The sequence below is a fragment of the Rhizobium sp. Root708 genome (genome assembly GCF_001429725.1).
Taxonomy (GTDB): domain Bacteria; phylum Pseudomonadota; class Alphaproteobacteria; order Rhizobiales; family Rhizobiaceae; genus Rhizobium.
Map to the genome: position 1 here is coordinate 511,791 of NZ_LMHV01000043.1, position 52,995 is coordinate 564,785.

The window sequence follows — 52,995 nt, forward strand, 5'->3', positions numbered from 1 at the left end:
ATCCATCAATCCCCAGGGCAGGCTGATCCCGACGCCGATCGAGAGCAGCGGTGCGACGAGCAACGCCGGATGGCCGGTGGCGTCGATCTCCGACAGCCAGATCAATCCTGCAGCCGAGATCAGCAGGCCGACGCCGCAGATCGTCGCCGGTCCCAGCCATCGCGTCAGCAATCCCGAGACGATGGGCAGGATGAGCAGCGGCGCCGAAAGCGCGATCATCATTCGCCCGGCGCCGACCTCGCTCATGCCGTCTATGCCGACGAAGCGCACCGGCAGCAGGATCAGCAGCACGACGAACGCGTAGGCGGGTGCGGCGGCCAGCAGCTGGACGCCGACGAAGCGCGGGTAACGGAAGAGCGACAGATCGAGCATCGGTCGCTTCACCCTCCGCTCGATGACGCAGAAGAGCACCATCAGCAGCGCCGATGCCGCAAGCAGGGACACGACGGCCATGTCCTGCCAGCCGAGCTCCGGCGCGAGCAGGACGCCGTAGGTGAAGAGCGTCAGCGACAGCGTGAAGCTGATCGCGCCGGGCCAGTCGAGACCGGAGGCGGCCGGGTCGCGCGTTTCATGCAGGAACGACAGCCCTAGAATGAAGGCGACCGCGCCAAGCACAAAGACGAGCGCAAATATGGCGGGCCAGCCGAAGCTCTCGACCATCAGGCCGGAGGCGATTGGTCCGAAGGCGAGGCCGACGCCGAAACTCGAGCCGACGATGCTGAACGCGCGCATGCGCGCATGCCCGTCGAACTCCTGGGCAAGAGATGCCATGCCGCCGGAAAAAGCCGCCGCTGCGCCCAGCCCTTGCAGTGCCCGGAGTATGTCGAAACAGACGATATCGAAGGAGAAGGCGAGGCCGGCCGAGAAGATCAGGAAGGCGGCGAGCCCCGCAAGGAAGATGCGCTTGCGCCCGTAACTGTCGGCCAGCGCGCCGGCTGCCATCAGGCTGCTGCCGAAGGTCAGCATGAAGGCGTTGGTTACCCAGTTGAGCGCAATCGGGCTGCCGCCGAGGTCGCGGCTGATCGCGGGCAGTGCGACGGCAGGACCTGTAAATGTCAACGGCATGGCGGCAGCGGCGCAACAGACGCCGATGAGAGCCAGCGTCCTTGTTCTGGCCGGTGTTCGATCGATGATGGTCATGGAAAATCCGCGTGGTTGGAGGATCTGTGCGCAGACGGCGAGTGGGAAACCCGTTTGCATCTGCAACGCCACGAGGATAAATTTGCGTGAATGATCGGATAAGCCGTACGCTCGTCCAGTTATAATGGAATAATTCGCTCGAATGAGGTGCGCCGATGGACCAGTTCAATGGGCTCTCAGCCTTCGTGAAGACAGCCGACCTCGGCAGCTTCGTCTCCGCCGGTCGCGTGCTCGGCTTGTCGGCGTCGGCGGTCGGAAAGGCGGTCACCAACCTGGAACGACAGCTCGGCGTCCGCCTCTTTCAGCGCTCCACCCGAAGCATCAGGCTGACCGAGGAGGGGCGCCTGTTCCATGAACGCTGCCGCCGCGTGCTCGACGATCTCGATGATGCGCGCTCGTCGCTCGCACAGGCGGTCGCCGCGCCGCGCGGGCGCCTGCGGCTCAGCGTGCCGCTCGTCAGCTACCATCTCCTGCTGCCGATTCTGCCCGATTTCACGCGGCTCTATCCCGAGGTGGAACTCGACATCGATTTCAACGACCGGATTGTCGACCTGATAGAGGAGGGCGTCGATGTCGCGATCCGCAGCGGCAGCCTGCAGGACTCGCGCTTGATGTCGCGTGCCCTGCGGCCGTTCCAGATGCTGCTCTGCGCGTCACCGGATTATCTGGAGCGGCATGGCGTGCCGCAATGCCCCGCTGACCTGCATGAGCATTTCGGTGTCCGCTTTCGCTTTCCGAACAGCGGCAAGCTGCAAAGCTGGCCGTTGGCGCTGGCGCCCGGTCAGCCCGAACCCCTGTCGCGCACGGCACTGATTTGCAACAACATGGAGGCGCTTCGCGGCGCAACGCTCAGCGGTTTGGGGATTGGATGCATGCCGGATTTCCTGGCGCGTGGCCCGGTTGCCGAAGGACGGCTGCGCACCATTCTCGACGATCATATCGACGGCCCCGGCCAGTTTCACATGATCTGGCCGTCCAATCGCCACCTCTCGCCGAAGGTGCGCGTCCTCGTCGATTTTCTGACGAGAACGCTGTTTGCAAATCGCTGTGATCTTCCCGCCGACAGCAAGGCCGAGACGACCTAATCCGCCATTCAGGCAGCGAGCGTCAGGCCGATACCCCAGGGGTCGTGGAGAAAGACGCCGCCATTTCGCTTCTCGCTCTTGATCTCGAGTTCGTCGATCTTGGCGACGGCCTTGTCGAGCGAGGCCTTGTCGTTGAATCGAAGCGTATAGTCCGACAAACCGGTCATGCCGTCCGCGCGGGTGCCGGCACCGCGGCTGTTCCAGATGTTGGCGGCGACATGGTGATGGTAATCGCCGGTCGCAAAGAAGCTCGCACCCGGATAGCTCGCCATCAGCTTCAGGCCGAGGATGTCGCGGTAGAAGGCATCAGCCTCCGGAATGTTGCCGACCTGCAGGTGGATGTGGCCGATCGCCGTGCCATCGGCCATGCCGTTCCAGGTATCCTGCGGTGCGCTGTTGTAGAGCGCTTGCAGGTCAAGGCGCAGCGTCGCCATTTCCACTTTGCCGTCCTGATGGAATTTCCATTGGTCGTGCGCCCGGTCGGCATAGATCTCGATGCCGTTGCCCTCGGGATCGGAAAGATAGATCGCCTCGCTGACGAGGTGGTCGGATGCGCCCTCCAGAACGACGTTGTGGTGGGCGGCCTGGCGCAGCCAGCGGGCCAACTCGGTTCGGTCAGGCATCAGGAACGCCGTATGGAACAGGCCGGCGGCATTGCGCGGGGCGACACGGACGTCCTTGCCCGTGGTCAGTGCCAGAAGCGGCGTGCCGTTGACGCCGAGAACCTCGCCGTTGGCGCTCTTCTCGATAACGCCAAGGCCAAGCATGGATTGATAGAAACTCGAAACCAGCGGCAGGTCGGTAACGACGAGATGCGACTGATCGACATAGGCAGGGCGCGTCAGGGCGTAGGAAGTTTCAGTGGTCATGCGTCGTTCTCCTGCCGTGGATGGAAGAGGCGTACCGGCGGTGGCGACGAAAGCGCCGCCTGTAGCGATACCAAGGAATTTGCGCCGGTCCATGTGCCTCATAGGTCCCCTTGGTTGCTGTACTTGATCCCAATATGGCGGATTACCATTGTTCACATAAGTCCGGTTTTTGGCGATTCAGCGTTCGACATTCGTTGACGATAATATGTGCTGATCTTGATCTTGATCAAAGCGCCTTATCTACTTTCTGAGAGATATTTGTGCCACCGCGACACGCGATAGAGGGAGCGCTGGAATGTATAAGAAGATCATTGTCGCCATCGAAATCGGTGCGCTGGAGGATGGGGCGATGAGCTTCCGCAAGGCCGCGACCCTGCTCGACGAGGGTGGCGAAATCGTCCTGCTCAACGTCGTCGAGGACATCCCGACTTACGTGGCTGTGGACCTGCCGGTGGAACTGGTCGAAAACGCCGCCAAGGATGCGCGCTCGCGGCTGGAGGAGCTGATCCTGGCAACCGGTATTCCCGCCAATATCGAGATCAGCCATGGCCGGCCGGCCAGCGGCATCCTCGCCGCGGCTGAAGCCCACAATGGCGACCTCATCATCCTCGCGTCGCATCTTCCGGACTTCAGCAACTATTTCATCGGCGCCACCGCCGACCGGGTCGTGCGGCACGCCAAATGCTCCGTGCTGGTCGATCGAAGACGTCACGAAGCAGCCAAGAGATAATCACCCGATGGAGGGCCATATGAACGACGTCCAGGCCTACGAAAAGATACTGCGGGACCGGCAGCGCGAGTTGCAGTCGCGGCTCAGCCGCATCGACGTCGATCTCGGCCGCACCAAGGAACAGGACAGCGACGATCGCGCCACGGAGAGCGAAAACGACGAGGTTCTGGAAGGGCTCGGCCAGGCTGGACAGGAAGAGTTGCGCGCCATCGGTGCTGCTTTGGGGCGGATCGAGAAAGGCACTTACGGGCTCTGCGTACATTGTGGTCAGCCGATTTCCGGCAAGCGGCTGGAAGCCGTTCCCTATGCGCCGCTCTGCGAAGACTGCATGCGGCATTAGGCCCGGCGCCAGCTGCTAGATCCGTTTCTCCATACGAAAATTCGTGAGCCTCTGGCCCCGCTTTTCGACGCTCTGTTCTGCGATGAGCACGAACCCCCGTCGTTCGAAAAACGGCCTCGCAGTCAGGCTCGCTTCCGCGAACAGGCGCGACAGCGCCCATATTCGCGCCTGTGTTTCGACCGCCTGCAACAGCCGGCTGGCAATGCCCATGCCCTGATAATCCGGGTGCACGAACATCATGTCGAGATGCCCGTCGGGCTCCAGATCGGTAAAGCCCGCGGGCCTGCCGTCGATTTCGGCGATCCATGTCGGTCGGCTGGCCCGGCGCGCAGCCCAGGCCTCGCGATCCTCGACCTTGGCCCAGGCATCGATCTCGGCCGTACCGTAGTCCTTCGACGCCACCTCGCGGATGGCGCGCAGGAAAATCTCCACGGTCGCATCGCAGTCATCAGGCGTGTATAGCCTGATCGTCGGAAGGCTCTTCGAAGAGCTTATGTCATCGCCGGTCATCTCGCCTCCGCGCCAGTTGCGTGCGTCCGGTTTCGGTGCCACCATTCTATAGTGAGGACAAGGACGTTTCGCATGGGCGAGTTCAACGGGATCCGCTGGGCTTATGACAAATACGAGCTGATCGCCGATGGGATCGTCCACGGTGTCGGGCTTGCGCTTGCGCTGGTGGGGGCGACCGCCCTGATCTTCTACGCGACCGTCTGGAGTTCGCATGGGGAGCTCGCCGCCGCCTGGATCTACAGTCTCGGCCTTGTGCTGACCCTCGGCATTTCGTTTTCCTATAACGCCTGGCCGGTTTCCCGCACGAAATGGTTTCTTCGGCGGCTCGATCATTCCTCGATCTTCATCCTGATCGCGGCGACCTATACGCCGTTCCTGCAGCGCGGCGCGGACAATCCGCTGCTGTCAGGCATGCTGATCGCGATCTGGGTCGTGGCCGCGGCCGGCGTCTTGCTGAAATGCGTGTTCCCCGGACGCTACGACAAGCTCGCTATCCTGCTTTACCTCGCGATGGGCTGGAGCGGTGTCCTCGTTGCCGGGCCGGTCGCCGAGCGCATTCCGTTCGTTTCGATGCTGTTGATCATTACCGGCGGCATCATCTACTCCGCCGGCGTCGTCTTCCACGTCTGGGAAAAGCTTCGCTTCCAGAATGCCATCTGGCATGCCTTCGTGGTCGCGGCCGCCGCCGTCCATTACTCGGCAGTGCTGACCTGCCTCAGTGCTGCCACTACCGGCTAGCGATTCAGGCTGCCTTCAGAACGGTGACGACATAGCGGCAAGCCTTGTCGCCGCGGTTGTGAAACGTGCAGTCCGCCGCGGGCCCAAGCATGAGGCAGTCGCCCGACGCCAATTCGTGGACAAGATCGCCTTCGATGAAGGTCAGCTCGCCCTCGAGCATCGATATGCACTGGCGGAGAAACACGAAGGACGATGCCGGATAGGACACCTTCGCCCCGGCCGGCAGGTCCACTTCGACGATATCGATGGGGCTGCCTGCAGCCGGAGACACATGGCGTCTCGAATAGCCTGTCTCGGGATCGGTCCAGACCTGCTGATCGGCACGCCGGACCAGCCTCTGGCCACCGGCTTCCGCCCTTGCGATCAAAGACGAGACGGTCAGGCGGAATGCGCCGCACAGCTTGCCGAGCAGCGACGCCGTCGGGCTGCTCTCGCCGCGTTCGATCTTGTGGATCATCGCCCGCGATACGCCGGATTCCTCCGAGAGATCGCTGAGTGACCATCCACGCATTTCTCGCTCGGCGCGGATGCGTTCCCCTAGACAGCGATCGAAATCGTTTGATATAGTAGACATAATGAAACAATAGTGGACGAAATCACATGACGCAAGACGCCATCGTTCGAGACGCCGGCGAGGCTGACCTTCCGGCGATCCGGGATATCTATAACCATGCCGTCGAGCACACGACGGCGATCTGGAACGAAACCGTGGTCGATCTCGACAATCGCGTCGAATGGTTCCGTATGCGTCAGGCGAGAGGCTTCCCGGTTCTCGTCGCGGAGAAGGACGGCGCGATCGCCGGCTACGCGTCCTATGGCGACTGGCGTGCCTTCGAGGGGTTTCGCCATACGGTCGAGCACTCGGTCTATGTCGAGAAGGACCACCAGGGAGCCGGCATCGGCAAGCTTCTGATGACGGCCCTGATCGCACGGGCTGCCGAGAACGGTATTCACGTCATGATCGCCGGCATCGAGGCCGGCAATGCGGCGTCGATCGGCCTGCACGAGAAGCTCGGCTTCCGCAATGGCGGCACGTTCCGCGAGGTCGGCATCAAGTTCGGTCGCTGGCTCGATCTGACCTTTATGGAACTGCAGGTCTCGAAATAAGCAGGCCTGTCGCCTATCGGCCCGCTTCGAACAGCATGGAATGGCCATTGATGCAGTAGCGCTGCCCCGTCGGGGCCGGGCCATCGGGAAATACGTGACCGAGATGCGCATCGCAGGCGCTGCAGCGGATCTCGGTGCGCGCCATGCCGTAGGACGTGTCGCGGTGTTCGGTCACCGCGTCGGGCGCGACCGGTTCGAAATAGCTTGGCCAGCCGCATCCGGCGTCGAATTTCGCGTCGGACCGGAAGAGCGGCGAATTGCAACAGACACAACGATAGAGCCCGGTTTCGAACGAATCCCAATAGGGCCCGGTGAACGCGCGCTCCGTGCCGTGCTGGCGCGTGATGCGGTATTGTTCGGGGGTCAGTTGTTCCTTCCATTCGGCGTCGCTTTTACGGAACGTTGCGATCGTGTCTGTCATGGATCTTCTCCTTCCGGATGAAATGGATGGATTTGCGCTCCTGCCGGGAAATGTGGGCCCTCCACCGAAACGATCAAGACATCTGCCTTTCGGTTGAACCTCGGCTCTACTCCAAAGAGGGGATTCACCGCCGAAAACATCTTGGTATAGAATTCGTTAATTCCAAGGCGTCGCGATCTGGGGGCGGACGTGCTTTATCCTGTTGTTTCGAGCATCTACGCGGCAATCGCGGCAATGTGCCTCCTGCTGACGCTTCTTGAAGGCTGGGCCAGCCACGACGGCTGGCCGCCGCGCCGGCTGCTTGGTCTTCTCGCCTGCCTCGTCTGGCCGCTGCCCTTCGTCGCCTTCGTCGGCCACGATCTTCTGTTTCGAAACGCGGCGCGGCTTCCGGAACTCACTTCCTGTGCGAAACGTGCCGGCCGGCCGAAGATTGCTTGAGGCCCAGCCCTTCTTCTCCTAAACGTTACAACCACTTCCGCATGAAACCGCCTTTCGAAAAAAGGCGTTAGGCAGAGGAGCGGGGATGGCCGATGCAACGGCACTGACGTTTGCGGCTTTATGCCTGCCGTTCCTCGGTGCTGTCGTGGCGCCGTTTCTTGTCCGGATGCTTGGAGCCAGGGCGGCATGGCTGCTCGCGCTCCTGCCGTTGCTGGCATTCGCTCATTTTCTCGGCCAGCTTCCGGCAGTCGCAATCGGCCCTGTCCAAGGCGGCTATGATTGGGCGCCGAGCCTCGGCCTGCGGTTTTCCTGGCTGCTCGATGGTCTTTCGGTGACGTTCGCGCTGCTGATCACGGGCATCGGCGCCTTGATCGTCCTTTATGCCGGCGGCTATCTCGCGGGCCACGCCGATCAGGGGCGGTTCTTTTCCTTCATCTTCCTGTTCATGGGCGCGATGCTCGGGCTGGTCCTGTCGGACAACTTCCTGATGCTGTTCGTCTTCTGGGAGCTGACGTCGATTGCGTCCTTCCTGCTGATCGGCTTCGACCATCGCCGGGCCGCGGCGCGCCGCGCAGCGCTGCAGGCGCTTGTGGTCACGGGCGGCGGCGGCCTTGCGTTGCTGGCGGGCTTGCTGCTGGCCTCGAGCGCGACGGGCGCGGCCGAGCTGTCGCAATTGCTGCAATCGGGCGACGTGCTGCGCGACAATCCGTATTACCTGCCGGTCCTGCTGCTCGTGCTCGGCGGCGCTTTCACCAAGTCGGCGCAGTTTCCGTTCCATGTCTGGCTGCCGAACGCCATGGAGGCGCCGACCCCGGTGTCGGCCTATCTGCATTCCGCGACCATGGTAAAGGCCGGCGTCTATCTGCTGATGCGGCTCAATCCGGCGATGGGCGGCACCGTTGCCTGGGAAGTGTTGCTGCCGCTGTTCGGTGGCGTGACGCTTGTCGTCGGCGCATTGCTGGCCATCGCACAGACCGACCTGAAGCTTCAGCTTGCCTACACGACCGTCTCCTCGCTCGGCCTGCTCGTCATGATGGTCGGATTTGGAACGCCCCACGCCGTCGAGGCGGCCGTGGTCTACCTGGTCGCGCATTCGCTGTTCAAAGGGGCGCTCTTCATGGTCGCCGGGATCATCGATCATGAAACGGGCACGCGCGACGTAACGCGCCTCGGCGGGCTGCGGCATGCCGTGCCGGCCACTTTCGCCGCGGCCTTGGTCGCCGCTATCTCGATGGGTGGCCTGCCGCCTGCCTTCGGGTTTCTTGCCAAGGAACAGATCTATGACGCGCTCGCCGCGGCATCGCCATGGGCCGTCGTCGCGACGTCAACGGCGGTGCTTGGCAATGCGCTTATGTTCGCGATCGCCTTCGCGGTTGGCTTGAAACCCTTCTGGGGCAAGACGAAGGAAACCCCGAAGCATCCTCACGAGGCTCCGATCTCTCTGCTGGCAGGGCCCGCCGTTCTGGCTGTCCTCGGGATACTGGCCGCCCTTTTCTCAGGGCACGTTCATCAGTGGCTGTCTTCACCGATGGCATCCGCTGTCAGCGGCAGCGCCGTCGAAGTCGGCATCTCGCTTGCGCCTCATATCGGCCTGCCGCTGCTTTTGTCGCTGCTGACCATCGCGCTTGGTGCCGTCTTCTACTGGCAGCTTGACCGCCTGCGCGCTGTCATGGCCGCCTGCCTGAACTGGCTCGGAACCGGTCCCGACCGGGGCTTCGACCATGCGATCGCAGGCCTGATCCGGCTGTCTGCAGCCGTCACCCGCGTTCTGCAGCCCGGGCGGCTTGAGGTCTACATCACCTGTACCTTCCTCTGTGTCGCCGCGATCCTGCTGCTACCTCTGTGGATCTACGGGGAGCTTCCGGCCTTGCCCGTCTGGCCCGCTCGCTTCCAGACGCACGAGGCCGGGATATTCCTGCTGGCGGTTGCCGGCCTGCTCGCCGTGGTCGTGGCCCGCGACAGGCTGACCGCGATCGTGTCGCTCGGCATTCAGGGCCTCTCCGTCGCCATCCTGTTCCTGCTGTTCGGCGCGCCCGATCTCGCCTTCACGCAGCTGATGGTGGAAACGCTTTCCGTCGTCATCCTCGCGCTGGTGATGACGCGGCTGCGTCTGTCGCCAAGGGATCGGCGATCATTTGCCCAGATGCTGTTCGACGGCAGCATCGCCATTGCCTGCGGTTGCGGCTTTGCGCTGCTGTTGATGAAGGCCACCGAGCGGCCGCTGGACATGGCGCTCAGCGATTTCTTCAATACCTATTCGAAGGCGATCGCGCACGGCGCCAATGTCGTCAACGTCATCATCGTCGACTTCCGCGGCACGGACACCCTGGGTGAAATCGCGGTCGTCGCCATGACCGGACTTGCCATCCTGGCGTTGATCCGCGTTCGGGCGCACACCGAGCGAAAGCTCGCGGAAAACGATCCGAATGCGCCCGAGGATCTGGGAGTTGAGCGCCCATGAACACGCTGATCTTCAGGACCATCGCGCCCGGATTGACGGCCCTGATGCTGCTCTTTTCCGTCTTCGTGCTGTTGCGCGGCCATAACGAGCCGGGCGGCGGCTTCATCGGCGGGCTGATCGCGGCCTCGGCGCTGGCGATCTTCGCGATCGCGCGCGGCGTAGGCTCCGTGCGCCGCGCCATCGTTTTCCACCCGCTGGCGATTGCCGGTGCCGGATTGCTGATGGCCTGCTGCGCCGGGCTCCTGTCGCTGTTTCTTGCCGTTCCGTTCATGACCGGCCTGTGGATTTATCCGTCGCTCTTCGGCGTCGAGGTCCCCCTGTCGAGCGTCATGCTGTTCGACATCGGCGTCTATCTCGTGGTCGTCGGATCGCTGACGTCGATCGCGCTGGCGCTCGAGGAACGGGAGGTGGAATGATGGAGCCGGTGTTTGCCGTTCTCGTTGGCCTGTTCTTCGCGGCGGCGATCTACCTGATGCTGTCGAAATTTTCGATCCGCATCATGCTGGGGATCGCCATATTGGGAAATGCCGTCAATCTGCTGCTATTCACGGCGGGCCGGATCACGCGCGAGGTGCCGCCGATCATTCCCGCTGATCTCGCGGTATTGCCGGCAGGCGCGGCGAACCCGTTTCCGCAGGCTCTGATCCTGACGGCGATCGTCATCTCCTTCTCGTTCCTCGCCTTCCTGCTGGTTCTGACCTATCGCGCCTACCAGGACATCGGCACCGACAATACCGACGAGATGCGCATCGCCGAGCCTGACAAGCCGCGGTTGCCGCCGATGGGATACTAACGATGGCAGTATCACCGGGAGCAACGATCGATATTTCCGCCGCGATGGCGGTCGCGCCCGTACCGCTTGGCGCCTGGCTGGCGGTCGCGCCGGTCGCGCTTTGTATCACGCTCGGCGCAATTCTGTTGATGGCGCGCAGTTCGCTTCGGCTGCAGGCGTGGATTGCGCTGTGTGGTCTCGGCCTGCTTGTCCTGATCGATGCCGCCTTGCTCGCCAAGGTGATTGCCGAGGGACCGGTCACCATGGTCATGGGGCGCTGGTACCCGCCGTTCGGCATTGCCTTCACCGTCGATCTGCTTGGCGCCCTTATGGCGCTGGCCTCCGCTATCGTTGCGCTGGCGACCGGCATCTACGGGCTCGCCGATATCGACGAAACCGCCCGCCGATACGGTTTCTATCCGCTGTTGATGATGCTGATGGCCGGTGTCAGCGGTGCCTTTCTGACCGGCGACGTCTTCAACCTCTATGTCTGGTTCGAAGTCCTGCTGATCTCGTCGTTCGGTCTGCTGGTGCTTGGCTCCGAGCGCGGCCAGATCGACGGAGCGATGAAATACGCGGTGCTGAACCTCATCGGCACGACGCTGTTTCTGATCGCGGTCGGCATCCTCTACGGCGTCTTCGGAACGCTGAACATGGCCGATATCTCGATCAAGGCCGAGACGCTGCGGGAAGGGGCGCCGATGATGACGCTGGCGAGCCTGTTCCTGCTGGCCTTCGCGATGAAGGCTGCCGCCTTTCCGGTCAATTTCTGGCTGCCTGCCTCCTATCATACGCCGAGAATCGTGGTGTCGGCGCTGTTTGCCGGATTGCTGACCAAGGTTGGGATCTATGCTCTTCTCCGTGTGATGTTCCTGCTGCTGCCAGTGGAGCGCGAGCAGTTGAGCCTGCTGATCGCCATCGTCGGAGCCGTTACCATCATCGTCTCGGCCCTCGGCGTTCTCGCGCAGGACGATATTCGCCGGCTTCTGGGCTACGTCGTCATCTCGGGTATCGGCAACATGCTGGTCGGCGCGGCGCTCGGCACCGCCGGCGGCCTGTCCGGCGCGATCTTCTACGCGCTCCAGTCGATGGTGCTGATGACGGCGCTCTACTTCGTCGCCGGCCAGGCAGCGACGCTCGGGAAGAGCTTCTCGATGACCGCGCTCGGCGGCCTCTACAGGCGAAACGGTGTCTTCGCGGCGATCTCTCTCGTGCTTTTTCTCTCGGCATGCGGCCTGCCGCCATTCGCCGGCTTCTGGCCGAAGGTGATGCTCGTCAAGGCGTCGCTGGATGTCGGAGCGTGGTGGCTGGCAGCGCCGATCCTGATCGGCAGCCTGCTGACGACGATTGCCTTCGGGCGCCTGTTTCTCCTGGCATACTGGCGGCCCGCAGCCGCGGTGCCGGAAACGCGAAAGTCGCTCGACCTGCGCGTGCTTCTGCCGCTGCTCGGCCTGTCGGCCCTCGTCGTCGGCTTCGGACTGCTGCCCGAACGTCTGCTCGCGCTGGTTCAGGGGGCATCGATGGAGCTTTCCGACCCGACGATCTATCTCCGATCTGTCTTTCCGGGGAGTGCCGCACCGTGACCTCGCTGCTTTTCAATGTTCTGCTTGCGATCATGTGGTGCGTCGTCACCGGCAGCCCGTCTGTTCACAACATGATCCTCGGCTTCGCCCTTGGCGCACTCGCGCTGTTCGTGGTGCGCGAACCCTATGGCAGTCGCGGCTATCTGCGGCGCTTCGCGGCCATCCTGTCGCTTGCGGCGACCTTCTTGAAGGAGCTCGCCTTGTCGGCATGCAAGGTGGCGCTGACGGTGCTGCGACCGGACATGCGCCTGAAGCCCGGCATTTTCGCCTTTCCACTGACGGTGCAGAGCGACGTTGAAATCATGCTGCTCGCCAATCTCATCACCCTGACGCCAGGCACCCTCTCGGTCGATGTCTCGGACGATCGCAAGACGCTCTTTGTCCATGCGCTCGATTGCTCCGACCCGGAGGCGACCAGACGCGGCATCGCGGATGGCTTCGAGCGCAAGATCGCGGAGGTATTTCGCTGATGTTCCTCGGACCGATCGTCTACACCGCTGCCTCCGTCGCCTTGTTCATCCTCGCAATCGCATTTCTGCTCGCCGGCTGGCGGGTGATTGCCGGGCCGACGCTGCCCGATCGTGTATTGGCGCTTGATACGTTGTCCGGCATCGCAATCGGCTTTATAGCCGTCGTTGCCGTGAAGACGGGTTTCACGCTCTATATCGATATCGCGATCGCGCTCGGTCTCGTCGGCTTCCTGGCAACTGTCGCCTTTGCGCGCTTCGTGCTGTCGCAAGGGGGCGAATACGGATCGAATCAGTCCGGACGGTATGAACGAAAAGCCGACCGGGCAGGCAAGCGCGCAGCTCGGCGCAAGGGCAGGGGAGGCAAGTCGTGATCGCGGAAGCAATGGCAGTCATCGTCGCGCTGCTCTTGATAGCAGGCGCGCTTTTCGCCCTGGTGGCGGCGCTCGGCATCCTGCGTCTGCCGGATCTCTATACGCGCATGCACGCCGCCTCGAAGGCGGGAACTGTGGGTTCCGGGCTGCTTTTGCTTGCAGCCGGTCTTCATTCGGGAGAGGTTGCCGTCTTCGCGCGTGCGCTGGCCGGATTCGTTTTCTTCATCCTCACGGCACCTGTTGCTGCACATTTACTTGCGAGAGCAGCACACATGACAGGATATCGTCTGGGCCCGGATTCGACGCAGGATGATCTTCTTGGAAGGTGAGCGGGGTTCGCGTTCAGTATTTTAAGCAGCTTTTTGCAGCTTTAAGCAGCGTTTTTGATGTTTAGTGTTTGTGCTGCTCCATATCAATTCTTGGAAATTAGTCGATTTTCGTTGGATATATATGAAATATTAATTGGCGTTTTCGCAAAACGGTGATAATTGATTGTCCAAGTAGAGTTCTGATATTGAATTAGAATGACGACGCTTTTTCCTCGTTGACTTTGAATTTCAGTGTTTAATTGGGGAAAGTGGCTTTAGTTAGTTCGTAATGATTTGATATCAGGCAGTATAAAAACAGGTTTCGGCCTCAGGAATCTAGGGGTGGATTTCAGTTTTTCGAAACAGGTAGCCGCAGACTGAGTTTTTTGCTGTTCGCTCTACGAGAGTGGTCGAATGCCGTGAGGCGCTCGATCTTGTGAGCATGAAAACAGGAGAAACGAAACATGACGGATACTGCAGCCGGTAGCGGGCCGGAATTGCTGGTCGAGCTTACCGCAGATATTGTCGCCGCCTATGTTAGCAACCACGTCGTGCCAGTTGGCGATCTCGCCAATCTGATTTCCGACGTGCATTCGGCCCTCAGCAATACATCGACTCCGCAGCAAGCCGCGGCCGTCGTTGAAAAGCAGAAGCCGGCCGTATCGGTGCGCAAGTCTGTCCAGGACGAGCAGATCACCTGCCTCGAATGTGGCGGCAACTTCAAATCATTGAAGCGCCATTTGATGACTCACCATAGCCTTTCGCCTGAAGAATATCGCGAGAAGTGGGACCTTCCGGTGGATTACCCGATGGTCGCTCCGGCCTATGCCGAAGCTCGTTCGCGTCTCGCCAAGGAAATGGGTCTCGGCCAGCGTCGCAAGCGTAGCCGCGGCTGAACGATCCAACACTGGTCACTACGGAAGCCGGGCATTGCCCGGCTTTTTTTCGTTTCTACGGGATAGCTAACGAGGAAAATAATCCCAAATAAAGTCGTTCGAAAGCGAATTTCATCAGAAATAACAAGGGAAAGTTGCAGAGAAGATCTTTCCAAGATCCCCGACGGTCGCTAGGGTGTATGAATTAATTCCTATTTCATAGGAGTGTTCGTATGCCGATCGGAAATGTGTCTCCGCCCGCCGCAGGCGCGGCTCCCCCTATTGCTGCCGCTGCGATTCAACTGGAATCCAAGCGAGCACCTGCTCCTGCCACGTTGCCTAGTCATGCAATCTGCCGGATCTGCGCAGAGATCACCGGCGAGATGGCCTCGCTTGTGGGCGCGCGCATCCAGCGCCGGCGCGACCGCCGCCGTGCGTCGTGCCATATCCGCCAGATCGCCATGTATGTCTGCCACGTCGCCTTGCAGATCCCGCTCCATGAGATCGGCCGGGCGTTCGGTCGGGATCGCACGACCGTCGGACATGCCTGCCACGTCGTCGAAGACCGTCGCGACGATCCTGATTTCGATGAGTTCGTCTCGACGGTCGAGCGCACGGTCGGTTTCGTCTTCCGATCGGGAGGCGAAGCGCATGAGTGAGGCAATCACCAACAAGGCCACCGTCAGGCTGCTGAAGTTGCTCGCGCGCGGTAGAACGAAAACAAGCGTTCGTGACGGCGTCGCCATTCTCTCCTTCGAAGGCACGTCTCATCCGGTTCCCGCCGAAATACTTGCCGACGCCGAGGCCCGTGGCCTAGTCAGCCGGCAGGACAACATCATCTGGCTACCGCCCGAGGGACGCGCGTTTCTGCGGCGCGCGGCGGCGGAACGGGAGGAAGCATTCCTCGATCAGCACCGGCTCGTCGATGAGGTGGTGGTCGCCGTCGATGGCGCAAAGACGCGTCTGCGGATCAACCGGGAAGAGTCACCCCTGGCTTGCCTTGTCCGCTTGAAGGAGAAGAGCGGCGGTCCGTTTCTGCCGGAGGAGGCATTCGTCGCCGGCGAGAAGCTGCTTGCCGATTTCACCCGGGGCCAGCTGCAACCGCGCATGACCGCATCCTGGGAGCCGCGTCTGTCCGGCCGCGCAAAAGGCGATCGGGGCGGCATGGCCGACCTCAGCGACAGCGCGATGGCTGCCCGCCTGTCCGTCAACCGGGCGCTTGAGGCGATCGGTCCCGAACTGGCCGGCGTTGCCCTGGATGTCTGCTGCTTTATGAAGGGGCTGGAGACGGTCGAGCGCGAACGCCAATGGCCGGCGCGCTCCGCCAAGCTGATGCTGCGGACAGCACTTCTCGCGCTGTCGCGACACTACACGCCCAAAGGGACCGGTCGCCGGCAGCGCGTCGAGCATTGGGGCGACGAGAATTACCGGCCGGAACTGATCTTGCGATAGCGGTACTTAGGCCGCAGCGCGAACCCTGGCCTCTTCGCGGATCCTGTTCACCATCGAGCGTAGGCCGTTCGAACGCTGGGACGACAGGTTTTCCACCAGGCCGATCTTCGAAAACACCTCGAAGGCGTCAAGGGCGGCGATCTCGGATGCCGTCTTGCCGGAGTAGGTGGCAAGCACGATCGCCACCAGGCCGCGCACGATATGGGCGTCGGAGTCGCCCTCGAAGGTCATGACCGGGTTGTCGGGGTTGCCCTCGGTATGCGTCACCAGCCAGACTTGGCTGGCGCATCCCATTACCTTGTTGGCGGAGGTCTTCTTCTCCTCGGCCAGATCAGGCAATGCCTTCCCGAGTTCGATCACGAAGCGATACCGGTCTTCCCAGTCGTCCAGGAAGGAGAAATCGTCGATAATCTGCTCGAGGGTGGTCATGGGCAAATGGGCCTTTCCTTATTGGACCTTCATATAGGGGAAAGACCGCCAGATTTGAACCAATAAAAAGAAACGCCGCGAAGGATGGGCATCCTCGCGGCGCAGCAACTGAGCTGAAAAATAAACAGGGCAGGCACGTCAGGCACAGGGCGCTCCCCTGAGGGGCGCCGGTGCAAGCTTTGGTCGCGGGCTGGCCGCGGAAATTCTCAGGTGGCCGGGCGCGGTGTCGGCAGCGGAATGGTGCCGGTCGTCACGTTGTCGCTTGACGCGTCCTGACCGTCATCGACCGGCGGGCGATAGGGCATCGGCTGGTTGAGCGCGGCAGTTTTCTCCTCATGCGCCTGCAGGGCGGCTACGGGAGAAGCCTGTGTCGGCGCAAGAGCGACCGCCGGCTTGGAAGAAGAAACGGAGGCGACATCGGCGGTCTTGCCGTTGCCGAACTGATTGTCGAGAAGCTCAAAGGCAACCCGGGCGCCGTCACGGGCGCGGTGGCCGAGCGCCGAGACGGTTTCGGCACCCTTGACGCAAACCTCCGGCTTTTCTCCGCACAGGCCGCTCAGATAGTCATAGGCGCCGGTTGCCGCGACGAAGGCGTCGGAAATCTGCAATGTCGGTTCGTTGGCATTCTTCACTGTGCTCTCGCCGTTGAAGAAAGACAGCAGCACGAGCACAAGCCCGAACCAGAACGATCCTTTGATCAGAAACCACATAGTCGTTGCCCATCCTGTTTCCCGTTCGGTCTTGTCGCCGAATCGGTCCGGTCTTCCGGTGTGGCTTCACCATAGAAAGAACTTGCGAATGCCTGTTTTCAAAACTCGTCGGCATTTGCGGCAAATTTAATTCAAATTGTAGCGAATGACATTTGTGACGCATTTCAGTCGAATTCTTGCCATTGGCGTTAAGCATGCCGGAGCCTGCCTCCTGTAATTGCAAGCTTTCCGGCTGACGACGCCGCCACAAATATTAACGACAAGCCGAAATGTGAGCGAATTCCGTCGCTTACTCGTTGTTAACCGTAAAAAACAAAGCCCCTTTGGACTGGCCCAAAATGGGACTTTTAGCCCTTTCCAGCTGTGGAGCGGGACTTTCCCTTATCCTTTCTTTAAGCGCCCGGGGCCTATTGTCGGCACTCGATAAAGAGCCTTTTCGGCGGGTATTGCGTGCGTTTATTGAGTGAAATCGGAGATCGGGCTGCGGCCCTCGTGGACCGGGCGGCCGATGGCTGGCTTTCCCGGACGGGCGGGGTGGCATCGGTGCGCCAGCGGGAGCTTTCGATCCTGCGTCGGCTCGCGCTGCTCTCCTCCGCTGCCCTCGTCGTCGCACCTGCGGCCCTCTCGTTCGTGACCACGCCAGCCGTCGCTCTGCCCGCCGGGGTTGCAGCCGTCTGCGCCGGCTTTCTGTTTTCCGCCGTCGGCAGCATAGCACTCTCGCGCCAGAGCCTCGCCGGCTCCGGTCTCGCAAGCCAGCCCGCGGAAGACTTCTACATGGAAGTCAGCGCCGGGCTCGTCCTCATCTTCGATCCGCAGGGCAACGTCGTCACCGTTGGTGGGCGTGACAAGCGCGATTTCCTCGTCTGGATGCGCAGCCCCGAGGGCCGCGGTTTCCTCGAGCAGATCCATGTCTCCGATCGCATCCTCTTCCTGCAGGCGCTGGATCAGCTGCGTCAGGGCGAGGAGCAGGCAACCGTGGACCTGCGGCTCGAGCGTCCGTCTGTCTCGCGCGACAGCCGCCAGTTCGCCTATCTGAGGACCGAGCTGACCGCGCGCCGCGACAACGATGGCAACCTCGTCAGCGTCGTCTCCCAGCTGCGTGACGTCTCGGTGGAGCAGCAGCTGCGCGTCGAAGCGCAGAACCGGGCGGCCGATGCGCAATCGGCAAACGACGCCAAGTCCCGTTTCCTTGCGGCGGTCAGCCACGAGCTGCGCACGCCGCTGAATGCCATCCTCGGCTTTTCCGACATCCTGCTCGGCGAGTATTTCGGCAAGCTGGAGAACGAGCGCCAGCGCGAATATGTCGGGCTTGTCCGCGATTCCGGCGCCCATCTGCTGTCCGTCGTCAACACGATGCTCGACATGAGCAAGATCGAGGCCGGGCGCTACGAGCTTGTGCCTGAACCCTTCGACGTCGCGGCTGCGATCCGTTCCTGCGAAGCGATGCTCGGGCTGCAGGCCAAGGCGAAGGGCGTGTCCCTGACCAGCCGCATCCAGCGCGGCCTCGACGAGGTCGTCGCCGATCAGCGCGCCATCCAGCAGGTTCTCATCAACCTCGTCGGCAATGCCGTCAAGTTCACCGATGCAGGCGGCGCGATCTCGGTCGATGCCTCGGCCCGCGACGGCGTCCTGACCCTCTGCGTCAGCGACACCGGCATCGGCATCCCGGCCGACAAGCTCGAAATGCTTGGCCAGCCTTTCGTCCAGATCCAGAACGACTATACCCGCCGCTTCGAAGGCACCGGCCTTGGCCTGTCCCTGGTAAAGGGCCTCGTTGCGCTCCACGGCGGCGATTTCGCGATCGCCAGCACGCCGGGCGCCGGCACGATCATTACGATTTCGATTGCAGTGGATGGGTCCGGTATCAGGGCGGCGGAAGCCGAGCCTCATGATCTCATTGAGTTCCCGCCGCGATTGAAGACTGCGCCGGCCAATGCCGGTCTCTTGGAAGAGGGGCTTTTCGATGGCCGCGAGCAAGCGAAAATCGCCTAAGGGGAAGCGCGGCCGGCAGAAGCCCGGCCTGCTCCTCACCGGCGCGACGGTCGTCGGCAGCCTCGGGCTGCAGGGCGCGAGCCTGCTCGGCGGCGTCGTCGGCCGAAATCCGTCGATCGCCGGCGGCTCGGCCGCCTTCCTGGTCATCTTCAGCTTCGTCGCCGCCAACGCCCTCTGGTATCAACCGGGCACCCATCCGCATCCGTTTCTGCGTACGCGCGATCCGCTGTTCCCCTATGCGCTCGGTGGCCGGCCGGTGGCCGAAGAGCATTCCGGCGAGGTTACGACGTTCAAGATCGAGCGGCAGGACGAGAACGCCGGCGACCCGACGACCAATTCGACACCGCCGGTCGCCGCCTTGGCGCCGAACGCAAGTCAGCTGGTCATGGACATACAGACCGAGCTTTCGCGTCGAGGGCTCTACAACGGCGTCGCTGACGGCGTCATCGGCCCGCGCACCAGCGCGGCGATCCTCTTCTTCGAGGAAACGGTCGGCATGCCGCAGAAGGGCGATGCCACGCCTGGCGTGCTTGCCGCGTTACAGGCGAATTCGGTCGGCGCGTCGCCGATACCCGTTGAGCGCCCGTCGGGTGACATTTCCTCCAGCGCTGCCGGCGAGGACCCCGTAGCCGCTGCCATTCGCAGCGCCGAGAAGACGGTGAAGACGGCTCCGACGCCGGTCAAGCAGACCCAGTCCGCCGCCCTGTCGAGCGTCGACCTTGTCCTGAAAATCCAGCAGGGTCTCGCCAACATGGCCTATGCCAATGTCGGCGTCGACGGCGTTGCCGGCGAGCAGACCCGCGTGGCGATCCGGCACTTCCAGAAGCACTACAGCCTGCCGGAAAATGGCGAGCCGAGCGAAGTTGTCCTGAAGAAGCTCAAGGAAATCGGCGCGCTCTGAGGAGCGCTTTGCCCGGCGCATTGCGGCCGCGGTTAGGGCGGGCTATATCGCCACAATGAGATTGCGCACCGACATCTTCGTTTCCGCACTGTTGCGCCGCGTCTTCGCGATGGGCGACTTTGCCGCCGTCGAGAAGAAGGGGGCCGAAGAGGCCGGTGCCGTCTTCATCCGCCAGCATTTCCGCGATGGCCTGGAAACGCTTTACGGGCCTGCGCCTCAAAGCGCCTTCGACGATGGCGGCAGTACCGAGCGCCTGTTCGAGATGCGGCTTGAGCGCCGTCCCGCCGACGATGTCCGGGATATGCTGGACCGCGAGCGGAAGTTCGATTCCGATCTCTGGATCGTGGAGCTGGAGGCTGAGGAGATCGGCGACCTCGTGCCGACCGCGCGCCGCACCGAAAATCCTTTGTGAGCGCTCTTACCTGCTGCGGCTGACGAGCTTCAGATCGCGCGCTGCCGGGATCTGACGCGCAGGGCGCTTGGCGTTCGACTGTTCGGCTGCCGGCTCTGCCTGTTCCGGCAGGTAGGTGTAGCTGTCGGCGCGGCGCCAGGCTTCCACGCGCGCGTTGCATTCTTCTGGTTCGAGCGCGTCGAGAAGCATCCAGGCCCGCGTGACGCTGTGCTGCGCCTCGGCTAGGTGCGGATAGAGTTTCTCGAGCACGAAGACCGCATCGAGAAAATCCATGCCGACGCTGGTCAGCGTCGTTCCAAGCTGCTGGCCGGACATGTCGAGCATGATGCGCTCGGAAAGCCAGCGGCTGGCCGAAAGCGCGTCGGCAAGCGCTGTCGCGAAATGCAGCGCCTCGCGGTTGCGCGCGAACCGAACGAGAAGGGCGGCCTGCACCGGCGACAGCGTCCTGAGGCCGAGACGGTCTCCCTCGGCGTCGCCGAGGTGCCGGGCGAGCTGACGAATCCGCTCGCGCATCTGTTCTTCGCTCTCGCGGCGATCGTCGGTTTCTGTCTCAGCCACAACAGGCGTGCTGATAACAGGCTCCGCCGGTTGGGCGGCGATCGGCGCAGCGGGAGGCTGTTTCGGCTCCACATGACGAAGCCCGACCAGCGCATCCACCACCTTCGGAGACAGCGATGCGCGGCTGACGATGGCCTTCGAATGAGCGCTGCCCTGCATCCGGGCGATTGCGATCAGCGTATCGTCGTCGATGGCTTGCGAGGAGGTGAGAAACGGCGCCGCGATCTCGATCGGCTGCGAGCCGACGAAAAGGGCGACGGCCTGCGGGATCTGCTGGCATTGCGAAAGTGCGGCGACGGCCTGACGCCGTGCTTCGACTGACGAGGCCATGAACAGAGGCGTGAAAAGCTCGGCAAACTGACGAAGCTCGGACCGCGTGGGAGGCTGCAATCCTTCGAAGCTGCTGACGGTCGCCATGAGAACCACGTCCTTCTTCCGGCTGGCGGAGGGGGCCTCTAGGTCTCGGAACCGATCACGCACAAGTACACACCCTGGAAACTAAGAAAAGGGATGCCGCACGACTGGACGCGTTATCGAGACGCTCTCTACCTCATACGGTTTTATGAACAAATCCTACAGGAGCAGGGTTAATGCTTGCTAAAGAGCAGAGGCATTTGTGCCGGAAAGGCGCAGCCGCAGTGGGTGCCTGTGGATAAGAAGGGGAGGCGACCGCTCAGAGACTTTTCAGGTCGCGCAATGCGAGCAGAAGCCTGTCGCTGTCGTCGAAGCCCGACTGATAGAGGTCAAGGGCTGCCGACGCGGCAACCTGCGCTTCGGAACTCTTGATATCGATACGTCGTTCGACGCACCATGCATCGAGCGCGTGCCGCAAAATATCGAGATCTTCAGGGGAAAATGTCGAACCGATCAACAAAGACATCTACCTGCCCGCCTTGGTTACTGATTGACCCGATGCCATTCACCAGCCTCTGCCCTCGGCTGATGCTCCGACCTTATCGAAATTGAATTGGACTGCAATTAGTATTTTCGTGATGCAATTATGCAACAAACGCCCGCCGGACCTCCTCGCGCGGTACAGCTCCCACTAAGTATATGATTTTGCGCTAAAATAAATTGGCGACCTTCAAGGCGATTCTTTCTCCAAACCGTTGAAACCAAAACGCCTGTTCGGGCGTTACTGCTTCACCGCCTTGGCGGCCGATGGAAGCTCGAGAATTTAACAATCTGTTAACTGTCGTATGTCTCAATTCGGTAAGGAACAACGCGATCGGCTAGCGATCGTCGGGTATCCACATCACGGTATTTTGGATGTGCCGTGAGAAAGGCGCGAATGACCCAAGGGCGAACCGAAGCCCGAAAGGACGCGCTGGTCCGTTGATGCGGACAGGGTGAGATTCACGAGTTCATCCGTCTCGGGCAGTGCAGGGAGACGAGCATGGCAAAAGTCGTTGCATTGGCTGACCGTCTGTCTCGGACGCAGAGCCGCAAGCATACAGCGCCGATCGAGGCGCAGATTCTCTTCTTTACCGGCGTTCGCTATGAGCGCCTGGGTGAGACCGGAAAGCCGGCAAGTGCCCGCCGGTCGGTGCGCTCGAAGGTCAAGTAAGGGATCAATTGGCGCCGGACGCGAATTCTTCACAGCCGGCGTTGGAAAGAAAGCTCTTCGCAGCAGCGTCGAAGCTTGACTGCGGCGCCACCGTTCTGAGAACGGCATAGCCCTCGGAGCGAGCCGACTCCACCAGGATCGTCTTCTGAAGTTCCGCAGGCAAAGCCTTGCGCAGCTCCGTCAGCTGGATCGGGCTTCCGATCAGGATATCGACAGCGCCCCCCACCGACGTCCGATCGTTCATGCTGAAAATCTCGTTGGACGCCTCGTCGTAGAGAGCGATCGACCAGAAGGGGACGTTGCCCTTCGCGGTGAACCTGACAGGATTTTCCTCGGTATCGAACGAACAGACCGCGGTGTGAACGAACGGGTCGTCGTTGGAGAGCCCGGCGGTGTCGTCGGTGCCGCCAAGCAGGTAGAAGGTGTCGATATCACCCTCGGACGCAACGCGGGTCGCAGCATCCCGCCCGGTGAAGTGCGGCAAGGAGAGGATGATGACGAGGTGCAGAAGGGCCGCGCCAAAAAGGCCGGCAAGCAGTGCGAACAGGACCCTAAGCATTGCCGCACCCGGTCTTCTGAAGCTTCGGCATGGCGAGGTCGATGACCCCGGAGCTACCGGCCGTCGGCGTGTCGAAAAGCGTCAGCACCAGTTGGAATGTGCCCGCCGCAGGCACGGCCAGCCAATTACCCGGTCGTGCGCGGGGCGAAATATCGATCGCGAAGGTGCTGTCGGCATTGCGAAGAACCGTCCAGGAATTGAGCGCGCCGGGCAGGCCTGTCTGTAGCGAGGCGGGGCTGCCGCCATTGTCGGCGGTAAACAGCGTCCAGATGCGCGCCGCCGGCGTCTGCCCGACGATCCGGTAGCTGCAGCCGGCATTCAGCGGCTCTCCGTCGTCGTCGACCTTGGCGGTGAACATCAGCCCTTCCGCACTGCCGTAGAGCAGCCGACCGGCGCGGGCGCGATGCGATTTGGCATAGGGGTCGGCTTCTTCGGTCTGTAACTGCGGGAAGGCCTCCCAGGCGCCGAGCTTGATGGCTCCGAAGCCCGCCGTGGCGTCGAGCGCATAGAGGGATACCAGAATTCCGCCGCCAAAGGCGATCGTCAGGATCATCGCAATGAAAAGAGGAAATCGAAACACTAGGCGCCTTTGATCAACAAATCAGTTGAAAGGGTTACCACTGATTCCGGCAGGGTGGAATGGCTCAGCCGTCTCCTCGCGGCGGCACTTTTCCTTCGCCTGGATTTCACTCCGCGCTGGCGACCTTCTGCGTCACCAGCGGCGGTGCGGTTTTCAGTTTTTCGCCGAGGTCCTTGAGGATCCGCGTCGATTCGACCGAGAGCATTCGCGGACGAACGAGCGGCGGCGGGCTGCCCTCGGGCGGCTTGGCGGCAACCGTCTTCGGCGCCTTTTCCGGCGCCGGGATCGGCACGCCGGGGATCTGCCGCAGGGTGATGCCCTGGTGTGCATAGTCCATCGCGCGCTTGAAGGTCATCGCCGGCAGCGAGCCGCCGGTCATCTTGTTGGTCGAGGTGTAGTCGTCGTTCCCGAACCAGACGGCGGTCGTATAGTTGCCGGTGAAGCCGATGAACCAGGCGTCACGGTAGGCCTGGGTGGTTCCCGTCTTGCCGGCGGTGAGGATGCCGTTGTCGAGCGCTGCCTTTCGGGCGGTACCGACATAGGGCACGCGCGACAGCATCTGGTTCATGTAGGCATCGGCCTGTTCCGACAGTACGCGCTTGGCCGGTGGCTCGTCCTTGTCGAAATCGTAAAGTACGTCGCCGCCGTAATCGAGGATTTGGGTGATGCCGTGGCGGCGCGACTGCATGCCGCCGGCCGGAAACACCGCATAGGCGGTTGCCTGGTCCATGACGGTCACCTCGGAGGTGCCGATCGGGATCGTCACGTCGTTGCGGACGGGAGATTCGACGCCGAGATTGGTGGCCATCGCCCGGATGGGGGCGATGCCGAACTTCTCCTTGGCGAGGCGCACGGGGATTGTGTTGATCGACTGCGCGATCGCAGTTGCGAGCGTTACGCGACCGGCATAGCGGTTCTCGTAGTTGTGCGGGCTCCAGTTGCCCCAGGAGATCGGCGCATCGACGACAATGCTGTCGGGCGTCATGCCGTTTTCCATGGCGACGGAGTAGGTGTAGACCTTGAACGACGAGCCCGGCTGGCGCAGCGCCTTGGTGGCGCGGTTGAACTGGCTCTCGCCATAGTCGCGACCGCCGACCATGGCGCGCACCGCGCCGCCGTTCTCGATCATCACCATCGCGCCCTGCTTGGCGTGATAGCTCTCCCCATATTCCCGCAGCGAGGTTTCGACGGAATCATCGGCTGCCCCCTGCAGTCCCATGTCGATCGTCGTTCGGACGATCAGGGAGTGCTGGTGGAAGCGGGGCGAAAGCCGCATCACCTCGTCGAAGGCCCAGTCAAGGAAGAAGTCCGGCGATTCCACCTCGTTGCGGTCGACGACGGTGGCCGGACTGCGGCGGGCGGCGATCACCTGGCCCTCGGTCATCAGGCCGCTCTGCACGAGATTGGTCAGCACTTCGTTGGCGCGACCGCGAGCGGCCGGCAGGTTGACGTGCGGCGCGTATTTCGCCGGCGCCTTGAACAGGCCGGCAAGCATGGCCGATTCCGCCAGATTGACGTCGGTGATGCTCTTGCCGAAGTAGAACTGCGCCGCTGCCGCCGCACCGAACGTGCCGCCGCCCATGTAGGCGCGGTCGAGATAGGTGGAGAGTATTTCCTTCTTCGACAGGTTGGCTTCCAGCCACAGCGCCAGGAATGCCTCGGTGATCTTTCGGTCGATCGAGCGCTCGTTCGACAGGAACAGGTTCTTGGCAAGCTGCTGCGTCAGGGTCGAGCCGCCTTGGACGACGCCGCCGGCGCGCGCGTTCTCGCTCATGGCGCGGGCAAGGCCGATGAAGTCGATGCCGAAGTGGTCGAAGAAGCGTCGGTCTTCGGTGGCGATCACCGATTTGATCAGCGCATCCGGCAGCTCGTCGATCGGCACGGAGTTCTGGTGGATGACGCCGCGATGGCCGATGACGTTGCCGTAGCGGTCGAGGAAGGTGACGGCATAGTCGCCGCGATTGCGCCAATCTTCCTTGGTAGCCTCAAAGGCAGGCTGGGCAAGGGTGAGCATCAGGACGGCGCCGACCGAACCCCAGGTCAGGCCTTCGCCGACCAGTTCGACGACGATGCGCTTCCAGCCGCGGACGCGGAAGCGACGGAAGAAGATGGTGATGTCTTCCCAGATCTCGGCCGAGCGAAAACCGGCATTCCAGATGGTCGAATCGATCCATGAATCGATCTTCAGCAGGATGTGCCGTTTCTTGGCCGGTCGTTTTTCTGGATTGTCCGGATCCGTCACGTCTTATATTCCCGCCCGATCAGTCGCTTCGACGTCGGGTGAACCTGACGCCGGACTATGGCAAATCTGCCGATAGTGTCCGGACTAGCCGGACCATGGTGAATCATTGGTTGATTTGCCTGGCAAGAACAAGAGAAATGGAAAGCTCTCACGTGATTTTGCGGGGGCTGTTGCAAGAACGGAATGATGGAACAGGCACCTTTCTGGACGCAAAAGACGCTTGCCGAGATGACCAACGCCGAATGGGAAAGCATCTGCGACGGCTGTGGCCTCTGTTGTCTCAACAAGCTCGAGGAGTGGGATAGCGGCGACATCTATTTCACCTCGATCCGCTGCAAGCTGCTCGACGATCAGAGCTGTCGCTGTTCCTCCTACGAGAACCGCTGGGATTTCGTGCCCGACTGCGTCCAGCTCACCAAGGAAAACGTCGACGAGATCGCCTGGCTGCCGCCGACCTGCGGCTACCGGCTGATCAATGAAGGCCGCGATCTCTACTGGTGGCACCCGCTGGTCTCAGGCGATCCCGAGACGGTGCATGCGGCCGGGATTTCGGCGCGCGGTCGCACCATCGACGAAACCGGGGTCAAGGTCGACGACTTCGAGGATTACGTGGTGGACTGGCCGCTGACCGTCGGCGACGAGGCGCGGGCGCAGGAGCCCGAGACCGCCAAGTGATATCAGCCTAGGCGACAGCCTGAAGAAACCGGCGAAGCTCGTCGCGAACATAGTCTTCGACGGAGCCCTGCGGCTTAAAACCCCACCAGAGCAGGCAGCCCTGCCACTGCGACAGCATCAGCCGCCCGAGCGGCGCTTTGCCTTCGGCGCCGAGGCATCCGTCGAGTGCTTCAGTCAGTGTCTTTCCCCAGGCGGCCCCGCGAGCCCGCAGGGTAGGGTCGCGCAAATCTTCCCTGAGCACCAGCAGGCCCTCGGCATAGGACGCGGCATCCTCGCCGTAATCCTTGGAAAGTCCTGCCAGCAGGTCGATGGCGCCTTCGGGCGTTTCGGGAACGGACTGGATCAGCCGCTCCGTTTTCATGTCCAGCCGGTCCCAGGCGCGCAGCAGGCAGGCTCGCAGCATCGCCGCCTTGGTGCCGAAACGCTGCACCAGCGTCGAGCCGGAAAGGCCGCTGATCTTCGCCACCGCGCCGAAGCTCGCCGCATCCGGACCTTCCGCATGCACAAGCCCGAGAACCATGTCGAGCAGCTGTTCGTCCGAAAGCGTGCGGGGGCGGGGCATGAAGTTTCCTCTTGCGTTCGCGATGAATATGAACGAACGTTCGTTTATATTCAAGCGGAATGGTGAGGCCCATCGAATGGGGTTCCAGCGGGAGGACAAGAACGTGGCAGCACTTTCAGGAAAGATCGCCCTCGTCGCCGGCGGCACGCGCGGTGCCGGTCGCGGCATCGCCGTGGAACTCGGGGCCGCCGGCGCAACCGTTTACGTCACCGGCCGTACGACGCGGGCAACGCAATCGGAATATGGCCGCCCGGAGACGATTGAGGAAACGGCGGAGATGGTAACGGCTGGCGGCGGCGAGGGAATCGCCGTCCGCGTCGATCATACCGTGCCCGAAGAGGTCGAGGCGCTGGTCGCGCGCATCCGTCGCGAACAGGGCCGGCTCGATATCCTGGTCAACGATATCTGGGGCGGCGAGCATCTCACCGAGTGGAACAAGCCGGTCTGGGAGCACTCGCTGGACAAGGGCCTGCGCATGCTGCGGCTGGCGATCGACACGCATCTGATCACCGCGCATTTCGCCCTGGCGCTGATGATCGAACATCCAGGCGGGCTGCTGGTCGAACTGACCGACGGCACCGCCGAATACAACGCCACGCATTATCGCCTCTGCCCCTATTATGACCTGGTGAAAACGGGCGTGATCCGCATGGCCTGGGCGCACGCCAAGGACCTCGCGCCGCACGGCGCAACCGCTGTGGCGCTGACGCCGGGTTGGATGCGCTCGGAAATGATGCTCGACATCTTCGGCGTCAGCGAGGAAACCTGGCGCGACGCGACCGCGGCACAACCGCATTTCGTGATCTCCGAGACACCGCGTTTCACCGGCCGGGCGGTGGCGGCCCTTGCCGCCGATCCCGAACGTGCCCGCTGGAACGGCCAGTCGCTATCGAGCGGCGGTCTCGCCAAGGTCTACGGCTTTGATGATGTGGATGGCTCGCGTCCGGACTGCTGGCGCTACATGGACGAGGTGATGGAGGCGGGCAAACCCGCCGATGCCGGCGGATACCGTTGAATCACATTAGCCGGACGGAATGACAACGAACTGCTTTTGCAGCGTTTTCGGCGCGGCGTTCTGCCATGACTTGCGCACCAGGCCCTGCACCAGGTCGTCGCTGGCTTTGCCGTAGAAGAGCCGGGTCGAACCCCGCTGCCCCCAACCGCCCGGCACGGCAGCCGTATCGTCGGGTGCTACGGCCAGCGTCATGTGCTGCTGGTCGGGCGTCAACCGGACCACGCAATAGTCCTGCTCTGGCATCGTCAGGAATATCTTGCTGCGTACGCGGAAATCACGCGTGCCGTGATGCGCGCTCTCGACCGCTTCCGGCAGGCTCAGCGCAAAGGAAACGAGTTCTTCCTGATCCATGCCGTAAAATTAGCACATGCTGATAGGCGCGGACCAATCAGAAAAACTCACGCACCGCCGCATCGAGGAAAATCGACGAAGATAGGAAAATAATCCTTGACGGCGTGACGGTCGTTTGATAGGGTTATGGCATAGTCGAAAAGTTGCGGGCGCAGCAGCGGCCGATGTCTTCCAAAGAATTCTCTATTGCCTCGATATCGCGCTTTGCGCAGCGGATGGTCCGAGCAGCGAATGCGAGAAGGCGAATGTGTTCTCGCCCTCCTGAAGATAATCCCGAGGCTCTCTCGTCAGGACGGAGAGGACCGAGTGGGCCGTGCCGGTCCAGGTTGCCATGAGATCATGTGTTTCAAAGACGACGAGAGGGGTTTGATCGACCCAATCGGTGTTGCTTCGAAAAAGACTGACCTCGCTGCCTTCGATGTCGATCTTCACAATCAGTGTTCTTCCGTTGGGAACGGAGGCGAGCAGGGCAGGTATGGTTTGCGCCTCGATCTCTCCGGATGCGCTTTCGATGGTCTGCCAGGCCCAGGAGCCGTGCCCCGGATTGTGAAGCGTGATATGCCCGGGATGATCGGATATTGCTGCCATGACCGGTCGTATCGGCCGGTTCTTGGCATTCCGGCACAGCGCCGAGTAGTTCTCTGGTTCCGGTTCTACCGCGATGATGATTGCACGTGGAAATACTTGGGAATACCAGACGGAAGCCAGTCCGCAATTTGCGCCGCAATCGACGATGACGGGGGTTTCTCCTGCAGCGATAATACCCTGATAGCAACGATATAGCGCCTCGGCGTGGACGGCGCTCTTGATGTTGTATTCCTCGTCCAGGAAGACCTGACCGAGAACGTCCCAGTCCGACGATCTGGGCCTCAGGAAGATATCGCCCTCCACACCCGCCATGCTGATCTTTTTGATCTCTGTGCTGTCCCGGGTGGTCTGCCGATTGACGTACACGGAGAGGGCGGCTAGCGGCCCCCAGTGCTTTGTCAACGTACTTAGCGTTTGAAAATGCCACAGCATCAGCGAGTCCTGGTTGTGGATCATAAGTATTGATGTGAGTATAAATAGAACATCTAAGGCGGGATCGGGCAAGGATAGCCTATAGCGGCACTCAATGCAGGAAATCAGAAGTATCGGCCTGTCCGCGCGTTGCCACTGAATAGATCCCCCGGCCACAGAGGTTTCAACAATGGATGTCGAGAGTTTCAAGCCCGAGCTATATGCTTGTGGCCGCAGACGCGCGCTTATTGCTCCGGGGTCACGGCAGTATCGGACGGCGCGGATGTCCGGACCGTCGTCGAGGAATATTTTCTTGAGACGAAATCCGGTGCGAACGCCGCGCCGGACGACCTGCGGGTGCTCCTCAATGAAATGACGGCGGAGATGCGCGAGCAGTTCGCGGCTTTCCGCGCACTGCGCAGATCGGCGGAGGCAGCGGCTTCGGCAAGCGGCGAGGAGGCGGCGGCAAAACTTGCCCGCGCCGACCTCAAGGCCGCCACCGATGCCATGTCGCTCATCGTGCGCACGCTGGAAAAGATCGACCAGCTTCAACGCCAGTTCGCCCGCGACCGGGAACTGGCGATCGAGGAAAACGAGACGGCGATGGGACTGGACGATGCGAAGACGAGCTTTCTCAAGCGCATCGAAGAGCGAGCAACAGCCCGCGCCCTGGAGCTCTTTGAAGACTGGCAGCGCAACGGCCCTCCCGCAACCGACGAAGACGAGGCCGTCAAGGCTAGCCGCGAAGCCGAACCGGGCTGAACGCCTGGCCGCCCTTGCCGACGAACGGCAAGCGGCAAGGTTGCTGGCGCGGCATGAGCAAAGGATGGCTGATATCGTGGCGCAACATTCGCAGGTACGGCAGGCGATGGCGGCGGTCAACGCAACCACCGGCGCGCTTCTCAAAGCAGCCGCCCAGCCGCTGTGCGCACCACGGCAACAGGAAGAGCTCGTCTCGCTCGATGCGGCAATTTCGCCCGAGATATTGGCCGAGCGACACGACCTCTGGAAAACCCTGGCGGGTCTCTGGGAGTTCAACGCCCGCCCCGGGCAGCTGCCGCCGCCGGACGACTGGCGTATCTGGCTGATCCTGGGCGGGCGCGGTTGCGGCAAGACGCGGGCAGGTGCGGAATGGGTGCATGGAATTGCCAGCGCCGGGCAACGATCCGATCTGCGCATCGCCTTGGTCGCCGAGACGCTTGGCGATGCCCGGGAGGTGATGATCGACGGTATCTCCGGTATCTGCCGCATCGCTCGCCGGCGATGCCCGGAGTTTGAGGTTTCGCGGCGCAGGCTCGTCTGGCCGAACGGCGCGGTGGCCCAGATCTTCTCGTCCGAGGATCCGGAAAGCCTTCGGGGTCCGCAGTTTCATTTCGCCTGGTGCGATGAGCTGGCGAAGTGGAAGCATGGCCAGGAAACCTGGGACATGCTGCAGTTCGGCCTGCGCCTTGGCGCCCATCCGCGCCAGCTGGTGACGACGACGCCGCGTCCGGTGCCCTTGCTGAAGCAATTGATTGCCGACACGGGCACGCGGCTGACGCGGATCAGCACGCTTGCCAACGCGGCCAATCTGGCGCCGGGTTTCATCGATGCGCTGGCGCACCGTTACGGCGGCACGCGGCTCGGGCGCCAGGAGCTTGACGGAGAACTGATCGAGGATCGCGAAGACGCGCTCTGGCGGCGCGAGATGATCGAGGCGGCCACGATCCGTTTCACCGGTGAGATCAGACGCATCGTCGTCGCCGTCGATCCGCCGGCGGCGGCCGGTGCGCAATCCTGCTGCGGCATTGTCGTTGCGGGATTGGAGGCATCGGGGCGCGCGGTCGTGCTTGCTGATTGTTCGGTCGAGGGTGCGAGCCCGGCCGGCTGGGCCGGCGCGGTGGTGCGTGCCTACCGGCGCTTTTCGGCGGACCGGGTGGTGGCGGAAATCAACCAGGGTGGCGACATGGTGGCATCGATGCTGAAGAGCATCGACGAGAGCCTGCCGGTCTCGACCGTGCGGGCGACGCGGGGTAAGTATCTGAGGGCCGAACCGGTCGCGGCACTCTACGAGCAGGGGCGAGTGGCCCATGCCGGGCGCTTCGTCGCGCTTGAGGACCAGATGTGCGATTTCGGCCCGGACGGGCTTTCATCCGGCCGTTCGCCCGACCGGCTGGACGCGCTGGTCTGGGCGTTGACGGCACTGATTCTGGAAGGAAATGGAGAACCCCGGGTGAGGGGCATCTGAAAGACTAGCGTTGAGGTTGTTGTTGTGTCGGACGCGGCGTCTGCTGTTCGGGACGAACCTGGCGCCATTCGTTTTCGAGCTGGTCGACGACATGCTGGGGAATGGTCGGCTGATTACTGTTGGCCGGCTGCTGCATGCTCTCCTCCAAGGGCTTGATGTGACGGTGAGTTAATCACTGGCACGGCTCAAACTATCTGTAAATCAGGCGCTTAAACACTTTAAACGATTGAATTAATTTTAATCGATTGAGGCGCAGAACGCCGTACCACTTTTTGAGGCTGACACCATGGTTATCCACATCGACAGGCCCTTCTTCTTCGACACGGTGCGCGATGCCCTGTTCAAGGGATTGCTTAATCAGCCGCAGGTGGAGGGCATGACGGCGATACTCGATTTCTGGGAAACGCGGATGGCGGACGCCGATCCGCGCTGGCTCGCCTACATCCTGGCGACCGCCTATCACGAGACTGCCTATACGATGCAGCCGGTGCGCGAGACGCTGGCAACGACGGATCCGAGGGCGATCGAAATTCTGGAGAACGCCTATGGGGCAGGCAAGCTCTCCTGGGTGAAGACCCCTTACTGGCGGCCGGATGAAGACGGCAAGAGCTGGCTTGGCCGCGGTCTGGTGCAGCTCACCCACAAGCGGAACTACGAGGCGATGAGCAAGCTCACCGGGATCGACCTCGTTGCCGAGCCTGATCGGGCGATGGAGATGGATGCCGCCGTTTCGATCTTGATCGAAGGCATGGTGCAGGGCTCCTTCGCCAATCACAAGCTTGCCGATCATCTGAACGAAACGACGGATGACTGGGTCAATGCCCGCCGCATCGTCAACGGCACCGATCGGGCGGAAAAGCTCGCCGGCTACGGCAAGACCTTCCTTGCGGCGATCCGCCGCGAAGAGCCGGCAGGGCCGCTTGCGCGGTTGAAGGCGTGGCTCCTGCGTGCTATCGCGCGGGTCTTCGGCTAGACCTTCGCAGGGAGTTCCGCGTGATCCGCCACATCGTCTTCTTCACAGCGCCCGCAGGGCAATTGGAAAAGGTGCGCGCCGGCCTGTCGATCCTGACGGCAATTCCGCATGCTCGCCTGCTGGAGATCGGCACCAACGTCAAGACCGACCAGCTCGGCACTGACGTCGACCTCGTGGTCTACGGCGAATTCGACGATGAGGCAGCCCTTGCCGCCTACAAGGCGCATCCGGATTACCAGCGCTCGATCGATCTCGTGCGCCCCATCCGCGAAATGCGGATGGCTGCCGATTACGAAAGCGACGCGGCGGTAAAACAGCCGCTACGGTGATCTGACAGCAGCGATCCGCTTCGGCGCGCCGACTGTGTCTTAGCCGTCATTCGCCCGTGTTTTTCGGGCATCCTTGTTGCTGGCGGAAGCGGTTTTGCCGTCCGGTTCCTGCCCGAAATACGTTCCGCCGAGGTGGCCGCCGCCGCTGGTGTTTTCAACCTGGCGCTCGGCCCGCTTCTGGATTTCCTTTTCGTTTGTCTTGCTCATTGGAGCCTCCTTTGTTGACGGGGTGACATGTCAACAACCACTCGGGATGGATTTCGTTTCAATTTTTAATGAGGCTTTGCGCCCGTCGCGGCGACATCGGCGCATTTTGCGATCCTGGGTGGCGAAAGGCCGTTTTCCGCCTATTTCCTGCGGTGGAGATAGAAAACGGGGCCGAATTGTTCGGCGCAGGAGGAACACGCAATGCAGAAGAATACGATTTGCCTGTGGTTCGAAAAGGACGCCGAGGCCGCCGCCCGGTTCTATTCCGAGGTCTTTCCCGATAGTGCCGTGACCGCCGTCATCCGTGCGCCCGGAGACTATCCCGATGGCAAGCAGGGAGACGTGCTGGTCGTGGAATTCACGGTCGTCGGCATTCCCTGCATGGGCCTGAACGGTGGGCCGACTTTCAAGCAGAGCGAAGCCTTCTCGTTTCAGATCGCAACCGAGAACCAGGAAGAGACCGACCGCTACTGGAATGCCATCGTCAACAATGGCGGCCAGGAGAGCGAGTGCGGCTGGTGCAAGGACCGATGGGGTCTCTCATGGCAGATCACCCCGCGCGTCCTGACCGAGGCGATGAGGGTCGGCGGTGCCGAAGCAAAGCGCGCTTTCGACGCAATGATGACGATGCGAAAAATCGACGTTGCCGCCATCGAGGCGGCGCGACGGGGCTGATAGCCGTTGCGTGGGCCGATCGCGAGAGCTGCCGTCGGCCCGCATTTCCCGAGCCACCCCGACAAGCCATCGATAATGTGATGGAGAAGTCGGTATCGACTTTGTTCACCAATCTATGAGACGCATGGTATCTCAGATGGGCTAGGAGCGGTGCTGCATGGTGGTCGTGAGGGCTTTCGGGACGTCGTCCTCGGACGTGAAAAAGCGGGAAATGGAGCGTCTCGCGGCACTTGAGCAGCTTGACCTCCTCGATACCCCGAAAGACGAAGGCTTCGAGCGCATCGTCCGGTTGATCAAGCAGATCTTCGACGTCGACATCGGCCTGGTGTCTCTCATCGACGCGCATCGCCAATGGTACAAGGCGTGTTCCGGGCTCGCAGCGGACGAGGTTCCGATTCAAGATACGTTCTGCCGTCATGTGGTCGATCGCGAGGAAGCGATGGTCGTGCAGGATGCGACGCGCGATCCGCGCTTCGCGCACAATCCGGCCGTGACGGGGGAAAGCCATGTGCGCTTCTACGCCGGCGTGCCCTTGAGAACCAAGGCTGGACACGTTGTCGGAACCGTTTGCGCGATCGACCGCCGGACCAGATCGTTCGGTGCAAAGGATCTTTCGGTTCTCAACGAACTGGCGGGCGTCGCGATGGACCGGATCGAGCTGCTTCAGTCGGCCGCAACCGATGGCTTGACCGGCGCGCTGACCCGCCACGCCTTCCGGCAAGAGGCCGATCAAGTTCTGTCGCTCGCCTTGAGGCATCAGCACGACGCGTCCTGCGTCGTCCTGGACATTGACCGTTTCAAGAGTGTCAACGATACCCACGGCCACGCCGCCGGCGACCAGGTACTTCACGCCGTCGCCGAAACCTGCAAGGCGAACCTGCGGGCCGGCGATCTGTTCGGACGGCTTGGCGGAGAGGAATTTGCGATCCTCCTTCCGCATATCAATCGCGACGGGGCCGCCGCGGTCGCCGAAAAGGTAAGGCTTGCGATCGCCTCCCGGCCGATCGCCGGAGCCTTTGGCGAATTGAACGTGACGGCAAGTTTCGGCATTTCCGCGCTTTCGATCATCACCAAGGATATCGAGACGATGTTGGCGCAGGCCGATGCCGCGATGTACCACGCCAAGCACAACGGCCGAAACCGATGCGTATCGTGGAACGCGATTGGTGGCGATGGCCCGACCGGTGCCCGCCGTCGCGTCCTGAAGGCAGGCTCGATCGTCTTCAACGACCATCGTTCGACGATCGACTGCACCATAAAGTCGCTCGGCGTCGACAGCGCGGGGCTCTCCGTCTCCAGTTCCGCCGGCATACCGCCGGAATTCGTCCTGATGATCAAGGGCGAGGGGTTCGAGACCAAATGCCGGATCGTGGCGCAGGACCGGCAAAGCATAGAAGTCGCCTTCAGCGCCTGATCTGGCTCCGTCTGCATCGGCTGTCTTCGGATCCGATCCGCGTGGTTACACGCGGTTCTGTCCTCACGCTGCCCTGTTGGGAGCCCGCTAACTCCAGGAAACCAAAGATGAGATTGAGATCATTGCTGCCGTGGGGCTCCGCGGCGGGTCGCGGAACCGTGCCTGAGAAGAAAGCGACAGGCGGCTTCATGTCGCTTACCGCAGAGGGACGGGCGAGCTGGACCGGCCGCTCCTATGCGGCATTGTCGCGCGAGGGCTTCATGAAGAACCCGGTCGCGCATCGCAGTGTCCGGCTGCTCGCGGAAGCTGCGGCCTCGGTGCCGTGGCTGCTCTACGAGGGCGATCGCGAGCGGCCGGATCATGCCATCCTCTCGCTGCTCGGCCAGCCGAACGGGCGCATGGGTGGTCCCGATTTCTTCGAGGCGCTCTATGGACACCTGCTTCTGTCGGGCAATGCCTATGTCGAGCCGCTGCTGGTCGGCGGAAGCCTGCGCGAGCTGCATCTGCTGCGGCCTGATCGCATCGGCATTGTCGAGGGCCGGGATGGCTGGCCCGAGGCCTACGACTATCGCGCCGGCGGTTCCGTGCGCCGCTTTCCGGCGGAGACGGAGGGGCTCGGGCTGCTGCACCTGAAGCTCTTCCATCCGCTCGATGACCATCTCGGCTTCCCGCCGCTCGCGGCGGCCCAGGTGGCGCTCGATCTCTCCAATGCGGCGGCGACCTGGAACAAGGCGCTGCTCGACAATTCGGCACGACCATCGGGCGCGCTGGTCTACCAGCCGAAGGAGGGCGGCAATCTCTCGCCAGACCAGTACGAGCGGCTGAAGCTGGAACTCGACGAGGGCTATTCCGGCCCGATGCGCGCCGGACGTCCGCTGCTTCTCGAAGGCGGGCTCGACTGGAAGTCGATGGGGCTGTCGCCGAAGGACATGGATTTCGTCGAGGCGCGCAATGGAGCTGCCCGCGACATCGCGCTCGCCTTCGGCGTGCCACCGATGCTGCTCGGCATTCCCGGCGACAACACCTACGCCAATTACCAGGAGGCAAACCGCGCTTTCTACCGGCTGACCGTGCTGCCGATGCTGACGCGCACCGCCGCCTCGCTCTCCGCCTGGCTTTCCGGCCACTACGAGGACCGCCTGCGGCTGGAGCCCGATCTCGACAAGGTCGCCGGACTTGCGTCCGAGCGCGACCAACTCTGGACGCGCGTGGGGAACGCCGCCTTCCTGACCGACGAGGAGAAGCGGCAGGCGGTGGGGTATTGAGAGCCTGCGCCAGTAGGTGAATCAAACTCTGAGCGCCCGGACTTGATCTCCGAGCAAACACGCCCAAGCGATTCAAAAGACTCGCTGAAGTGCGAGCACGACACCCCGACAACGGCAGCGCGAAGCGAGATGGTCGGCTGGATGTCGTTCTCCTTCAACCAAGGACCTCTGCGATGACAGACCTTTCCAACGATGCCGGGCTCTGGGCGACCAGGGCGCTTGGTGCATCGGCGGGGGCGGCGGTGTCGCTCGTCTATCTCTTGCCGAAAAGCCGGCGGGAGGCCGCGAGCCGCTTCTTCACCGGCCTTGCCTGCGGCACGATCTTCGGCGGCCCGACGGGCATCTGGATTGCCGAAAGGCTGGCATTGGCGGATCGCCTCTCGGCCTCGGAGGTCGTGCTGTCGGGATCGGCGACGGCAAGCCTTTGCGCCTGGTGGGGCCTCGGCATCCTGTCGCGCATTGCCGGACGATACGGCGCACGCGGGCGCTAGCCCGAGCATAACAATACAAAACGAGGAGAGCATCATGACCGCAAGCCGCGCGCTGGCGCGATCACCCATGGGCGCGGATACGCGCAAGTTCGCCAATCTTGAGCTCAGAGGGCTGCGGCGCGACGGCAGCTTTTCAGGCTATGCCAGCGTCTTCGGTGAAGTCGATCTCGGCAAGGATGCGATCGAGCGCGGCGCCTTCCGCAAGTCGCTTTCCGAGCGCGGGGCGGGCGGGGTGCGCATGCTCTTCCAGCATGACCCGGCCGAACCGATCGGCGCCTGGAAGACGATCCGCGAGGACAGTCGCGGCCTCTATGTCGAGGGCATGCTTGCCGAGGGCGTGAGCCGCGCCCGCGAGGTGCATCAGCTCCTGAAGAACGGCGCGCTCGACGGTTTGTCGATCGGCTTCCGCACCGTGAGGGCAAAGACCGACGCCAAGTCGGGGGTGCGCCGCATCCTCGAAGCCGACCTCTGGGAAATCTCGATCGTGACCTTCCCGATGCTGCCTTCGGCGCGCGTGCAGAACATCAAGAATGCGCGGTGGTTCCGCGACAAGGAGACCGAGCTTGTCCGCGCCATGCGCCGGGCCGCACGGATGATGCTGACAGAAACCTTCAGATAGGAAACGGGACATGACCGACATGCATGAGACAGGTTCGAGGGTCGCGCCGGAGATCAAGGCGGCGCCGGAAATGACGGCTGCCTTCGACGAGTTCATGGAGGCGTTCGAAGCCTTCAAGGACACCAACGACCGCCGCCTAGGCGAGATCGAGGAGAAGCTGACGGCCGATGTCGTCACCCGCGACAAGATGGACCGCATCAACAGGGCGATGGAGGAGCAGAAGAAGGTGCTCGACCAGCTGGCGCTGAAGAAGGCGCGCCCGCCGCTCGGCCGTGCTAGCGCAAACGGCATCGAGGCCAACGAGCACAAGGCGGCGTTCGAGCACTATATCCGCCGCGGCGACGAGGCCGGCTTGCGCGAACTCGAGGCGAAGGCGATGTCGGCGGGGACGGGGAGCGATGGCGGCTATCTGGTACCACTGGAAACGGATACCGAGATCGGCCGCCGGCTCTCCGTCGTCTGGCCGATCCGCTCGCTTGCGACCGTGCGCCAGGTTTCCGGCTCGGTGCTGAAGAAGCCGTTTTCGACCTCGGGCATGGCGGCCGGCTGGGTGGCCGAAACGGCGGCCCGTCCGCAGACGTCAAGCGCCCAGCTTGCCGAACTCTCCTTCCCGACGATGGAACTCTATGCCATGCCGGCGGCAACGCAGGCGCTGCTCGACGATGCCGCTGTTGATATCGAGGCCTGGATTTCGAGCGAGGTCGACACCGTCTTTGCCGAACAGGAGGGCACCGCCTTCGTCAACGGCGATGGCACCAACAAGCCGAAAGGTTTCCTCGCCTACACAGCGGTCGCCGACAGCGCCTGGAGCTGGGGCAATCTCGGCTATATCCCAACGGGTGCGGCCGGCGCCTTCAAGACGACCGGTGCCTCCGACACATTGATCGATACGATCTACTCGGTGAAGGCGGGCCATCGGCAGAACGCCAATTTCGTGATGAACCGCAAGACCCAGGCCGAGGTGCGCAAGCTCAAGGATGGCGATGGCCGCTATCTCTGGCAGCCGCCGGCGACGGCGGGCGAGGCAGCCTCGCTCGTCGGCTTCCCTGTTGTCGAGGCCGAGGACATGCCCGATATCGCCGCCAACGCGCTGTCGATCGCCTTCGGGGATTTCCGCGCCGGCTATCTCGTCGTCGACCGTACCGGCGTGCGCGTGCTGCGCGATCCCTACTCCGCCAAGCCTTACGTGCTCTTCTACACGACCAAGCGCGTCGGCGGCGGGGTGCAGAACTTCGAGGCGATCAAGCTCATCAAGTTCGCCGTCAGCTGACCGAGGCAGGGCGGGTGCGGCCTCATTCGCATCCGCCTGCCGAACATGCCTGCGCCACACCAATTCAGGATCGTCCATGACCTATGCACCGATTACCCCGCCCGTGGCGGAAGCGCTGACGCTTGCCGAGGTGAAGGCCCATCTGCGGCTCGACGACGGCAACGAGGATGGGATGCTGACCTCGCTGATCCGCGTCGCCCGCGAGCATCTGGAGCGCACGACGGGCCTTTGCCTGATCACTCAGGTCTGGCGCCTCCATCTTGAATCGATACCTGAAGACCGCGTGATTCAGATTGCCAAGGGGCCGGTGCAAGCCATTGAAAGCCTGAGCATTTACGATGGGACAGGCGAGGAGCTGGAATTGCCCGTGACCGGCCATGTGCTCGACGGCAATGCCCGGCCGGCGCGTCTGGTGCTCGATCGGAGTATGAATCCCGCTATCGCCGTGAACGGCATCGAGATCGATTTTTCCGCCGGCTTCGGCGAGAGCGGTGCGGAGGTGCCCGACACGCTGAAGCGGGCGATGCTGATGCATATCGCCCAGATGTTCGCCTTCAGGGGTGCTTTGGCCGTCGAAGATCAGCCGGCGGACATACCGGTTGGCTACGACCGGCTGGTTGCGCCGTTCCTGATGCGGAGGCTCTGATGCGGTCCGTCTTCTTCGATCCCGGCCAGATGACCGCGCGGCTCGAACTGGAGGCGCCGGTAGAGGCGCCGGACGGGCAGGGCGGCGCGAGCGTCACCTTCACCTCAGTCGCTTCCATCTGGGGGCGGATCGAGCCGCTGAGCGAGGTCCGCGAGGAGCGGGCGGGCGCTGATGTCCTCACGCTGACGCACCGCATCTGGCTGCGCTTCCGTAGCGACATCAGGGCCGGGATGCGGCTGCGCAAGGGCGACCGGCTGTTTGCCATCGGCATCTGGCGCGATCCTGATGAAACCGGCCGCTACCTCTGCTGCCTCTGCGAGGAGGAAGGACGATGAACACCGCCCTGACGATCACGCTCCGCGATCTGGCGGAGATCCTGGCGCGGCTGGCGCAGGATGCTGCGGGTAAGTCGGCGGCAAAGGGAGGCGAGAGCCATGAGCGCAGCCAATGAACTGCTGACGGCGATCCATGCGCGCCTGACCGGAGATGCCGAGCTTCTCGGCATGATCGGCGAGGACGGCATCCGCGATCGGCTGGTGACCGGACGAAAGCTCCCTTGCGTGCTGATCGGCGAGGTCGTCAGCAACGACTATTCGACCTCGACGGAGGGAGGCGAGGAGCATCTGCTCTCGCTCGAAATCTGGATCGACGCCGGCGGGCGAAAGCAGGCGCAACAGGTCGCGTCGCGTCTCCATGCCCTGCTGCAGGACGCGGCGCTGGATCTTGGCCAGCACCACCTCGTCAGCCTTCTGCATGTCAGGACACAGAGCCGGCGCGAGGCGAAGACGAAGCTCTATGTCGCCGAGCTCCGCTTCCGGGCCGTGACGGAGCCGATTGCCGCCGCCACCGCGTAGCGGCCTACTCCTCGAAACGGCTCGCGGCGTCGCGATCGCGTTCGTAGTGTCTCGACAACGGAAACGGCGGCAGCCACGCTTCGCGGCGGATGGTCCAGAGTTCGTAGGTTGGCCTCAACTGATCGGGAGCATCGAGCGAGCCGAGGTTCACTTCGACTTCATCCGCGGAGCGCCCGAAAACCGGGGAACCGCAGCGGGGGCAGAAGAACCGCCCGTCGTAATCACCTGTCTCGCCTTCGACCGTCACCGCATCCTGAGGAAAGATCGCCGATACGTGGAAAAGCGCGCCATGATGCTTGCGGCAGTCGATACAATGACAAATGCCGACCCGATAGGGGCGTCCAGTTGCCACGAAGCGGACGTTGCCGCAGCGGCACCCGCCAGTGAACCGGTCCATGTTGCTTCTCCTCCAAGGGCGATAGGCTGCTTGGTTTGAAGATGGGGCAGTGATCTCGGATGTCCCGCCCGTTGCCGCAGCAGACTGCATCTCAGGCCGGTTCGTATACCCGGGTCGCTGCCTTGACCTGCGCTGCCAGCATCAGCACGAAGCCGAGCGAGATGACGGCGAGCGCGGCGCATGTGGCGATTGCGGTACTTGCACCGGCGCGATCGAGGATCGCCGTGAAAACGACGGGTGCGATGGCATTGGCGAGGTTCTGCGGCAGAGACAGGCGGGCCGATTGCAGCCCGAATTCGCGCGGCGAGAATAGGGCGAGCGGCAGCAGCGCACGGGCAACGGTCATGACACCGGAGCCGAAGCCATAGAGCAGGATGAAGGTGATGAGCAGCGGCGTCGACGGCGGTACCACCAGCATCATCAAGAAGCTGAACACCATCAGGCTGACGCCCGTTGCGGCGCTGAGGATCGGATTGCCGCGACGGCCGAGGAGCATGTCCAGGAAGCGGGCGGAAATGCCGATCACACCGCGCGCCGAGCCGAGCTGCAGCGCCAGCGCGGGCGAGGCGCCGGATTGGCGGAATATTTCCAGCAGCGATGGCGACACCCCGAAGGTGACGAAGGTCGAGATCGTCGTTGCCGCGGCAACCAGCAGGAAGGCCTTGCGCTGTCCCGCAGGCGAGAGCGGAAGCGGCGTTTCCTCTGCGGCACTGCCGTCCGCGGCAAAGGCGATCGGCTTCGGCAGGGCGAAAAGATGCAGCGGCAGGCAGACGAAAAACTGCAGCCCCGCGCAGATGAGAAACGTCATACGCCAGCCGACGGTCGCGTTGAGCTCACTGAGGATCGGCCAGAAGATCGCACTCGAAAGACCGGTGAACAGCATCAGGATGGCAATCACCCGTTTGCTGTCGGCTCCGGCACGCTCGACGACGGCGGTATAGGCCGGGGCGGAAAGACCGAAGGCGCCGCCGGCGCCGATGGCGATCCAGGCAAGCGCGTAGAGAACGAGGCCGTGCGCGGCTGACAAGAGCAGCAGGCCGATTGTGAAGGTAGTCGAGGCGGCGGCGAGGACGCGCGCGGCTCCATGTCGGGCGAGCAGGCGGCCCGTCGCGGGGCCGACAAGGGCGCTGACCACCATCATGATGCTCAGCCCGCCGAAGACCACCTCATTCGGCAAGCCGAGATCCGGTGCGATGATGCGGCCCATGACGCCGAGCATGTCGAAGGTGGTGCCCCAGCCGATCAGCTGCGTGACGGCAAGCACGGCAATCGTCTGCACCGAGCGCAGGGGGATGGATCGAGACATGGCGGGCTTTGACGCGAATGGGGTAGGGGCGAGCGAGGTCGTAGCAGCTTCGCCGGTTGGTTGAAAGTGACAAGTGGATGACACGAACGGCGCCGGCTGCGCCTGTTTTCTCGAAAGGATCGGACGATGGTGGCGCAGAAGGGCAAGGACCTGCTCCTGAAGATATTCAACGGAACGGCTTACGAAACGGTGGCGGGGCTGCGGTCGAAACGGCTGGCCTTCAATGCTGAAACCGTCGACGTTACCGACGCCGAGAGCGCCGGGCGGTGGCGCGAGCTGTTGGGCGGCGCTGGCGTACAACGCGCCTCGGTTTCCGGCGCTGGCATCTTCAAGGATGCCGGCTCCGACGGTCTGGTGCGGAACGCCTTCTTCAATGCTTCCATCCTGAGCTGGCAGATCATCGTCCCTGATTTCGGCATGGTGACGGGGCCCTTCCAGGCGAGCGCGCTTGAATATTCCGGCCAGTATAACGGCGAGGTGATGTTTGAGCTGGCGCTGGAATCGGCCGGCGCCATCAGCTTCGAGGCGCTCTGATGCGGGCGGTGGGGGCAAGGGCGAACCGGCGCCGCGGCGAGATCGAGGCTGTCATCGATGGCGAACAGCGCATTCTCTGCCTGACGCTCGGCGCGTTGGCGGAGCTGGAAACGGCGTTTTCCGCGGACAATCTCGTCGGTCTGGCCGAGCGCTTCTCGGGCGGGCAGCTGAAGGCGGCCGACATGATCCGCATCATCGGCGCCGGCCTTCGCGGCGGCGGCAATCTCTATTCCGATCAGGAAGTGGCGGAGGCGAGCATCGACGGCGGCATCGCCGGCTGCGCTGTTGTCGTCGGCAACCTGCTTGCCGCGACATTCATTGGGGAAAGCGCGGAGATTGCCGCGCGCCCCCTCTAGCCGCAGCAGATATCGAGGCCGATCGCGCGACGCCTTTCCCCTGGGCGCGCGTCCTCCACGTCGGCCTCTGTCTGCTGCGGCTGCCTCCCGCGATCTTCTGGGCGATGACGCCGGTTGAGTTTCACGCCGTTGCCGGCGGTTTGGCGCCGCGCAGCACCGTCGCCCGGGCCGATCTCGGCGCGCTGATGGCGCAATTTCCGGACGGTCTGACACCCTCGAAACGAAGGAACGATGATGGAGACTGACGATACCGACCTCTCCGCCATGGCTGCGCAGGCCGAAACCTTGCAGCGCACCCTCGACGGTCTCGAAACCCGTTCGCGCTCGTTCGGCTCGGCACTGTCGAGCGCGCTGCGCAGTGCTGCCGACGGCGGCAAGGGCCTTGATGATGTGCTGCGCAGCCTCGGCAATCGCCTGGCAGATATCGCGCTGTCTGCCGGATTGAAGCCACTAGAGACGATGATCTCGGGCGCTGCTTCGAACCTTCTCGGTGGTTTCGGCAAGCTCCTGCCTTTCGCCGATGGCGGCGTGGTTTCGCAGCCGACCTACTTCCCGATGGGCGGCAATATGGGCCTGATGGGCGAGGCCGGCAGCGAAGCGATCCTGCCGCTCAAACGCGGTGCCGACGGGGCGCTTGGCGTTGCCGCATCGGGCGGCTCTGCCGGCCCGCAGATCGTCTTCAACGTCACGACTTCAGACGCGCAGAGCTTCCAGAAAAGCGAAGCGCAGATCTCCGCCATGCTGGCGCGCACGGCGATGCGCGGCCAGCGCAATCTCTGAGGTAATCATGGCAAACGGCTTTCATGAGGTGCGATTTCCGCTGCGCCTGTCGCTATCGACGAGCGGCGGCCCCATCAGGCGCACCGATATCGTCAATCTTTCGAACGGCCGCGAGAGCCGCAACAGCCGCTGGCGCGATGCGCGGCGCAGTTACGATGCCGGCTCGGGCCTGCGCTCTGTCGCCGACCTCTATGAAGTGCTCGAGTTCTTCGAGGCGCGCAGCGGCGAGCTCCACGGTTTTCGCTTTCGCGATCCGGTCGATTGGATATCGGGGCGGCCGGGAATGCCGGTTTCCTCGATGGATCAGCCGATCGGAACGGGCGACGGTGTCACCGCGAATTTCACCCTGACGAAAACTTACAAGGATGCCGCGGCCGCCAGTCTCCGCAGGATTTTCAAGCCGGTCGCGGGCTCGGTCGTCGTCGCGGTCGGCGGCGTTCCGCAGCCTGACAGCGCCTTTATCTCTGATCCGGCAACCGGGATTGTCTCGTTCGCTCCGGACCAGATACCGCCGCCGGGCGCCCTGATCTCCGCCGGCTATGAATTCGATGTGCCGGTGAGGTTTGCGACCGGCCGGATCGACATCAACCTGTCGGCCTTCAACGCCGGACGGATCCCGACCATACCGCTGACGGAGATCGTGCCATGAGAAGCATTCCGCCTGCACTCAAGGAGCATCTGAGCGGCGATGCCACGACCGTCTGCCATGCATGGCGGGTGGTGCGTCGCGACGGCACGATCCTCGGCTTTACCGAGCACGATCATGATCTGACGATTGACGGCATGACGTACCTCGCGGCGACGGGCTTTTCCGCAACCGCGACGGAAGAGGCGGCGGGCATGCCGGCGGCAACGAGTCAGGTCGCCGGCGGCTTTTCCAGCGACGTGATCACCGAGGAAGACCTGGAGGCGGGACGTTATGACGGCGCCCGCGTGGAGATTCTGCTTGTCAATTGGGCGGCGCCCGCGGAGCACATCCTGCTCAAGGTCCAGGAAATTGGCGACGTCACCCGCGATACAACCAGCTTCCAGGCCGAATTGCGAAGCTTCGCAAGCCGCCTGGCCGAGCCGCAAGGGCGGATATACGGCCGCCGTTGCGATGCGACGCTCGGTGATCAGCGCTGCGGCGTGGATCTGAACGGCACCGGCTATCGCTTTGAAGCGACCGTCGTTTCAGTTCCCGATTCCGGCAGGCTTTTCCTATCCTGCCCCGAAGAGTTCGCCGACGGGCTGCTTCGCCTGGGGCTTCTCACATTCGTCGACGGCGCGAATGCCGGATTGCGTGCGGATATCGAGACGAACGCAGCTAAGGGAGGGCTGGTGGAAGTCGTCCTCTGGCTTCCGCTGCATCGGCCGCCTGCGCCGGGAGACCATGTGCTTCTCACCATCGGATGCGACAAGTCGTTTTCGACATGTCGCGGCAGGTTTTCCAACCATCTCAATTTCCGAGGCTTTCCGCATATGCCGGGCGCCGACTTCGCCTACACCTATGCCGATGGCGAAAGCGTCCATGACGGGAGCGCGCTGTTCAAATGACATCGATCGCAGAACAGGTCCTCGAGATTGCTGAGGCTTGGACCGGCACGCCCTATCGTCACCAAGCGTCCTGCAAGGGCGTAGGATGCGACTGTCTCGGGCTGATCCGTGGGATCTGGCGCGGGCTCTATGGCGGCGAGCCGGAGTTCGTGCCGCCTTACGCCCCTGATTGGGCCGAACGCAGCGGCGAGGACCGGCTGCTCGCTGCGGCGTCCAGGCATTTTGGCGTGGTCCTGCCGACGCTGAGCATGCAGCCAGGAGACCTCCTGCTGTTTCGTTGGAGGCCCGAACTTGCAGCCAAGCACGCGGGCATATTCGCCGGCGACCGGCAATTCATCCACGCCTACGAGCAGGCCTGCGTGATCCGCTCGCCGCTCGTGCCCAGCTGGCGCCGACGCGTTGCGGCTGTGTTTCGCTTCCCGGAGAAATAGATGGCAACTCTTCTCTTGCAGGCCGCGGGCGCGGCTCTTGGCAGTGTCTTCGGTCCGGTCGGGGCGATCGTCGGGCGGGCTGCGGGTGCGCTTGCCGGCAGTGTGGTCGATCATGCTTTGCTTGCCGGCAGCTCCACCGTGCGGGCAACACATCTGGCGACGGCCCGCATTCCCGGCGCCGATGAGGGCACGCCGATCAACCGCGTCTACGGCAGCACGCGCATCGGCGGCACGATGATCTGGGCGACTCGCTTCGAGGAGCAGGTCACCACCGAACGAAAGGGAGGCAAGGCCTCCGGCGGTACCCGCGTCGAGACGTTCCGCTACTTCGCCAACGTCGCCTTCGGGATTTGCGAAGGCGAGATCGCCTGCATTCGCCGGATCTGGGCGGATGGCAAGGAGATCGACCAGACCGCCATCGAGATGCGTGTCTATCGCGGCACCGATGCACAGCAGCCGGATCCGTTGATCGAGGCAAAGCAGGGCGCGGGCAATGCGCCTGCCTATCGCGGCTTGGCCTATGTCGTCTTCGAGCGCTTGCCGCTGGACACTTATGGCAACCGCATCCCGCTTCTGCAGTTCGAGGTCGTCCGTCCCGTCGGCGCGCTGGAAAGCCAGCTGAAGGCGGTTTGCATCATTCCCGGCGCGACGGAGCACGGCTACCAGCCCGTCGCGGTTTCGGAGCAGAGTGGCGCCGGGAGCGCGCGCCTCCTCAATCGCAACACGCTGTAGGGCGCCACGGACTGGCAGGTGTCGATCGACGAGCTGATGGCACTCTGCCCGAATCTAGAGCGCGTGGCTCTGGTGGTCTCCTGGTTCGGAACCGATCTGCGGGCGGGCGAATGCCGGATCGTGCCCGGTGTCGAGACGGCCGTGCGGAACGGTGAGAGCAAGGCCTGGTCCGTGTCCGGGATCGCGCGCGGCAGCGCCCATGTGGTCAGCGGCAACAGCGGAGTGCCGGCCTATGGCGGGACGCCTGATGATGCCGCTGTTCTCGCCGCAATTGCCGATCTGAAGGCGCGTGGTCTGGAAGTTTATCTCTATCCGTTCCTGATGATGGATATTCCCTCGGACAACGCCTTGCCCGACCCTTCCGCGTCAGGCGTTCAACCGGCCTATCCATGGCGGGGGCGCATCACCTGCTTTCCGGCAACCGGCCGGCCTGATAGCGTCGATCGGACGGCAGTGGCGCACGGGCAGGTCGATGCTTTTATCGGCACCGCGCGCGCCGCTGATTTTCTCCTATCCGGACAGCAGGTGGCCTACGGGGGAAGCGGCGACGGATACCGGCGTTTCATCCTGCACTATGCGCAGCTCGCAAGGGCCGCCGGCGGTGTGGATGGCTTCCTTCTCGGTTCGGAGTTGCGCGGCCTGACGGCCGTGCGGGATGAAGCCGATCGGTTTCCCTTCGTCGACGCTCTCGTCGCGCTGGCCGCTGACGTCAAGGCACTGCTGCCGACAGCCCGGCTGACTTATGGCGCCGATTGGTCCGAATATTTCGGTTATCATCCGCAGGACGGTAGCGGTGATGTCTACTTCAACCTCGATCCGCTCTGGGCATCATCAGCAATCGACGCCGTTGGCATCGATAACTACATGCCGCTCGCCGATTGGCGGGACGAGGATCTGTCGGAGGCCAATCCCGATGGCTTCCGCTCCGCCGAGGATGGCGCGGCAATCGCCGCCGCGATCTCCGCGGGCGAGGGGTTCGACTGGTACTACGCCACCGACGCAGACCGGATTGCCCGCATCAGGACAACGATAACGGATAGTCTGGCGGACAAGCCATGGACGTTCCGTTACAAGGACATTGGCGGCTGGTGGAACAACCTTCACTAAGATCGTATCGGCGGCGTGGAGCGTGCTGCTCCTTCGGCCTGGCAGCCGGGGAGCAAGCCGGTCTGGTTCACCGAGCTTGGCTGCGCGGCCGTCGACAAGGGCGGCAATCAGCCCAACGTCTTCATCGATCCGAAGTCAAGGGAAAGCGGACTACCCTATTTCTCCAGCGGCATGCGCGCCGACAGCATGCAGCGCCGCTTTCTCGAAGCCCACCATGCGAGATGGAATGCGGACACGGCTCCGGCCGGGATGGTGGATCCGGCGCATCTCTTCGTCTGGTGCTGGGACGCTCGGCCTTATCCGGCCTTTCCGCAGGAGACATCCACCTGGAGCGACGGCGCCAACTGGGCGACCGGACATTGGCTGAACGGCAGGCTGGGAGCGGGAACGCTTGCCGACATCATCGCCGCGATCCTTCGCGATCAGGGTTTTGCCGACTTCGACGTTGCCGATGTCTCAGGCGACCTGACGGGTTACGTGCATGGCGATGTGGTGTCCGCGCGCAGCCTCATCGAGCCGCTGCTGCAGGCATTCGCGATCGATGTGTTCGAGGATGCCGGTACTCTGCATTTCCGCTCGCGCGGCCGGGCAAGCCTGCCGCCCGTCGTCGTCGACACATTTGTCGATGTCGAAGACGAACCTCTGTGGCGCGAGACGCGCGGCCACGACAGCGACTTCGCCGCGGAAGCCGTTCTGACCTTCTACGATCCCGCGTTGGATTACGAACAGGCGAGCGCCCGGTCGCATCGGGCAGCGGCAGCGACGAGCCGGGTGATCAAGCAGGATCTGTCCGCGGCCATGCCCGAGGAGGCTGCGCTCGCGGCCGCCGAAGGCCTATTGAGAGACAACCGCGTATCGCGCCGGACCGTTCGTTTCAGCCTCCCGCCGGGAGCGCTGGACCTGCAACCGGGCGATGCCGTCACGATCGCGGAAGGCCCGGCTGGACGGTTCATAGTTTCCAGCATCGAGGACGAGGGCCAGCGCCGCATTGAGGCGCGCGAGTTTGCCGTCTCGGGCGGTGCCGCATGGCCGCAGCGAACGAGCGGGCAGAACGGCGGCACTGGCGCTTCGAGCCTCTTTGCCCCTGTCGTTCATCTGCTCGACCTTCCTTGTTTCGAAGACGGCGATGCCGGTTCGTTCGCTCGGGGTGCTGCGTTTGCGGCGCCCTGGAAGACCATCGCTTTGTCGTCATCGGCAACAACAGAAGGCTATCGAGGCCGAGTGCTGCTCGACAGGCCCGCACGGATCGGGACGACGGTCACAACCCTCGATCCAGGTGTCCGCGGTCGTTTCGACTGGTCGCAGGAGCTGATCGTCGACCTCCCATTCGGCGAGCTCGCCTCGGCACCGGCGATTTCGGTTCTGAACGGCGGCAACCGGATCGCGGCGCGCTCACCAAGCGGCGTCTGGGAGGTACTGTCCTTCCAGCGTGCCGAAGAAATCGAAACTCGCCGCTGGCGGCTGACCGGCCTTCTTCGCGCGCTTGCCGGTACCGATGACGCCATGCGGGCCGGCATTCCTGCGGGGTCGCCCGTCGTCGTGTTGGACGAGGCCGTCAAGCCACTCGGTCTCGGCAGCGGGGAGGCCGGTCTGCGTCTCAATTGGATTGCGGAAGCCGCTGGGTCGACCGAGATGGCAGGTCCTTACGCGTTCGAGGGTGGTTTGCGGGCGCGAACCCCGCTCGCCCCGGTGCATCTGCGCGGCCTGCGCAGCGATGCCGGCGATATCAGCCTGTCGTGGGTGCGCTGTGGCAGGAAGGAAGCCGATAGCTGGATCGGCGCCGACATTCCGCTCGATGAACCCTTTGAGCGCTATCGCGTCGAGATCCTCGCCGGCGACGACGTCCTGAGATCAGTCGAGACGCAGGAACCATCCTGGATCTATCCAGTCGCCGACGAGATCGCCGACTTTGGCACGCCCCTGTCGGCACTCACCGCACGCGTCAGGCAGATGGGCGAGAGCATCCCGCTCGGCATCGCGGTCACCGCGACATTTTCCCTGTAGCTCCCAACGAAAGGACAAAGCGAAATGGGCGACTTGAAGAACTGGTACAGCTCCAAAACGATATGGGGAGCGTTGATCGCGATTCTCGCGTCGGTCATGCACTTAACGGGTGTGGATATCTCCACGGTCGATCGTGGGCAGATCGTTGATTCGATCGTCAACATCGCCGGCGCGCTCGGAGGGTTGATTGCTGTTTACGGTCGCGTGACGGCGAAAACGGTGATCCGGTCCACCTCCTGATGCGGTTTCGGGCGTCGACGACCCGCATGATTGCGGGTCGTTTCAATGCCTTAGCGCGCGACGCGAGAGCAGTTTGAAATCGTTCCAAACAGCGGCGTTACAAGGCATTCATTTGCCATTCAGGTCGCTTGAGTACATAGTCGGGCCAAGTTGGTATCCATTGAAAGCGTAGCACATGGCCTCTCCCTTGAGTGTCGCAGCGTTGGCCGCCGGGCTGGCGTTGTCGTCGCCCTCACCGGAAAATTCGCGCAACTTTATCGTGCGCGTGGCAGGCGATTGCAGCGAAGCCGCACAGCAGGTTGTCGAGAAAACCGGCGGACAATTGTTGTCCGTTCAGCCCTCCGGCGACAGTTGCATCATTACCGTGCTGGTGCAGGGAAACGGTCAGCGACCGCGCAAGGTCACTGTCAAGGTTCCGATGTAGGCAGAATCGGCCTAAGAAACACCGAACGGATAAAGCAGGATAAAGCGGACCGATGCGCATTCTCGTAGTCGAAGACGATGTCAATCTGAACCGTCAGCTGGCGGACACCCTCAAGGAAGCCGGTTACGTCGTCGATCAGGCGTTCGATGGCGAGGAGGGGCATTTCCTCGGCGAGACCGAGCCCTACGATGCCATCATCCTCGACATCGGCCTTCCCGAACTGGATGGTGTGACCGTGCTTGAGAAATGGCGCGGCGCCGGTCGCGGCATGCCTGTTCTGATTCTCACCGCCCGCGACCGATGGAGCGACAAGGTCGCCGGCATTGACGCGGGCGCGGACGACTATGTCACCAAGCCGTTCCACGTCGAGGAAGTGCTTGCCCGTATTCGCGCCCTGATCCGCCGTGCCGCTGGCCATTCGTCCTCCGAGATCGTCTGCGGGCCGGTTCGGCTCGATACCAAGACATCGAAGGCGATGGTCAACGGCGTGGCCCTGAAACTGACGTCGCACGAATATCGCCTTCTGGCCTACCTGATGCATCATATGGGCGAGGTCGTCTCGCGCACCGAACTGGTGGAGCATATGTATGATCAGGATTTCGATCGCGATTCCAACACGATCGAGGTTTTCGTCGGCCGTCTCCGCAAGAAGATGGGCGTTGATCTGATTGAGACGGTGCGCGGGCTCGGTTACCGCATCCAAGCGCCGAGCAATGCGAATTAAGTCGCTCACAGCACGCGTTCTGCTGCTGACCACGATCTGGTCGAGCGTGGCGCTTGTCGTCATTGGTCTGCTGATCTCGACACTGTACCGCAAGAGCGCCGAACGCGGCTTTCAGGATCTTTTGCGCGCGCAGCTCTACAACGTCATCAATTCGGTGGCGATCGGCGATCAGGGCGCGCTCAACGGCAGCCCGCAGCTCGGCGATCTCCGGTTCGCGCAGCCGAAGACCGGCTGGTACTGGGTGGTGGAGCCGCTCGGCACCTACACGGCGCCGCCCTTGGTTTCTCCCTCTCTCGGGTCCGCGACGATCCCGGTGCCGTCGGTTCTGGAGGCGCCCTTCGACAAGAATTACGAGCGCTACTATCAGGTGACCGACGCGTCCGGTAACCGGATTCAGGTTGCCGAAACCGAAGTGGTGCTCGATACGGACGGACGCGCAGCGCGCTTTCGCGTGAGCGGCAACGTCGATGTCGTCGAGGACGACGTCAGAAACTTCTCCCACAGTCTTTACCTTGCACTCGCCGGCTTCGGCGTCGGCAGTCTGATCGTCAATGCGCTTGCGATTCTCTATGGCTTGAAGCCGCTGGACAAGGCGCGCGCCGCGCTGGAGCGCATCCGTGCCGGCGAAAGCGAACAGCTGAAGGGTGAATTCCCGCGCGAGATCCTGCCGCTCGCCAACGAGGTCAACGCTCTGATCGACAGCAATCGCCGTATCGTCGAGCGTGCCCGCATGCAGGTGGGCAATCTTGCTCATTCGCTGAAAACCCCGATCGCGGTTCTGCTCAACGAGGCAAGGGTGCTGGAGCGGTCGCATGGCGAACTGGTCCGCGGCCAGGCCGAAGCGATGCAGGGGCAGGTCCAGTCCTATCTCAACCGTGCCCGCATCGCGGCCCAGCGTGAATCCGTGCTGGCGCGCACCGATGCGGAGCCGGCGCTCGAGCGCCTGGTGCGCGTCATGCGCCGGCTGAACGTGGACAAGGAATTCGAGCTGCAGGTCGCGCCGCCGCACATCGCCGTGGCGATGGAGCAGCAGGATCTGGAAGAAATCGTCGGCAATCTTCTTGAGAACGCCGCGCGTTTTGCGACCCACAAGGTTCGTGTCGTGGCTGCGGAAACGCATGAGGAGCCAAAGGCCGGCGAGAGTGCTCGCCGCCACTGGGTCGAGATCATTGTCGAGGACGACGGCCGTGGACTTGAACCGGACCAGATCCGGGAAGCTCTGAAACGAGGGCGCCGGCTCGATGAGAGCAAGCCGGGTACCGGGCTCGGGCTGTCGATCGTCACGGAGATTGCCAACGAGTATCAGGGGCGGCTGGAACTCTCCCGCAGCGATCAGGGCGGCTTGAAAGCGCGCCTTATTCTTCCCGGCATTACAAAGGATGTTGCGTGAGCAACTGCTTGATGCCAGAAAGATATCGGATTTGCATAGCATGCTTTGCCCTGATCGGCATGGCAGGCTGTGTTTGTGCTGGCGTAATGGATACCTGATCTGGGTTCGAGTAAATGATGCTTCGTTCAAAAGGCATGATCGTTTCTTCTCTCTGCGCCGTCGTCGCTCTCTCCGGCTGCCAAACGACGAAGAGCGGCGCTTCCAGCGGATTTTTCGGAAGCAGCAAGCCGTCTGCCTCGGCCACGTTCATCTCCGCGCTGCAGGGCGGTATCGTAGGGCGCACGGGGATCGAGCTGAGTGACAGCGACAAGCAGCGTGCGCTCGAGGCGGAGTATCGTGCGCTCGAGGGCGCCGGTGTCGGTCAGCCTGTCGTCTGGAGCGGCAGAAACGTCAGCGGCAAGGTCATCGCTGCGGCGCCGTATCAGGTTGGCTCACAGAATTGCCGTCAGTACACCCACACTCTGACGGTTGAAGGCAAGGAAACCGTGGCCCGCGGCTCCGCCTGCCGCAACGACAACGGCAGCTGGTCGCCGCTCGGGTGAAGTGCCGGAAAGCCGCGCCACAGCAAAAATGCGGCGAAACGCCTCAAATCCGCGTCATCACAGCTTTGAAGGTTGGAATAAAGCCGCGCTTCAAGTAATTGGCGGCTATGATTTTCTGGATTCTCGTGGCCGCGATGACGGCCGCTGTTGCCGCCGTCCTGCTTTATCCGCTTTTGCGTGGAGCGAAAGCGGCCGCCGATGATCGCGCCGGCGAAGCTGCAGTCTATCGCGATCAGCTTCGGGAACTGGATCGGGACCTCTCCGGCGGGCTGATTTCCACGGAAGAGGCGGAATATGCAC

67 protein-coding genes and 1 pseudogene (2 of these 68 running past the window's edge) are annotated in these 52,995 nt (G+C 62.8%); 49 read left to right on the forward strand and 19 right to left on the reverse strand.

What is annotated here, in order from left to right:
- A protein-coding gene (locus ASE04_RS26770) for an MFS transporter (protein WP_056825167.1) crosses the window boundary here: on the reverse strand, positions 1 to 1,140 show its 5' portion. The gene continues 381 nt to the left of window position 1, outside the view; the window shows 1,140 of its 1,521 coding nt (coding positions 1-1,140); its start codon is at positions 1,138 to 1,140; the stop codon falls past the left edge of the window.
- 155 nt (positions 1,141 to 1,295) lie between these two features.
- Here ASE04_RS26770 and ASE04_RS26775 point away from each other — a divergent pair, with 155 nt between their 5' ends.
- The gene (locus ASE04_RS26775) at positions 1,296 to 2,225 is read left to right on the forward strand and encodes a LysR substrate-binding domain-containing protein (protein ID WP_056825169.1); all 930 of its coding nucleotides are present in this window, start codon (positions 1,296 to 1,298) and stop codon (positions 2,223 to 2,225) included.
- Between the two features lie 8 nt (positions 2,226 to 2,233).
- On the opposite strand, the gene ASE04_RS26780 is transcribed toward ASE04_RS26775, so the two are convergent.
- Positions 2,234 to 3,094 (reverse strand): VOC family protein, encoded by an 861-nt coding sequence (locus tag ASE04_RS26780; RefSeq protein WP_056825170.1) that lies wholly within the window; start codon positions 3,092 to 3,094, stop codon positions 2,234 to 2,236.
- Positions 3,095 to 3,389: 295 nt separating this feature from the next.
- On the opposite strand from ASE04_RS26780, the gene ASE04_RS26785 reads away from it, so the two are divergent.
- Together ASE04_RS26785 and ASE04_RS26790 are read left to right on the forward strand one after the other, a co-directional pair.
- Entirely contained in the window at positions 3,390 to 3,824 is a 435-nt protein-coding gene (locus ASE04_RS26785; RefSeq protein WP_056825172.1) for a universal stress protein, read from the forward strand.
- A 19-nt stretch (positions 3,825 to 3,843) separates the two neighbouring features.
- On the forward strand, positions 3,844 to 4,164 hold the full coding sequence (locus ASE04_RS26790) for a TraR/DksA family transcriptional regulator (protein ID WP_056825175.1): 321 nt from the start codon (positions 3,844 to 3,846) through the stop codon (positions 4,162 to 4,164).
- 15 nt (positions 4,165 to 4,179) lie between these two features.
- Here ASE04_RS26790 and ASE04_RS26795 read toward each other — a convergent pair whose 3' ends face one another.
- The gene (locus ASE04_RS26795) at positions 4,180 to 4,674 is read right to left on the reverse strand and encodes a GNAT family N-acetyltransferase (RefSeq protein ID WP_056825813.1); all 495 of its coding nucleotides are present in this window, start codon (positions 4,672 to 4,674) and stop codon (positions 4,180 to 4,182) included.
- A gap of 72 nt (positions 4,675 to 4,746) precedes the next feature.
- Between ASE04_RS26795 and trhA the strand changes: the two genes are divergently transcribed.
- Entirely contained in the window at positions 4,747 to 5,412 is a 666-nt protein-coding gene (gene trhA, locus ASE04_RS26800; RefSeq protein ID WP_056825177.1) for a PAQR family membrane homeostasis protein TrhA, read from the forward strand.
- A gap of 4 nt (positions 5,413 to 5,416) precedes the next feature.
- Here the strand turns inward: trhA and ASE04_RS26805 are convergent, their stop codons facing one another.
- Positions 5,417 to 5,986 carry a helix-turn-helix domain-containing protein gene (locus ASE04_RS26805; RefSeq protein WP_056825179.1) on the reverse strand — a complete coding sequence of 190 codons (570 nt, stop codon included), beginning with the start codon at positions 5,984 to 5,986 and terminating at the stop codon, positions 5,417 to 5,419.
- Positions 5,987 to 6,012: 26 nt separating this feature from the next.
- Here ASE04_RS26805 and ASE04_RS26810 point away from each other — a divergent pair, with 26 nt between their 5' ends.
- Positions 6,013 to 6,519: a GNAT family N-acetyltransferase gene (locus tag ASE04_RS26810; protein ID WP_056825181.1), complete on the forward strand. Its 507-nt coding sequence runs from the start codon at positions 6,013 to 6,015 to the stop codon at positions 6,517 to 6,519.
- Between the two features lie 13 nt (positions 6,520 to 6,532).
- Here the strand turns inward: ASE04_RS26810 and msrB are convergent, their stop codons facing one another.
- Positions 6,533 to 6,940 (reverse strand): peptide-methionine (R)-S-oxide reductase MsrB, encoded by a 408-nt coding sequence (gene msrB, locus ASE04_RS26815; protein ID WP_056825185.1) that lies wholly within the window; start codon positions 6,938 to 6,940, stop codon positions 6,533 to 6,535.
- Between the two features lie 189 nt (positions 6,941 to 7,129).
- Here msrB and ASE04_RS26820 point away from each other — a divergent pair, with 189 nt between their 5' ends.
- The 11 genes from ASE04_RS26820 (at position 7,130) to ASE04_RS26870 (ending at position 15,670) form a co-directional block, all read left to right on the forward strand.
- A complete protein-coding gene (locus ASE04_RS26820) occupies positions 7,130 to 7,378 on the forward strand; it encodes a hypothetical protein (RefSeq protein ID WP_443216927.1) in 249 nt (82 codons plus the stop codon).
- An 85-nt stretch (positions 7,379 to 7,463) separates the two neighbouring features.
- Positions 7,464 to 9,839 (forward strand): putative monovalent cation/H+ antiporter subunit A, encoded by a 2,376-nt coding sequence (locus tag ASE04_RS26825; protein WP_056825187.1) that lies wholly within the window; start codon positions 7,464 to 7,466, stop codon positions 9,837 to 9,839.
- Complete coding sequence (locus ASE04_RS26830; protein WP_056825189.1) at positions 9,836 to 10,255, forward strand: Na(+)/H(+) antiporter subunit B; 420 nt, start codon at positions 9,836 to 9,838, stop codon at positions 10,253 to 10,255. The genes ASE04_RS26825 and ASE04_RS26830 overlap by 4 nt, the downstream gene beginning before the upstream one ends.
- The gene (locus tag ASE04_RS26835) at positions 10,255 to 10,632 is read left to right on the forward strand and encodes a Na+/H+ antiporter subunit C (RefSeq protein WP_056825191.1); all 378 of its coding nucleotides are present in this window, start codon (positions 10,255 to 10,257) and stop codon (positions 10,630 to 10,632) included. The genes ASE04_RS26830 and ASE04_RS26835 overlap by 1 nt, the downstream gene beginning before the upstream one ends.
- A gap of 2 nt (positions 10,633 to 10,634) precedes the next feature.
- Positions 10,635 to 12,194 carry a Na+/H+ antiporter subunit D gene (locus ASE04_RS26840; RefSeq protein WP_056825194.1) on the forward strand — a complete coding sequence of 520 codons (1,560 nt, stop codon included), beginning with the start codon at positions 10,635 to 10,637 and terminating at the stop codon, positions 12,192 to 12,194.
- Entirely contained in the window at positions 12,191 to 12,664 is a 474-nt protein-coding gene (locus ASE04_RS26845; RefSeq protein WP_056825195.1) for a Na+/H+ antiporter subunit E, read from the forward strand. Before ASE04_RS26840 ends, ASE04_RS26845 begins: the two co-directional genes overlap by 4 nt.
- Positions 12,664 to 13,035: a cation:proton antiporter gene (locus ASE04_RS26850; RefSeq protein WP_056825196.1), complete on the forward strand. Its 372-nt coding sequence runs from the start codon at positions 12,664 to 12,666 to the stop codon at positions 13,033 to 13,035. The genes ASE04_RS26845 and ASE04_RS26850 overlap by 1 nt, the downstream gene beginning before the upstream one ends.
- A gap of 11 nt (positions 13,036 to 13,046) precedes the next feature.
- Positions 13,047 to 13,364 (forward strand): monovalent cation/H(+) antiporter subunit G, encoded by a 318-nt coding sequence (gene mnhG / locus ASE04_RS26855; protein WP_056825816.1) that lies wholly within the window; start codon positions 13,047 to 13,049, stop codon positions 13,362 to 13,364.
- Positions 13,365 to 13,807: 443 nt separating this feature from the next.
- Positions 13,808 to 14,239, forward strand: coding sequence for a MucR family transcriptional regulator (locus ASE04_RS26860; RefSeq protein WP_056825197.1), 432 nt, complete (start codon positions 13,808 to 13,810; stop codon positions 14,237 to 14,239).
- Positions 14,240 to 14,451: 212 nt separating this feature from the next.
- A complete protein-coding gene (locus ASE04_RS30860) occupies positions 14,452 to 14,877 on the forward strand; it encodes a helix-turn-helix domain-containing protein (protein ID WP_056825198.1) in 426 nt (141 codons plus the stop codon).
- The gene (locus ASE04_RS26870) at positions 14,870 to 15,670 is read left to right on the forward strand and encodes a DUF6456 domain-containing protein (protein WP_056825200.1); all 801 of its coding nucleotides are present in this window, start codon (positions 14,870 to 14,872) and stop codon (positions 15,668 to 15,670) included. The genes ASE04_RS30860 and ASE04_RS26870 overlap by 8 nt, the downstream gene beginning before the upstream one ends.
- Positions 15,671 to 15,676: 6 nt before the next feature.
- On the opposite strand, the gene ASE04_RS26875 is transcribed toward ASE04_RS26870, so the two are convergent.
- A complete protein-coding gene (locus ASE04_RS26875) occupies positions 15,677 to 16,099 on the reverse strand; it encodes a SufE family protein (protein WP_056825202.1) in 423 nt (140 codons plus the stop codon).
- A 206-nt stretch (positions 16,100 to 16,305) separates the two neighbouring features.
- Positions 16,306 to 16,809 (reverse strand): DUF5330 domain-containing protein, encoded by a 504-nt coding sequence (locus ASE04_RS26880; RefSeq protein ID WP_056825204.1) that lies wholly within the window; start codon positions 16,807 to 16,809, stop codon positions 16,306 to 16,308.
- Positions 16,810 to 17,259: 450 nt separating this feature from the next.
- Between ASE04_RS26880 and ASE04_RS26885 the strand changes: the two genes are divergently transcribed.
- From ASE04_RS26885 to ASE04_RS26895, 3 genes are read left to right on the forward strand one after another with little or no spacing between them, the layout of a single operon-like run.
- A complete protein-coding gene (locus ASE04_RS26885) occupies positions 17,260 to 18,801 on the forward strand; it encodes a sensor histidine kinase (RefSeq protein ID WP_056825206.1) in 1,542 nt (513 codons plus the stop codon).
- Positions 18,773 to 19,702 (forward strand): peptidoglycan-binding domain-containing protein, encoded by a 930-nt coding sequence (locus ASE04_RS26890; RefSeq protein WP_056825208.1) that lies wholly within the window; start codon positions 18,773 to 18,775, stop codon positions 19,700 to 19,702. Before ASE04_RS26885 ends, ASE04_RS26890 begins: the two co-directional genes overlap by 29 nt.
- Before the next feature lie 55 nt (positions 19,703 to 19,757).
- A complete protein-coding gene (locus ASE04_RS26895; protein WP_056825210.1) occupies positions 19,758 to 20,114 on the forward strand; it encodes a DUF1491 family protein in 357 nt (118 codons plus the stop codon).
- A gap of 6 nt (positions 20,115 to 20,120) precedes the next feature.
- Here the strand turns inward: ASE04_RS26895 and ASE04_RS26900 are convergent, their stop codons facing one another.
- Both ASE04_RS26900 and ASE04_RS26905 read right to left on the reverse strand, forming a co-directional pair.
- Positions 20,121 to 21,152, reverse strand: coding sequence for a DUF2336 domain-containing protein (locus ASE04_RS26900; protein WP_056825212.1), 1,032 nt, complete (start codon positions 21,150 to 21,152; stop codon positions 20,121 to 20,123).
- A gap of 193 nt (positions 21,153 to 21,345) precedes the next feature.
- On the reverse strand, positions 21,346 to 21,552 hold the full coding sequence (locus tag ASE04_RS26905) for a hypothetical protein (protein WP_056825214.1): 207 nt from the start codon (positions 21,550 to 21,552) through the stop codon (positions 21,346 to 21,348).
- A gap of 516 nt (positions 21,553 to 22,068) precedes the next feature.
- On the opposite strand from ASE04_RS26905, the gene ASE04_RS31310 reads away from it, so the two are divergent.
- Entirely contained in the window at positions 22,069 to 22,239 is a 171-nt protein-coding gene (locus ASE04_RS31310; protein WP_200960775.1) for a hypothetical protein, read from the forward strand.
- A gap of 4 nt (positions 22,240 to 22,243) precedes the next feature.
- Here the strand turns inward: ASE04_RS31310 and ASE04_RS26910 are convergent, their stop codons facing one another.
- From ASE04_RS26910 to ASE04_RS26920, 3 genes are all read right to left on the reverse strand, one after another.
- Positions 22,244 to 22,798, reverse strand: coding sequence for a DUF1254 domain-containing protein (locus tag ASE04_RS26910; RefSeq protein ID WP_056825216.1), 555 nt, complete (start codon positions 22,796 to 22,798; stop codon positions 22,244 to 22,246).
- Complete coding sequence (locus ASE04_RS26915; RefSeq protein ID WP_056825218.1) at positions 22,791 to 23,378, reverse strand: DUF1214 domain-containing protein; 588 nt, start codon at positions 23,376 to 23,378, stop codon at positions 22,791 to 22,793. The genes ASE04_RS26910 and ASE04_RS26915 overlap by 8 nt, the downstream gene beginning before the upstream one ends.
- 106 nt (positions 23,379 to 23,484) lie before the next feature.
- A complete protein-coding gene (locus ASE04_RS26920; protein ID WP_056825221.1) occupies positions 23,485 to 25,620 on the reverse strand; it encodes a transglycosylase domain-containing protein in 2,136 nt (711 codons plus the stop codon).
- A 186-nt stretch (positions 25,621 to 25,806) separates the two neighbouring features.
- Between ASE04_RS26920 and ASE04_RS26925 the strand changes: the two genes are divergently transcribed.
- On the forward strand, positions 25,807 to 26,295 hold the full coding sequence (locus tag ASE04_RS26925) for a YcgN family cysteine cluster protein (RefSeq protein ID WP_056825818.1): 489 nt from the start codon (positions 25,807 to 25,809) through the stop codon (positions 26,293 to 26,295).
- A 7-nt stretch (positions 26,296 to 26,302) separates the two neighbouring features.
- On the opposite strand, the gene ASE04_RS26930 is transcribed toward ASE04_RS26925, so the two are convergent.
- Entirely contained in the window at positions 26,303 to 26,857 is a 555-nt protein-coding gene (locus ASE04_RS26930; RefSeq protein ID WP_056825223.1) for a TetR/AcrR family transcriptional regulator, read from the reverse strand.
- A 76-nt stretch (positions 26,858 to 26,933) separates the two neighbouring features.
- On the opposite strand from ASE04_RS26930, the gene ASE04_RS26935 reads away from it, so the two are divergent.
- Positions 26,934 to 27,872 carry an SDR family oxidoreductase gene (locus ASE04_RS26935; RefSeq protein ID WP_056825820.1) on the forward strand — a complete coding sequence of 313 codons (939 nt, stop codon included), beginning with the start codon at positions 26,934 to 26,936 and terminating at the stop codon, positions 27,870 to 27,872.
- A gap of 6 nt (positions 27,873 to 27,878) precedes the next feature.
- Here the strand turns inward: ASE04_RS26935 and ASE04_RS26940 are convergent, their stop codons facing one another.
- A complete protein-coding gene (locus tag ASE04_RS26940) occupies positions 27,879 to 28,223 on the reverse strand; it encodes an MmcQ/YjbR family DNA-binding protein (protein ID WP_056825225.1) in 345 nt (114 codons plus the stop codon).
- A gap of 183 nt (positions 28,224 to 28,406) precedes the next feature.
- A complete protein-coding gene (locus ASE04_RS26945) occupies positions 28,407 to 29,315 on the reverse strand; it encodes an FkbM family methyltransferase (RefSeq protein ID WP_156408896.1) in 909 nt (302 codons plus the stop codon).
- 132 nt (positions 29,316 to 29,447) lie between these two features.
- On the opposite strand from ASE04_RS26945, the gene ASE04_RS26950 reads away from it, so the two are divergent.
- The gene (locus tag ASE04_RS26950) at positions 29,448 to 29,984 is read left to right on the forward strand and encodes a hypothetical protein (protein WP_056825229.1); all 537 of its coding nucleotides are present in this window, start codon (positions 29,448 to 29,450) and stop codon (positions 29,982 to 29,984) included.
- A 64-nt stretch (positions 29,985 to 30,048) separates the two neighbouring features.
- Complete coding sequence (locus ASE04_RS26955) at positions 30,049 to 31,449, forward strand: DNA-packaging protein (RefSeq protein WP_244490496.1); 1,401 nt, start codon at positions 30,049 to 30,051, stop codon at positions 31,447 to 31,449.
- A 4-nt stretch (positions 31,450 to 31,453) separates the two neighbouring features.
- On the opposite strand, the gene ASE04_RS31990 is transcribed toward ASE04_RS26955, so the two are convergent.
- Positions 31,454 to 31,585 (reverse strand): hypothetical protein, encoded by a 132-nt coding sequence (locus ASE04_RS31990; RefSeq protein WP_274533909.1) that lies wholly within the window; start codon positions 31,583 to 31,585, stop codon positions 31,454 to 31,456.
- Positions 31,586 to 31,735: 150 nt separating this feature from the next.
- Between ASE04_RS31990 and ASE04_RS26960 the strand changes: the two genes are divergently transcribed.
- Together ASE04_RS26960 and ASE04_RS26965 are read left to right on the forward strand one after the other, a co-directional pair.
- Positions 31,736 to 32,422, forward strand: coding sequence for a glycoside hydrolase family 19 protein (locus ASE04_RS26960; RefSeq protein ID WP_056825232.1), 687 nt, complete (start codon positions 31,736 to 31,738; stop codon positions 32,420 to 32,422).
- 20 nt (positions 32,423 to 32,442) lie between these two features.
- Complete coding sequence (locus ASE04_RS26965) at positions 32,443 to 32,751, forward strand: Dabb family protein (RefSeq protein ID WP_056825234.1); 309 nt, start codon at positions 32,443 to 32,445, stop codon at positions 32,749 to 32,751.
- Between the two features lie 39 nt (positions 32,752 to 32,790).
- Here the strand turns inward: ASE04_RS26965 and ASE04_RS31315 are convergent, their stop codons facing one another.
- A complete protein-coding gene (locus ASE04_RS31315) occupies positions 32,791 to 32,958 on the reverse strand; it encodes a hypothetical protein (RefSeq protein WP_200960776.1) in 168 nt (55 codons plus the stop codon).
- A 201-nt stretch (positions 32,959 to 33,159) separates the two neighbouring features.
- Here ASE04_RS31315 and ASE04_RS26970 point away from each other — a divergent pair, with 201 nt between their 5' ends.
- The 9 genes from ASE04_RS26970 to ASE04_RS27010 all read left to right on the forward strand — a co-directional run bounded on the left by ASE04_RS26970 (position 33,160) and on the right by ASE04_RS27010 (position 40,192).
- Complete coding sequence (locus ASE04_RS26970) at positions 33,160 to 33,633, forward strand: VOC family protein (protein WP_056825238.1); 474 nt, start codon at positions 33,160 to 33,162, stop codon at positions 33,631 to 33,633.
- Positions 33,634 to 33,790: 157 nt separating this feature from the next.
- Positions 33,791 to 35,047 carry a sensor domain-containing diguanylate cyclase gene (locus ASE04_RS26975; RefSeq protein ID WP_056825240.1) on the forward strand — a complete coding sequence of 419 codons (1,257 nt, stop codon included), beginning with the start codon at positions 33,791 to 33,793 and terminating at the stop codon, positions 35,045 to 35,047.
- Between the two features lie 107 nt (positions 35,048 to 35,154).
- Entirely contained in the window at positions 35,155 to 36,312 is a 1,158-nt protein-coding gene (locus ASE04_RS26980; RefSeq protein WP_056825242.1) for a phage portal protein, read from the forward strand.
- A gap of 173 nt (positions 36,313 to 36,485) precedes the next feature.
- The gene (locus ASE04_RS26985; RefSeq protein ID WP_056825243.1) at positions 36,486 to 36,803 is read left to right on the forward strand and encodes a DUF6107 family protein; all 318 of its coding nucleotides are present in this window, start codon (positions 36,486 to 36,488) and stop codon (positions 36,801 to 36,803) included.
- 34 nt (positions 36,804 to 36,837) lie between these two features.
- Entirely contained in the window at positions 36,838 to 37,422 is a 585-nt protein-coding gene (locus ASE04_RS26990; protein WP_056825246.1) for an HK97 family phage prohead protease, read from the forward strand.
- 10 nt (positions 37,423 to 37,432) lie between these two features.
- On the forward strand, positions 37,433 to 38,692 hold the full coding sequence (locus ASE04_RS26995; protein ID WP_056825248.1) for a phage major capsid protein: 1,260 nt from the start codon (positions 37,433 to 37,435) through the stop codon (positions 38,690 to 38,692).
- A 76-nt stretch (positions 38,693 to 38,768) separates the two neighbouring features.
- Entirely contained in the window at positions 38,769 to 39,338 is a 570-nt protein-coding gene (locus ASE04_RS27000; RefSeq protein WP_056825250.1) for a head-tail connector protein, read from the forward strand.
- Positions 39,338 to 39,673: a phage head closure protein gene (locus ASE04_RS27005; RefSeq protein ID WP_056825252.1), complete on the forward strand. Its 336-nt coding sequence runs from the start codon at positions 39,338 to 39,340 to the stop codon at positions 39,671 to 39,673. The genes ASE04_RS27000 and ASE04_RS27005 overlap by 1 nt, the downstream gene beginning before the upstream one ends.
- Before the next feature lie 99 nt (positions 39,674 to 39,772).
- On the forward strand, positions 39,773 to 40,192 hold the full coding sequence (locus tag ASE04_RS27010; protein ID WP_056825254.1) for a DUF3168 domain-containing protein: 420 nt from the start codon (positions 39,773 to 39,775) through the stop codon (positions 40,190 to 40,192).
- Between the two features lie 4 nt (positions 40,193 to 40,196).
- On the opposite strand, the gene ASE04_RS27015 is transcribed toward ASE04_RS27010, so the two are convergent.
- Positions 40,197 to 40,589, reverse strand: a complete 393-nt coding sequence (locus ASE04_RS27015) for a GFA family protein (RefSeq protein ID WP_056825256.1) — start codon at positions 40,587 to 40,589, stop codon at positions 40,197 to 40,199.
- Between the two features lie 91 nt (positions 40,590 to 40,680).
- Positions 40,681 to 41,895, reverse strand: a complete 1,215-nt coding sequence (locus ASE04_RS27020; protein ID WP_056825258.1) for an MFS transporter — start codon at positions 41,893 to 41,895, stop codon at positions 40,681 to 40,683.
- Between the two features lie 126 nt (positions 41,896 to 42,021).
- Here ASE04_RS27020 and ASE04_RS27025 point away from each other — a divergent pair, with 126 nt between their 5' ends.
- From ASE04_RS27025 to ccmI, 14 genes and pseudogenes are all read left to right on the forward strand, one after another.
- Positions 42,022 to 42,429, forward strand: coding sequence for a phage major tail protein, TP901-1 family (locus tag ASE04_RS27025; RefSeq protein ID WP_056825260.1), 408 nt, complete (start codon positions 42,022 to 42,024; stop codon positions 42,427 to 42,429).
- Positions 42,429 to 42,785 carry a gene transfer agent family protein gene (locus tag ASE04_RS27030; protein WP_056825262.1) on the forward strand — a complete coding sequence of 119 codons (357 nt, stop codon included), beginning with the start codon at positions 42,429 to 42,431 and terminating at the stop codon, positions 42,783 to 42,785. The genes ASE04_RS27025 and ASE04_RS27030 overlap by 1 nt, the downstream gene beginning before the upstream one ends.
- 11 nt (positions 42,786 to 42,796) lie before the next feature.
- The gene (locus ASE04_RS30420) at positions 42,797 to 43,030 is read left to right on the forward strand and encodes a rcc01693 family protein (protein ID WP_082597516.1); all 234 of its coding nucleotides are present in this window, start codon (positions 42,797 to 42,799) and stop codon (positions 43,028 to 43,030) included.
- The gene (locus ASE04_RS27040; RefSeq protein WP_056825824.1) at positions 43,020 to 43,565 is read left to right on the forward strand and encodes a phage tail tape measure protein; all 546 of its coding nucleotides are present in this window, start codon (positions 43,020 to 43,022) and stop codon (positions 43,563 to 43,565) included. Before ASE04_RS30420 ends, ASE04_RS27040 begins: the two co-directional genes overlap by 11 nt.
- 7 nt (positions 43,566 to 43,572) lie before the next feature.
- Positions 43,573 to 44,214 (forward strand): TIGR02217 family protein, encoded by a 642-nt coding sequence (locus ASE04_RS27045; RefSeq protein WP_056825265.1) that lies wholly within the window; start codon positions 43,573 to 43,575, stop codon positions 44,212 to 44,214.
- Positions 44,211 to 45,101, forward strand: a complete 891-nt coding sequence (locus tag ASE04_RS27050) for a DUF2163 domain-containing protein (protein ID WP_056825268.1) — start codon at positions 44,211 to 44,213, stop codon at positions 45,099 to 45,101. Before ASE04_RS27045 ends, ASE04_RS27050 begins: the two co-directional genes overlap by 4 nt.
- The gene (locus ASE04_RS27055) at positions 45,098 to 45,532 is read left to right on the forward strand and encodes an NlpC/P60 family protein (protein ID WP_056825270.1); all 435 of its coding nucleotides are present in this window, start codon (positions 45,098 to 45,100) and stop codon (positions 45,530 to 45,532) included. Before ASE04_RS27050 ends, ASE04_RS27055 begins: the two co-directional genes overlap by 4 nt.
- Positions 45,533 to 49,375, forward strand: a pseudogene (locus tag ASE04_RS27060) (baseplate multidomain protein megatron).
- A gap of 24 nt (positions 49,376 to 49,399) precedes the next feature.
- Positions 49,400 to 49,615 (forward strand): hypothetical protein, encoded by a 216-nt coding sequence (locus ASE04_RS27065; protein ID WP_056825272.1) that lies wholly within the window; start codon positions 49,400 to 49,402, stop codon positions 49,613 to 49,615.
- A 175-nt stretch (positions 49,616 to 49,790) separates the two neighbouring features.
- Positions 49,791 to 50,039, forward strand: coding sequence for a hypothetical protein (locus ASE04_RS27070; protein ID WP_056825274.1), 249 nt, complete (start codon positions 49,791 to 49,793; stop codon positions 50,037 to 50,039).
- Between the two features lie 52 nt (positions 50,040 to 50,091).
- Positions 50,092 to 50,763 carry a response regulator transcription factor gene (locus ASE04_RS27075; RefSeq protein ID WP_056825275.1) on the forward strand — a complete coding sequence of 224 codons (672 nt, stop codon included), beginning with the start codon at positions 50,092 to 50,094 and terminating at the stop codon, positions 50,761 to 50,763.
- Entirely contained in the window at positions 50,753 to 52,153 is a 1,401-nt protein-coding gene (locus tag ASE04_RS27080; RefSeq protein ID WP_056825277.1) for a sensor histidine kinase, read from the forward strand. The genes ASE04_RS27075 and ASE04_RS27080 overlap by 11 nt, the downstream gene beginning before the upstream one ends.
- Before the next feature lie 113 nt (positions 52,154 to 52,266).
- A complete protein-coding gene (locus ASE04_RS27085; protein ID WP_056825280.1) occupies positions 52,267 to 52,695 on the forward strand; it encodes a hypothetical protein in 429 nt (142 codons plus the stop codon).
- Between the two features lie 107 nt (positions 52,696 to 52,802).
- Positions 52,803 to 52,995 carry the 5' portion of a c-type cytochrome biogenesis protein CcmI gene (gene ccmI / locus ASE04_RS27090; protein WP_056825282.1) on the forward strand. 938 nt of this gene lie beyond the right edge of the window, so only the first 193 of its 1,131 coding nucleotides appear in the window; the start codon lies at positions 52,803 to 52,805; its stop codon lies beyond the right edge, outside the window.

Coding starts and splice junctions, on each gene's coding strand:
- ASE04_RS26775 (WP_056825169.1), top strand. CDS start 1,296: ATGGACCAGTTCAATGGGCTCTCAGCCTTCGTGAAGACAGCCGACCTC.
- ASE04_RS26780 (WP_056825170.1), bottom strand. CDS start 3,094: ATGACCACTGAAACTTCCTACGCCCTGACGCGCCCTGCCTATGTCGAT.
- ASE04_RS26785 (WP_056825172.1), top strand. CDS start 3,390: ATGTATAAGAAGATCATTGTCGCCATCGAAATCGGTGCGCTGGAGGAT.
- ASE04_RS26790 (WP_056825175.1), top strand. CDS start 3,844: ATGAACGACGTCCAGGCCTACGAAAAGATACTGCGGGACCGGCAGCGC.
- ASE04_RS26795 (WP_056825813.1), bottom strand. CDS start 4,674: ATGACCGGCGATGACATAAGCTCTTCGAAGAGCCTTCCGACGATCAGG.
- trhA (WP_056825177.1), top strand. CDS start 4,747: ATGGGCGAGTTCAACGGGATCCGCTGGGCTTATGACAAATACGAGCTG.
- ASE04_RS26805 (WP_056825179.1), bottom strand. CDS start 5,986: ATGTCTACTATATCAAACGATTTCGATCGCTGTCTAGGGGAACGCATC.
- ASE04_RS26810 (WP_056825181.1), top strand. CDS start 6,013: ATGACGCAAGACGCCATCGTTCGAGACGCCGGCGAGGCTGACCTTCCG.
- msrB (WP_056825185.1), bottom strand. CDS start 6,940: ATGACAGACACGATCGCAACGTTCCGTAAAAGCGACGCCGAATGGAAG.
- ASE04_RS26825 (WP_056825187.1), top strand. CDS start 7,464: ATGGCCGATGCAACGGCACTGACGTTTGCGGCTTTATGCCTGCCGTTC.
- ASE04_RS26830 (WP_056825189.1), top strand. CDS start 9,836: ATGAACACGCTGATCTTCAGGACCATCGCGCCCGGATTGACGGCCCTG.
- ASE04_RS26835 (WP_056825191.1), top strand. CDS start 10,255: ATGGAGCCGGTGTTTGCCGTTCTCGTTGGCCTGTTCTTCGCGGCGGCG.
- ASE04_RS26840 (WP_056825194.1), top strand. CDS start 10,635: ATGGCAGTATCACCGGGAGCAACGATCGATATTTCCGCCGCGATGGCG.
- ASE04_RS26850 (WP_056825196.1), top strand. CDS start 12,664: ATGTTCCTCGGACCGATCGTCTACACCGCTGCCTCCGTCGCCTTGTTC.
- mnhG (WP_056825816.1), top strand. CDS start 13,047: ATGGCAGTCATCGTCGCGCTGCTCTTGATAGCAGGCGCGCTTTTCGCC.
- ASE04_RS26860 (WP_056825197.1), top strand. CDS start 13,808: ATGACGGATACTGCAGCCGGTAGCGGGCCGGAATTGCTGGTCGAGCTT.
- ASE04_RS30860 (WP_056825198.1), top strand. CDS start 14,452: ATGCCGATCGGAAATGTGTCTCCGCCCGCCGCAGGCGCGGCTCCCCCT.
- ASE04_RS26870 (WP_056825200.1), top strand. CDS start 14,870: ATGAGTGAGGCAATCACCAACAAGGCCACCGTCAGGCTGCTGAAGTTG.
- ASE04_RS26875 (WP_056825202.1), bottom strand. CDS start 16,099: ATGACCACCCTCGAGCAGATTATCGACGATTTCTCCTTCCTGGACGAC.
- ASE04_RS26880 (WP_056825204.1), bottom strand. CDS start 16,809: ATGTGGTTTCTGATCAAAGGATCGTTCTGGTTCGGGCTTGTGCTCGTG.
- ASE04_RS26890 (WP_056825208.1), top strand. CDS start 18,773: ATGGCCGCGAGCAAGCGAAAATCGCCTAAGGGGAAGCGCGGCCGGCAG.
- ASE04_RS26895 (WP_056825210.1), top strand. CDS start 19,758: ATGAGATTGCGCACCGACATCTTCGTTTCCGCACTGTTGCGCCGCGTC.
- ASE04_RS26905 (WP_056825214.1), bottom strand. CDS start 21,552: ATGTCTTTGTTGATCGGTTCGACATTTTCCCCTGAAGATCTCGATATT.
- ASE04_RS31310 (WP_200960775.1), top strand. CDS start 22,069: ATGGCAAAAGTCGTTGCATTGGCTGACCGTCTGTCTCGGACGCAGAGC.
- ASE04_RS26910 (WP_056825216.1), bottom strand. CDS start 22,798: ATGCTTAGGGTCCTGTTCGCACTGCTTGCCGGCCTTTTTGGCGCGGCC.
- ASE04_RS26925 (WP_056825818.1), top strand. CDS start 25,807: ATGGAACAGGCACCTTTCTGGACGCAAAAGACGCTTGCCGAGATGACC.
- ASE04_RS26930 (WP_056825223.1), bottom strand. CDS start 26,857: ATGCCCCGCCCCCGCACGCTTTCGGACGAACAGCTGCTCGACATGGTT.
- ASE04_RS26935 (WP_056825820.1), top strand. CDS start 26,934: ATGGGGTTCCAGCGGGAGGACAAGAACGTGGCAGCACTTTCAGGAAAG.
- ASE04_RS26940 (WP_056825225.1), bottom strand. CDS start 28,223: ATGGATCAGGAAGAACTCGTTTCCTTTGCGCTGAGCCTGCCGGAAGCG.
- ASE04_RS26955 (WP_244490496.1), top strand. CDS start 30,049: ATGGCTGATATCGTGGCGCAACATTCGCAGGTACGGCAGGCGATGGCG.
- ASE04_RS31990 (WP_274533909.1), bottom strand. CDS start 31,585: ATGCAGCAGCCGGCCAACAGTAATCAGCCGACCATTCCCCAGCATGTC.
- ASE04_RS26960 (WP_056825232.1), top strand. CDS start 31,736: ATGGTTATCCACATCGACAGGCCCTTCTTCTTCGACACGGTGCGCGAT.
- ASE04_RS31315 (WP_200960776.1), bottom strand. CDS start 32,958: ATGAGCAAGACAAACGAAAAGGAAATCCAGAAGCGGGCCGAGCGCCAG.
- ASE04_RS26970 (WP_056825238.1), top strand. CDS start 33,160: ATGCAGAAGAATACGATTTGCCTGTGGTTCGAAAAGGACGCCGAGGCC.
- ASE04_RS26975 (WP_056825240.1), top strand. CDS start 33,791: ATGGTGGTCGTGAGGGCTTTCGGGACGTCGTCCTCGGACGTGAAAAAG.
- ASE04_RS26980 (WP_056825242.1), top strand. CDS start 35,155: ATGAGATTGAGATCATTGCTGCCGTGGGGCTCCGCGGCGGGTCGCGGA.
- ASE04_RS26985 (WP_056825243.1), top strand. CDS start 36,486: ATGACAGACCTTTCCAACGATGCCGGGCTCTGGGCGACCAGGGCGCTT.
- ASE04_RS26990 (WP_056825246.1), top strand. CDS start 36,838: ATGACCGCAAGCCGCGCGCTGGCGCGATCACCCATGGGCGCGGATACG.
- ASE04_RS26995 (WP_056825248.1), top strand. CDS start 37,433: ATGACCGACATGCATGAGACAGGTTCGAGGGTCGCGCCGGAGATCAAG.
- ASE04_RS27000 (WP_056825250.1), top strand. CDS start 38,769: ATGACCTATGCACCGATTACCCCGCCCGTGGCGGAAGCGCTGACGCTT.
- ASE04_RS27005 (WP_056825252.1), top strand. CDS start 39,338: ATGCGGTCCGTCTTCTTCGATCCCGGCCAGATGACCGCGCGGCTCGAA.
- ASE04_RS27010 (WP_056825254.1), top strand. CDS start 39,773: ATGAGCGCAGCCAATGAACTGCTGACGGCGATCCATGCGCGCCTGACC.
- ASE04_RS27015 (WP_056825256.1), bottom strand. CDS start 40,589: ATGGACCGGTTCACTGGCGGGTGCCGCTGCGGCAACGTCCGCTTCGTG.
- ASE04_RS27020 (WP_056825258.1), bottom strand. CDS start 41,895: ATGTCTCGATCCATCCCCCTGCGCTCGGTGCAGACGATTGCCGTGCTT.
- ASE04_RS27025 (WP_056825260.1), top strand. CDS start 42,022: ATGGTGGCGCAGAAGGGCAAGGACCTGCTCCTGAAGATATTCAACGGA.
- ASE04_RS27030 (WP_056825262.1), top strand. CDS start 42,429: ATGCGGGCGGTGGGGGCAAGGGCGAACCGGCGCCGCGGCGAGATCGAG.
- ASE04_RS27040 (WP_056825824.1), top strand. CDS start 43,020: ATGGAGACTGACGATACCGACCTCTCCGCCATGGCTGCGCAGGCCGAA.
- ASE04_RS27045 (WP_056825265.1), top strand. CDS start 43,573: ATGGCAAACGGCTTTCATGAGGTGCGATTTCCGCTGCGCCTGTCGCTA.
- ASE04_RS27050 (WP_056825268.1), top strand. CDS start 44,211: ATGAGAAGCATTCCGCCTGCACTCAAGGAGCATCTGAGCGGCGATGCC.
- ASE04_RS27055 (WP_056825270.1), top strand. CDS start 45,098: ATGACATCGATCGCAGAACAGGTCCTCGAGATTGCTGAGGCTTGGACC.
- ASE04_RS27065 (WP_056825272.1), top strand. CDS start 49,400: ATGGGCGACTTGAAGAACTGGTACAGCTCCAAAACGATATGGGGAGCG.
- ASE04_RS27070 (WP_056825274.1), top strand. CDS start 49,791: ATGGCCTCTCCCTTGAGTGTCGCAGCGTTGGCCGCCGGGCTGGCGTTG.
- ASE04_RS27075 (WP_056825275.1), top strand. CDS start 50,092: ATGCGCATTCTCGTAGTCGAAGACGATGTCAATCTGAACCGTCAGCTG.
- ASE04_RS27080 (WP_056825277.1), top strand. CDS start 50,753: ATGCGAATTAAGTCGCTCACAGCACGCGTTCTGCTGCTGACCACGATC.
- ASE04_RS27085 (WP_056825280.1), top strand. CDS start 52,267: ATGATGCTTCGTTCAAAAGGCATGATCGTTTCTTCTCTCTGCGCCGTC.